Origin of the sequence: Sphingobacterium hungaricum (assembly GCF_015210005.1) — a bacterium.
Taxonomy (GTDB): Bacteria; Bacteroidota; Bacteroidia; order Sphingobacteriales; family Sphingobacteriaceae; genus Sphingobacterium; species Sphingobacterium hungaricum.
In genome coordinates, this window is sequence record NZ_MU158698.1 from 1 (window position 1) to 57,671 (window position 57,671).

The following is a 57,671-nucleotide window of genomic DNA, read 5'->3' on the forward strand; positions in this document are numbered from 1 at the left end:
TAAAAACTTTCAGAATTACTTTACGCATATAAACCCATTTTAACCCAACTTCATTGTCCCCCCTTTGGGGGCTAGGGGGATACGCCACTCCTCGGATAACCTTTCTAAAATAAAAGACCACAGAATCCACAGAGAAGCCACAAAAGACACAGAGTTTCCTTGCTCCTTATTCTTTACTCCTAACTCCCTATAAACATAACCCCCATAACCTTCTTCACCTCCATCACTCCTATAACCACCTAATTACACCCCAACTCTGCGAAACTCCGAGCCTCCTCCGCGCCACTCCGTGGTACAACTTTCAAAATTATTTTACGCCAATAAAACCTTAGCGACCGCATGCGTTTCGCGTGTGCTCACCCAGCAATCGGCGTAAAAACTTTCAGAATTACTTTACGCATATAAACCCATTTTAACCCAACTTCATTGTCCCCCCTTTGGGGGCTAGGGGGATACGCCACTCCTCGGTTAACCTTTCCAAAATATAAGACCACAGAATCCACAGAGAAGCCACAAAAGACACAGAGTTTCCTTAGCCCCTTACAGCCTAAAATCTAAACTTTCACTTCGCTAGCGCACGCGTTTCGCGTGTGCTATCTCCGCCCTCCATCTCTGCGAAACTCCGAGCCTCCTCCGCGCCACTCCGTGGAACAACTTTCAAAAATACTATACGCCAATAGAACCCCACTTCATTGTCCCCCCTTTGGGGGCTAGGGGGATTTAAACCTACAAGTCTTTTTGCTTCGCAACTAAAAAATCCCTATCTTCAAGATTCAAACCTACATAGACTACAGATAAACCCAATACACTATGGCTGACTTCCATCTTAATCGACGAAAATTTATTCAATCTACAGCTGCTGTCCTTTCGCTGTCGGCTTTGCAAGCCAATGGATTTACACTAGACAGCAACAAAAAAAACTTATCTGTTGCACTAATTGGTGCAGGATGGTATGGTAAAAGTGATTTATTTCGGCTGTTGCAAGTACGTGAAGTGAACGTCGTTGCAGTCTGTGATGTGGATCGAAATCATTTGGAAGAAGCGGGTCGCTTAATCAGCGAACGCCAAGTTTCAAAGAAAGTTCCTAAGCTATATACGGACTACAGAAAGCTGTTGTCCGAAAACAAACTGGATTTAGTGGTTATTGGAAGTCCTGACCATTGGCATGCTTTGCAAGCGATTGCCGCGATTGAAGCTGGAGCACACGTTTACTTACAAAAGCCCGTCAGCGTCGATGTACTTGAAGGAGAAGCTGTGGTGCAAGCTGCGCGAAAGCACAATAAGAAAGTGCAGGTCGGCACGCAGCGAAGAAGTACACCCCACTTGATTGATGCGAAGGAAAATGTGATCGACAAAGGTTTGCTAGGAAAAATATCGCATGTGGAAATGTGCTGTTATTTTCATATGCGCAAAAATGGAAATCCTCCTGAAGAAGCGGTACCAGAATTTTTGGACTATGAACTTTGGACTGGCCCAGCTCCTCTTCGTCCTTACGATGGTTTGCCTCATGGAAGTTGGTGGCGGACATTTATGGAATATGGAAATGGTATAACGGGCGATATGTGCGTGCATATGTTTGATACCGTGCGCTGGCTATTGCAATTGAAATGGCCAAAACGCATTACCGCCAACGGCGGAATTTATGTGCAGAAAGGCGGAAAATCAAATATTGCGGATACACAAACAGCGGTCTTTGAATATGATGAACTGAACTGTGTCTGGCAGCACCGCACTTGGGGCGCACCGGCAGACCCAGCATATCCTTGGGCGTTTATAATCTATGGCGAGAAAGGAACGTTAAAAGGAAATACCATGAAGTATGAGTTTATTCCGATCGGCGATGGGGAACGGACTGTAAAGGATGTGGTCTTTGAACGTGAGGAATATCCGGAAGATTTGAAAGAACCGCGCATTGAGCTAAATGCTGCGCCAGCAAACCGTGCGCAAATGCGAAATTTGCTGTCGGCTATTGAAAATAACCATTTGCCCGTGGCCGATATTGAAGAGGGACATATTTCTTCCGCCAGCTGTATTCTTGCAAATATATCCATGGAACTAAATCGTCCCTTGGAATATGATCCAGTTAAAAAGATTTGTGTCAATGACCCCGAGGCTACTAAATTATTGAAGCGCAACTACCGCGGCGATTGGAAGCATCCGTATAAGGGCTAGTTATTCTGCTTCCGCAAAATAAGCATTGTAGCGCTGTATAAATTCCATAGCAAAAAAAGAACCTTTTGGTAATTTTTCGGCTTCGCTATAAAGTTCTGGATAATCTTTGATGATTTCGAGCACGTTTTCTTTAAACTTTTTACCTTGACCTAAGTATTTTGGGGGACTGCCATCTTTCGTGTAGAATAAATAATTGACAGTTGTTGCAAAAGCAGGATTGCCAGTGCCCCTCTGCGCGTAATAGCTGTATACGTTGATCTTTCCTTCGGCAAATACCTTCACAAAATCCTGAATGATCCTGAAGCGAAATACATCCTTGAATTCAAAATTTTGCAAAACAACAAAGCTATCCAGATCCATGACAAACTTTGAAACTTCATCAGACTTCAGTTTTATCCGCTTGTCATTTTCATCTTTCTTAAAATAGATAAAACAGGTTCCATAATCTTTGGGTACATAAGGGGTAGTTGTTATATTGAATTTCAGCAATCCACTCACTTTTTGTCCATCATAGGTATAATAATGACCTTCGATATAGTCCTTAAATAAATCTTTCTGAGCAAAAATTGTGTTGCGCAGTAATATAGACAGCAACAATGCTACTAGACGATAAGCTTTCATAGGTTTAAAAAAATTAATAATTTAATTACTAAACAAATATAAGTAAATTGAGAAAGGTAAAAAAGATATCTCATTTAAGACGTAAATGAATTATTAATCTTATTACTATTTTGGTAGTTTTGAAAGAATCAGAATAGAAATAATTTATCAATTATGACTTGTTATAAATGACTTATAATTCTTTTATACCCTATCGATAAATCCCATTTCTTTTAATTCCCATTCTACTTTTCAGTTGCACGGATACGAAAGATGTTTCCACTTGGAAGTATTCCCATAAAATGATTAAATCAAAAGCGGATACTAATCTTTATTTAGGACATTATCCTCCTGAAAATTTTATTAGAGAGAATTTTAAAGATGCACCGTTTATTTTAGAGGGAGATATTCTTCAAGTAGATTCTGTAAGTGGATTTGAAAAAGTGATTGTCTTTAAAATTGATTCGGTTTGGAAAGGAGATATTTTAGAGGACACTATCCAATATGCGACAAGCAATGATTTGAGATTGAATGAATACACCTATTCAAGACAAATCGTTTTTTTACAAAAACAACCTAAAGTAAAGTACTACACGTATACAGATTCCATTGAATATTTCCCAATTGGAGAAAATACTGTTTGGTCCTTGGACAAGGAGTTTAAAAGATATTTGCTGGATTTTTCAAAGTAAAAACTCAAAAGTAAAAAGTAAAAATTGTGGAAAGACTTTCAAAGTTAAAAGACACAGAAATTATAATATCTCGTTCAGGAAGATAATATATCCTCCTTCCATAACCTTTCATAAACTAACGATAATAATCTTTCCAAAATAATTCCCCCTTTGGGGGTTAGGGGGAATCCTTTACTCTTCTAGCAAATAGAAATAGCTAACTAATCCATCTGCTGGAAAACAATGCTTAAGTCTCCTGCGTAATAATTAGATGATAAATTTGTAGGATACGTTTGAGTACTTCCTCCAATCCATTGATAACCTAAAATCGAAATATTTCCACTGGCAATTGGGTACGTACTGTCAGAATTATCGACTTTATTGCGTTTGTACCAATCGTTTCCATTGTAGGTAATCAAATATTCTTTGTTCGCTTCCAATTGAAAGGGTTCGATTGCAGTTTTGATTTCCACATTTGCTGTCGTTGTAGGAATGGTAATGGTTTTAAGAACAGTTTTCGTTGCATTATCCCAAATAGTCACCCTTGTATTCGTTGCGTTATCCGGAATCTTAAAGGTAATGGCATTTATTTTTCCTTTAACCTTGGGACTGAATCTGTATCCAAATTCGTAATTACCTGAATTGATAAAGTTGGTTGTCGCCGCGTTGAAACCGCTGCCTTGAAGATACAAAGCTAGCGGATTTTCTTCTTCGTAAATTTTTTCGGGAACTGCATCATCACTTTTGCTACAGCTAGCTCCTAGTGCAAGAATAGCAATCAACGCAAATGCAAGCGTAAAGTTTTTAATGTTTTTTCCGAAAAGAGAGTTTGACTTTTTCATCATTTCTTGTTTTTAATTAATTAATTTTTTGTTTTATATATTATTGTTTAGTCAAAATTAGTTTGCAGGCTTTAACTTACTCAGCAGAGTGAGCACAGGATAGGATTAAATGAGTAAACTACGAGTTTTAGTGAGGGAATCGGTAAATTGACTATTTTTTGAAGGGAAATATAGAATGAACATCATGCTTTTTCAAAGGTTCTTTTTGCGACTCATCCGTGAAAAATCGGTCAAACATAGGTGTTTGAATGTACCCCGGCTGCACATTATTAATTCGGATGCCGGCGGATGCAGTTTCTACCGCTAAAGCTCGCACAAGCCCATCGATTGCCGATTTGTTAGCGGAATAAACAGCCGAACCCGGAAACGCTCCCTTGGCAAGCCAAGAAGAAGTGTTGACTATAACCCCAGCTGTGCCTTGCTTCTTGAACTGTTCAATTTCGTATTTGCAGGATAGCCAAACCCCTTTCAGATTAATCGCCATCACTTCATCAAACTGTTCTTCGGTCACTTCACTGATAGGTGCAAAATTTCCTTCAATACCTGCGTTATTGAATGCAATATCCAATTTTCCGAAAATGCGAACGGTCTCTTCAATCAAAAATTTAACATCTGCAGGTTTAGAAATGTCAGTCTGGATAAAATAAACATTCGAGCTGATTCCCGACAGCTCTTGCACAGCTATTTCATCTGCTCCTTTCTGCGTCCAGCAATCACAACCTTTGAACCTCTTTCAAGGAAAAGCTTCGCGGCAGCCAATCCGATGCCTGTTGAACGTCCGGTCACAAGAGCAACTTTATCTTTTAAACTTTCTTGTCTCATCACATTTATGCATTTGTTATATCACAAACTTCCTACATTCAGCTTATTAAAAGTTATGCAAATCAAACGAATTGTTATGATTTAAGAATAAAAAGGCGATAATTGCTTCGGTTTATTTTCCGCGATTATCTTTTCATTTAACTCAAACGCATTAAACCTTAAGTTTAGGCTTAGTCTTCTGCCACACAACTTACTTTTCATATGTAAACTTAAGAATAACAGTATATTACTATTTATTTTTAGAGAATTGGTATATTTGAGAATCATCAAGCCAGTTTGAAAAAAGATTAAAAAAATTCGGTTAATATCAGAACTTTACTTAAGTTTGTATAGTCATTCTTATGAGAATTGTAGGAAAGAAAATAATTTTTAGAGTCAAGAAGAAAAACATAGGCAATAAAAAGCTGTGTAATGAAATTGATAAGTTAATAAACTATTTAGAGCAGTTCAAACCTAATGAAAAAAACATTAATGATATTAGAAATGACGCCGACTGCGTACACTCCGATGGATTTTATTTTTTTAACATTCATATTCATCGTACGCTACTGTTGATTGAGTTTGACGATGATGGAGAAGCCACAATTGTATGGGCGGGCACGCATCAAGAATATGAGACGATATTTAAAAATAATAAATCGACCATAGAAAAGTGGTTACGAAAAAACGGATATATAGCGTAATGAAAACACATTTTGACATAGAAAACATAATTGAAAAGGGGTCAATCACGAACGAATTAGATTACGATAGAGCTCTTATCGCTGATAGAAAACTGAGGCTTCTTGCGAAGGAAAGTATTCATTTTAAGAATTTAAGGCTCAAGCTTCGTGACATAATTGAAAAATATGAAAGTTCCGAATGGAGTGATATTGATAAAATTGATAATCATAAACTTGTCGAAAGCGAGAAATCTGAGCATATTGCCGAACAAGAAAGATTGTTTATTGAAAACAGAAAAAAAACCATCCGAAAAAAAATCAAAGAACTTGATTTAACACAAGAAAATTTGGCGTCAATCTTGGGCCACAAGAGTAAAACGCACATGTCTGAACTTATGAATGGCATTAAACCATTTACGCTTAAAGATTTAATTATTATAAATCGATTATTGAAAATCGAAATATCTCAATTGATACCTATGTTTCTGTCAAAAGAAGACCAAATAAAAGTAAAAGAGGCAGTGAAAAAATTGGATAAACCAAAAGTTAGCTTTGCTAGTGATGAATTCGTTTTAAGCTAATCGAATATTTGAAAATTTTAATTCCTTATTATCAAACCCAAGATTTAATTAGCAAAGTGTTCCAAGATTTAATGGATTAATAAATTAATGTTCTCATCCTGCTCCACATGGATTATCCACGATGTAAAGCCAAGTGCCATCCGACTGTTTGCGCACGATTTCGGAACTAGAACCTTCGATTACAATATCTTCAGATTTATCGTTCTTTGTTTCAATTTTCCAATCTGCTCTGAGCAGAGCAATGTTTTCTAGTTCGACACAATACTTATTTACGGAAGTCATTTTTCCTCCAAAATTTAAAAGATTCAAGTGCTCTTCATTTATAAGCTCAACTCCTGAAACTATTGTCCCATCATAGCGAACTATTTTTGCATTGCTTTCAGATAGCATGTTCAGTCTATTTACATCTCCCGAATTATATGCATCAGCGAAAAACTCATTCATCTGCTCAGGACTAAGTGGGATTATTTTTGTATTCATAAATTAACTGATTAATTCTGCATTTTTCTTGTTGCAATTAATTTTTTCCTTTCTAAACTGTAAAGGAGTACTACCGGTTTGCTTCTTGAAGAAGTTAATAAAATTAGAAGAATGTTCAAACCCCAAACTATATGCTATTTCGGCAATATCCCAATTGCTAAAGTTCAATAAGGCTTTCGCTTCCTTACTCATTCGTTCAGCGATAAGTTCGCTGGTGGTTTTACCCGTAGTGTCTTTCAAAGCTCGGTTTAGTGAATTCGTATGGACATTCAGCTGCGCTGCAAATTCATTCGCCGTCTTCAGTTTGATTCGTTGGCTTGGCGCATCAATAGGATATTGACGGTCTACCAATTCCAAGAATAATGAACTGATTCTTTCGGAGGAATTATTTGGCTGATACAAGCTTTCAGGAAGTTGCATTTTTAATGCTTCATGCATAATGATTTGCACATAGCTTCGTAGCAAATCGTATTTATTGGAATAAGATGAATTTAGTTCACGAAACATGCTTTCAAAAATACCTTGCAATAAAAGCATGCTCTCTTCACTAGGAAAGAACACATGGTTTCCACCGACTTTAAACAAAGGCGATTGCGAAAGGCTTTCATTTTTAAGATTTTGATGGATAAATTCTTCTGTGAAAAGACAAAAATAACCAGCTTGTTCTGTCGAAGTCGGTTCCCAAGAATACGGAATCAATGGATTAAGAAAAGTAATTGTAGGTTTATCTATGTGAATAATCCTGTCCGCGTAGCTTAAAATTCCGCTCCCGTTAGCAATCATCGAGATTTTATAAAAATCTCGGCGATTAGGAGGCAAAGCCGTATTGTCGCAAGCAAATTCTTCGCGCCGGTACACATTGAACTGTCCCTTTTCTTTGTTTTCTTGTCCATGACGGACATAAAATTCGGATATGCTCTCTGACTTGTTCATTTCAGGAAATTATTTGATTCAAACCATAGATTAAAGATAACTAAATAACGTTTATTCATGATGATCATAGTATAATTTCTTACTGTTAAGCTTTAATGTTTAAGACTAATGAACGAGTTTACAAAATTTCGTGCTACAGATCAGCCCGCCTTCATTTGACAAGCTGATTTCCTGAATTTTTACAATTTTAGAAACCCTATTATAAATAGCTTGCATCTTAATTTATCCAATAAACTTATGAAAGAAATTCCAAAAAAATTAAAATCATTTTTAACTGCCCTAATTGTATTAAACGTTGTGTTCCTAGGAACTATCATCTATATTTTAGGCTTTTATGAAAAAGATATCGCACAATTCGACCGAATAGATATCAAGAACAAAGAAGGTGCAAACCGAGTGGTTATTTCAAATGAAAATCATATTCCAAACCCTATTATCGATGGTAAAGAGTATCAGCGTAGGATGACACCAGCAGGCATCATATTTTATGATAAAAGAGGCGACGAGCGAGGCGGAATTGCCATTTCGGAAGCGGATGACATGAATTTTAATGCGATTGCCTTTGATTATCAAAATGCCGATGCCATTGGCATGTATGCGCAAGACAATTTAATTACTAATTATTTTAAAGCAGGCATAACTATTAATGATAAAGACCTTTCAGGAAAACCTGGATACAACATCAATAGAATCAATTTAGTGACAGAAAATGGAAATGCCTCTTTAGTGATGAAAGACGCAAACGAAGTTCCTAGACTTGTCCTAAAAGTAGATAGTTTAGGCACACCGTCTATTGAAATGTATGATAAAGATGGAGTGCCAACTTGGAAACCATAAATTCATATTTTTGTAATTTTATAAGCCAAATTCTACTGTGCTGCAATTATGCCAGTAGAATTTGAGTTTTCAAAATAAGGTAAGATTTTTTTTATTAACTTCACATGTACTAAAAAAAAACAACCTATTCAAGTACAGTAAATCTGCGGAATGACAAACTTCAGTTTTAATCGTACAAGCCTTTTGTGCATGGATTAGACGATTCCAAAGTCTTGATTGGGTTTCATATTTTTTTACATGCTTACCAATGAAATTATGATGAATCGAGAAAGCAAAAATGTTATTTTTTTTGAAAATGACAGACACACGCATCAAACCGAATATAGATATGAACCCTGTGATGCTTTAAAGTTAGCTATCAGACAATATCTAATTTTAGAATGTAAGAATAGTATGGTGTTAGAAACATTACCCAGCACTTCGTTTTCACTAAACTATATTTTAAGAGGAAATATTCACCTAACTCAAAATGATGGATCAACAATCAAATTGCCTGAAGCCGTTTCATTTGGTATAACCCAAAAGTTCTTTCATTTCACATTCTCAGATTTCGCAACCTTATTTGTCGTCATTTTCAATCCGGGATTTGCTTCGACAATTACCGATAAACCTCTAAATGAATTTTTTGAAAGATTCATTCCGATGGACGAATTTTTCGACAATAAAACAAATTTATTGATGCTCGAGCAACTTAGGCACATCAAATCACATAAAAAAATGATTGATGCTATAGAAAGCTTTCTAACTACTAAAATAGCTTTCAATACGATTGATAACATTATTTATGATTCAATTTCAGAGATAAAACGAAAGAAAGGACAGGTATGCATTAAAGAATTGACTACTGACTTACCCATCAGCAGAGATACATTCGAAAAAAGATTCCGGCATTTAGTTGGAACCACTCCTAAAAAATACGCAAGCATTGTGCGTTTTAGAAGTTTATTTGAAAATCCAGTTGAACATGGACGTCTAACAGATATCGCATTGGATGCAGGATATTATGACCAATCACATTTTATAAAAGACTTCAAATCTTGCACAGGAAAACTTCCTTCAGATTGCTTTAATCGAACTTTTTCTATTAAAAACTAGCGCCAGGTAATTTTGTTATATGATTTTTCAGACAGTATTCTAATTTTTCAAATAGAAAATCTAATAAAATATAATCATCGAATTATATGTAAATCGTATATCGTTCTTGAAATTAATCTGCTCAGATGATTTGAAGATTATGATTTTATTTTTGATATTTAGTCCTATAAAAATATTTAATTGATTAATGGATTTTAATTTAACGCTAACCACACTTATTGCAGGAGGATTGTTACTGTTATCTTTTCTAAAACTAAGCAATGCAGTACAGGTAAATAAGAAAGCTAACAAATACTTTGGTGTTTTCGTCTTTCTTTGGGCCAGCTTTTGGTTAGATGAAATGATTTTACCTGAAGAATACAATCCTTATTCTCCTGCAATATTAGCTCTAAGATTTATCCAGTTTTTAGTCCCTCTTACCTTTTTTTTAAGTGTTCAATTTTACACTAAACCTGATTTTCACTATTCATTCAAAGATTTGAGGCTTCTCATTCTCCCATTAATATTTCTACTGCTTTTATTCAGCAATCGCTATATTCCCGAAGATTTATTTAAGGTAATTTACATTAGTCTCATCTTAAGCAATTCGTTATTTTACACGCTGCTATCTTATATAAAGATTAAGAGGCATCAAAGAAATATCGAACTTTTTTCTTCCGACACTTCGTCTATAGACTTGAGGTGGTTAAAGTATATTATTTATTCGTTCATAGCTTCGGCGATGATTATTATATTTTATAATATTTTATCAAAAGCTGATGGCTTAAACGTTTATATCAACTTATGCTTTCTGATAATTGTTTATTTAGTCGCATTTTATTCAATGAGACAGCAAGAAATTTATCCGAAGGGTTTGAATTTCGAAGAAACTATAGGCGATGGCCATTTGGCAGATAGAGGCAACAATCTTGAGCGAATTAAAAGATTAGATGTTACTGAACTCAATAAACTTAAAGAGGATTTATTGAAACTGATGGAGGATGAATTGCCCTATTTAGATAGCGAATTGAACCTTTTCAAACTTTCGGATAAATTGGGAATAAGCAGCCACCAGCTTTCTTATGTGCTTAATGAGGGATTTGGCGAAAACTTTTTTAATTTCGTCAATAAATACCGAGTCGAAAAAGCAAAAGAATTATTGACCAATCCTACTTATGACCATTTAAATATGGTTGCGATAGGCTATGATGCTGGATTCAATTCTAAAACAGCTTTTAACACTACTTTTAAAAAGATGACCTCACTCACTCCCACTGAATATAAGAATATCGGTTCCAAGCAATAAGCGAAAAAAGTAAATTTTTAAAGGTTTATTCAATCCATTTTCTCACAAATAGAATTTCTTGATTTAAATTAATCAAACATTAATAGATCTAACGTCCTCCGACAATTCTTTAATTCGATTCATAACTGTATCCAAATACTTTTGTGCTTTTTGGATAGTGTCTAAATCGTTAAATCGATTTGAAAGGTCACCAATCTTAAGTCTCACTTGAATACAATCATACATTTCAGTTAGATGAAACACATAATCTATGCCATCTTCTATGTCCCAATAAGTGATTGACATTTTATCTTCAGAGACATGTAATTCTTTCCAAGAATTAAGTCCTCTTTCCCACTTGTGAATATACTTGTATTCTGTTAAAATTTTCTGAATAAAGCTTAAATCTGCCCAAATAGAAATTGAGCTTACAATGAAGTTGCTGTACATGTTATTTGCTATATTATTTTACGAAATCAACTATTTTTTCACATAATAGTTTACCGTAAAATTATATATGAATCCAATCAGAATTGCACTAGTTTATAAGACTGAACATATTTTTTCTATTCATTATAAAAACCAGGAAAACAACCCATTACATGTTCAGTTTTATAAAACAGAACAACTAGTTAATAAAAAAAAAGTGGGCTTATCATTTTAAATAAATCAATAATGTTTTACAAAATGGATATGGTAATCAATCAGCAGAATGTATTTTTATTTTGCGATGAAATATAGATGAGTTTTGAATCATCAGTTTAGAAAAATATCGACATTATATCCTAAAAATATTGTCCTAGATTTTACGCAGCTAAATCTTCTTAGGTTTTTAAAGTTGAAAGAATAAAAATAATCGAACGGAAAATCAAATTGAAATACCGCTTCCTCCGACTACTTTTATTCCGTCGGAAAACTTTTTCCAAAAGCGAATATATCGATATTGGGCTTCAAAGGGCTGAAGGTCATAGTTACCTTTGAGATTTATTTTAACTGTAATCAGCGCTAAATCATCAATAATAGTTAGCTGTTCGGTATCTGGACTTAGCTCCTCGATTTTCAATTTTCCATTGCTATAGGTTTCTAAATCCATTTCTTTGCTAATGGTTTCACCGCTCGGGACTATGAAAATCAAATCCTTATGCAACAGTTTGTCGAGTATCTCGATATTGCTGCTTTTCATCGCTTCATAAAGTTCATTTTCAAGGTCTAGAATATCGTTTTTTGTTATCATCTTTTTGGTTTAGGGAATTTGTAATTGTATGAGATTGATTGGTGACCCCGCTGAGGTTCGAACTCAGGACCCACAGATTAAGAGTCTGTTGCTCTACCAGCTGAGCTACGGAGTCATACTATTTTCTAAAACAAATATTGGAAAAATCTATCTATTTTTCCAAAAAAATAGTTGCGAAATATAAAATAAACAACAAAGGCTTAGATATTTACGCACAAAAGACTGAATTCTTCAGCTAGTTCTTTTGCCAGAGAAGTAATTTCTCACTAAAGACTAGCTAACCTTGATAAAATAAAAAAGTCCAGCATCTTTCCTAATGATGCTGGACAAAAAAAATAATTCACTGTTTAAAAACTTATCGCCAGCCTAATCCTGGAGCAACATGTTCTAAAATTGCTGAAAGCACATGCACATTGTAATCTACGCCCAATGTATTTGGAATGGTCAGAAGAACTGTGTCCGCTTCTTGAATAGCTTCGTCTTTTGCCAAATCTAGAATTAGATGATCAGGTTCAGCAGCATAACTTCTTCCGAAAATGGCGCGCTTATCTGGTTCGATCAAACCGATTTTATCTTCTCGATTAGATTCATTTCCAAAATAATAGCGATCCTGATCATTCACCAATGCAAAAATAGACCTGCTCACAGAAATTCTAGGTTCATGTGCATGACCCGCTTCTTTCCAAGCTTTTTTGTACAGTCGAATTTGTTCAGCCTGCTGTATATGAAAAGGTTTTCCGCTTTCGTCTTCCTTCAATGTCGAACTTTGAAGATGCAATCCATTCTCTGCCGCCCAGATTGCCGTAGCATTGGATGCTGCTCCCCACCAAATCCGATCGCGCAACCCTGAAGAGAAAGGCTCTAATCGCAACAGGCCAGGAGGATTCGGAAACATCGGATTTGGATTAGGTTGCGCAAATCCTTTTCCGTCAAGCTTTTCCAAAAACTCCAACCCTTTGCGACGACCCATATCTGCATCGGTTTCACCTTCTAGTGGCTCATAGCCAAAATAACGCCATCCATCTATGACTTGTTCAGGCGAACCTCTGCTAATTCCTAATTGCAATCGTCCTCCTGAAATCAAGTCAGCTGCGCCGGCATCTTCTACCATATATAAAGGATTTTCGTAACGCATATCAATCACACCCGTTCCGATTTCAATCTTACTGGTCTTGGCGCCAATAGCCGAAAGCAATGGAAACGGTGACGCAAGCTGCTTTGCAAAATGATGCACGCGAAAATACGCACCATCGATACCGATTTCTTCTGCCGCCACAGCCAAATCGATGGATTGCAACAAGGTGTCACTCGCCGTTCGGGCATTATATTGTGGATGATTGGCCCAGTGGCCAAAAGATAAAAAGCCTATTTTCTTCATAATTTCATTTTAGAAATAACACAGCCAAATTTAACGATTAATTATAGTCATCTCTTGGGGCTATTGTCCGAGTATTGTCAATCAATGCCACAAAAAATAATTTCAATAATTAATTAATAAATTACAAAATTATCTATAGAAAAATATTTTAAACCAATATTTTTAACTTTGAATTTAAATGTGAAATAAATATATTTGTGTGTTAATCCAAATTATGAAGAAATTTCTACTACTATTTTTTTCTCTACCATTAATATTTTCATGCTCTAAAGAAAGTAATGAGCCACAAAAGCAAATAGATGAGAATCCGATTAAGATAAATGCGATAGCACCACTTCAAGCAAATAAAGACCGCCTAATATTTGCCGCAGAAGTCCTATATTTAAATGATGAAAAAATCGAATCTTATGGGTTTGTTTTTCTGGATGAATATGGTTCGTTTCCAGAAAAAGAATATGTTATGTCAAAAGCTTTAGGTCCAGGAAAAATAAGTTTCGAATTACCCGATTTCCCATCCTTTGATTTCAATACGGTATTTGGTTATTATTTTTTTATCAAAACTGATAAACAACATTACAAATCTAACATCCAAAAGTTTCAATTTTCTGAAATTACCGTAAATGCTCAATATAGTTTGCAAGCAAAAGCTGGTGAAGAAATTGTTATTAAAGGAGATTTTGAGAAGTTGGACAACACATACGTACTTTATGATAGTTACAATATGATAAATGAAGTTGCATTTACTCTAAAAGATAAATATACGATGTCATTTATTATGCCTGAAAACTACAAACATGGCGAAACTTTAAATTTTATCTTACAGCGAAAACAGCAAACTGACCTTAAAAGCATAGGAATTGCATCAGTCAAGGTTTTAGGAGAAATTTTTCCTCCAGCTAACTATAACATGATAGTGTCTGATCGTTTAACCCTGACAGGACGATCTTTAAGCAGTGGTGTTCAAATCATAATAGGAAATAGGTCTGTCGCTTATTATAACAATTTAGCATTGCAGGATCTTATTTTTGATCAATCAGGTGATAGTTTTCAGATTGGATATTTTAATGGAAGAGATAGAGTAATATTCCCAGAAAAGATTAAGCTAATGAGGCCACTTTCCACCAACTTTCGCCTAGCAGAATCATATGCTCATCCCAATACGAGGGCTATAGTAGAGGGATTAACTTTCGACAATTATTTATTTGGTTATAAAGCAAGCATTGGTATTCAAGGAACACACATTTTAACAACTTGGGACGGTATCAAATCTATCAACATTGGGAATATTAAAGAAGGATCTTATCCAATCGTGATCAAAAGTCCGTTTTTCGATTTGGTAACAGAAAGTAAGGTTGAAGTACAAAATCTTAAAGTAACGTCTATCAATAAAGACATTGGATACCGTGGTGATAAATTTATTTTAAAAGGAAACTTTCTTCCCAGCCAATCATATTTCGCATTTGTAGGAGATGCGTATAGTTTTGTAACAGTGAACAAATTAGGTGAAGCTACATTAATCAACGATAATATGATTCCTGGCAAACTACCAGTTCGCGTTGGATATCATAAAAATGGCTTTCCTGATTATGAAACACAAGCAACGGATTTTTTCATCGAAACAAAAAAAGGAGAAATTCTTGACTTTTACCCTAAACAAGCTAAAATCGGCGATATTATAAAAGTTAAAGGCCGTGGGCTATATATATCTTCCCTTTTACTAGGGTCTACATATATATATAATGTTTTGAATGTAGACGATGGTTTCGAATTTACAATTCCTTATTTAATGCCTAAAGGTAAATTTTATATTAACATCATTTCGGGTCCAACTACAGATAAAGTTACAAGCAAACAGTTTATAGAAATCATTTAATACGATCAAATGTTTAAATTTAACATGCATATCATCAAATATTTATCATTCATCTTATTAATTAGCTTTTTTGGTATTAGTTGTGAAAAAAAAGAAAGTGAAGAAACAATTGAAGAAATAGATTTAAGCCCTGTTGAGTTAAGCATCAACGCGGGAACTTTTTTGGACGGAAATAGGATACAATTGAGCGGACAAGTTACCAAACTGAATGATCTCGAAGTATTGGATCATGGTTTCCTAATTCAGAAATATACCGCAAAAAATATACTAGGATCAGAAACGCAAATCTCTTTAGGCAAACTTTCCTCAACAGGAGACATATCTAATATTTATTTGCCCGATTATCAAATAGCTTATGCTGATGAATTTAAATACTGCTTATATGTAAAAACAGAAAAAGGCTACTATAAATCAAATTATTTGGAGTCAAAATTTGATGGGATTGTGATTGAAAATATTGTAAATGTTCAAGCCTGTATCGGCGAGACTATCACTGTTAAAGGAGATTTTTCGAAAGTTGATGCTAACTTTGAATTAAAGGCGCGTGGCACATCGTTAACAATTCCTTTTGAAATCACTAATAACGCTACATTGCTGCGCTTTAAAGTTCCGAGTGGTCCAGGAGTTTACCAAGGGCAAAAAATCATTTTTGCTTTGAAAAATAAAGCAGCCTCTATATCGGAAGATGACCAAGAAATAGCTAGCGCGCGAATTCTTGCAGTATTGTTTCCTCCAGTAAAAAAACTTTATTATTACAATTATGATCATCTGGATAGACTAGCTCTAATTGGAGCCGGAATACCTCCTGCAGGCAATAACAATGGATTATTCATCTTAATTGGAGGACAAAAAATCCCCTATAATAGAGAAATTATTTTTACTTCCATCTCTGGACTCAAAGGACTAGAACAAAAAATTGGTTATCATAATGGAAGAGATTCTGTAATTTTTGAAGATCCAATTACATTTAGGTCGCCCGACCAGGATCTGTTGCAAATAAATCCCACTGTTATTCATTCAAACTCGTCTTTTACTATTACTGGAACAGAATTATCGCTTATGTTTTGGAATGCATCGTTTAGATTAGGTGGCGAAAATGTTATTCCAAACGGGAGTGATGGATTCACTAGTGCTTTCTATGTGGAGGACATAAAAGAAGGAGTATATCCGTTACAAATATTTAGCGATCTTTATAATTTCACAACAATTAAAACTATAAAAATTGTAGATTTCAACTATCAAGATATTGACAAGAAAGAGGGTTATTTGGGAGAACCGATAACTTTAAGCGGATCTTTTATTAAAGGAAAAGATTATTACATCAATCATGTTAGCAACAACAATTTAGATTATGGCTATATAGTTGCCAAAGAGGATGGCGAGTTAACTTTTGGAATATCAGACAAATGGAAAGGCAACATCGATTTGATTGTTGGTTTTATGTCTCCTAAAGGACAATATATCATGAGCAACAAAGTTCTTCATTTAAATAGCCTTGGATATACGTATGAAAGTTTAAGTCCAATGCAAGGTCATTTCGGTCAAGTAGTAAGTATAAAAGGCAAAGGTATTGGACTCGCCGAGACTGTCTTTTTCGATGGAATAATTTTAACCAGTTTGGACAAATCTCCTAATGAAATCAAATTTGTGACGCCATTTACTGTTAACAGTGGAAAAGTAAAAATAGAGCTTGTCATTCAAGGCAAAAAGATTGAATTAAAGGATCATTTTGAAATACTAAATTAATTCAGCTAAGACATGATTTGAGAGAAATCGAACCTGTTAGAATGTCCCTAAAAGACCAATCATTCTTCTTAGCATTACTTCTCTAAGATTTCGGCAATTTCTGTAAATCCCCTATTTTTCGCGTGGGTTAACGCTGTAACGCCTTCTTTATCTGGAATGGATTTATCCGCTCCGGCATCCAGCAGAATTTGAACAATCTCTTGGTGTTTCTTTCCGCCATCGCTTAAAACCACAGCTTCCATCAAAGCTGTCCAGCCTAAGCGATTAACGTGATTGACCGGGTAGTCTGCCGTATTGGCTAGTAAACGGACTGTTTCTACATGTCCCTTTTCAGCTGCCGGAATCAATGCAGAACCATTATATCGATTAAACACATTGAAATCTGCACCGTTTTCCAAAAACAATTGTACAAATTCCAAATAACCGGAAGCACCGGCGTATAAAAACGGACTGTTCAATAAATCATCTTGCTGATTGACATCGGCTCCGAGCGAAACAAGCAATCGAGCAGCTTGGAAATTATCTTTATAGGTAGCAATCATAAGCAAGGACTGTTTCTTCGCATTGATTGTATTGACATTTTCTTTTGTAACAAGCTGTTGAATCTCTGCTATATCACCAGTTTCAACAGCTTGAATCAATTTTTCCGAATCCATAGCAGTTTGATTTGATTGCGCACATGTACTTGACAATGCAAAAGTTAGTATTGACAAAAAAATAAACTTCATATGCTAAGGTTTAGATTGTAGGATAGATTATTTAGCTTTTTTCTCTGTTGCCTTCTCTTTTTTAGGCTTTTCCTCTTTAGGAACCGCCACTTTTTCTTTCTTCTCAGCAACTACAGTTTCAACTTTTTTAGATTTTACACGAGGTCTTTTTTTACCATAAGAACCCATGATGATTTTTCCTTTGGTTGTTTTTTTATCTCCTTTTCCCATACTATATAAATTTAGTTTATGTGTGTAAAAAGCAAGTTAGTGATTTTTTTCAAAGAAAAAAAGCCTTGAAATTGACTTTCAAGGCTTTAAGAAGAACTAGAGTACTTTGTTACCCCCTACTGTTATAGTTTGGCGATTCCTTTGTAATCTGAATATTATGAGGATGTGATTCTCTCAAACCAGCTCCGGTAATTTTAACGAATTTAGCTTCTTGAAGCTTTTCGATGCTTGCTGCGCCGCAATAACCCATCGATGCACGCAAACCTCCGATATATTGATAAACAACTTCTGCCAAAGTACCTTTATAAGGAACACGTCCAACAATTCCTTCAGGAACTAGCTTTTTAATGTCTTCTTCCACATCTTGGAAATAACGGTCTTTCGAACCTTTTTCCATCGCTTCGATAGAACCCATTCCGCGGTAAGATTTAAACTTACGTCCTTCCAGCAAAATTGTTTCGCCTGGCGCTTCTTCAACTCCGGCAAACAATGAACCAGCCATAATCGTATGTGCACCAGCTGCAATAGCTTTCGCGATATCACCCGTTTGTTTAATCCCTCCATCAGCAATCAAAGGAACTCCAGTCCCTTTTAATGCTTTAGCAACTTCATAAATTGCATACAATTGAGGAACACCCACACCTGCAATAATACGCGTTGTACAAATAGAACCTGGACCGATTCCGACTTTCACAGCATCCGCACCTGCATCAGCTAATGCTTTTGCTGCATCGCCTGTGGCAATATTTCCGACAATAACTTGTAAATCTGGGTAAGTCGCTTTAACTTCTTTCAGTTTATCGATTACACCTTTAGAATGTCCATGCGCAGTATCGATTGTAACAACGTCAACACCAGCTTTCACTAATGCTGCAACACGTTCTAACGTATCAGCAGTTACGCCAACAGCCGCACCGACTAACAAACGTCCGTGTTCGTCTTTTGCTGCATTTGGATAGTGGCGGTATTTCTGAATGTCTTTGAATGTAATTAAGCCTTTCAGCACACCATGCTCATCCACGACTGGCAATTTTTCAATTTTGTAATTCTGAAGAATTTCTTCTGCCTGAATCAAATCTGTTCCAATCGGCGCGACAACTAAGTCTGTTTTTGTCATCAAGTCGCTAATGGACATGGTCATGTCCTTCTGGAAACGAAGGTCACGGTTAGTTACAATACCAACTAATTTATGTTGTTCGTCAATAATAGGAATACCTCCTATTTTATGATCTTTCATTATTTTAAAGGCATCGCCTACCGTTGCTGTTGCAATTAACGTAACCGGATCTTGGATCATGCCGCTTTCCGAACGCTTAACTTTGCGTACTTCCGCCGCCTGTTCGGCAATCGTCATGTTTTTGTGTAACATTCCGATACCACCAGCTTGAGCAATAGCAATTGCCAAATCAGCACCCGTAACCGTATCCATAGCAGCGGATACCAACGGAATATTGATTTTGATTTTCTTTGTTAAAAAAGTACTTGTGTCTACGTCGCGAGGTAATATTTCAGAATAAGCAGGGATTAAAAGCACATCATCATAAGTAAGACCTTCGGCAACAAATTTATGTGGATCGTATTGCATAGCAAACATTTTGGGGTTTTTATTTGCGAGACAAAATTAAGAAAATTTATCGGAATTCCAAAATAAAAATACTTTCTGACAGCCATTCCACAATGTACCACAAGCAATCAGAAGATGGTCAGCAGCGTTCCTACAAAACCTCGAATTTCGCCATACTTTCTGCGATTATTTCTGTTACAAAACTTAGCTGGAACCACATTAAACAGCGATTACAAACAATAAAAAATTAGGTAAAACAATCTTTACAACTTTTTGTTTGCGTCTACCGATAAATTTCACTTTCATTATCCATTTTTTTTATACCTTTGCCATTCTTGATAAAATGTTATTAAGCTTAAGCATAAACACAATATAAACAATTACACAATAGAAAATGCAGAGTAAAGGGCTGATTAAATTTTTGGTAATAGTGATTTCAATAGCATGTCTATATTCACTATCATTCACATTTTTCGCACGGAAAGTAGAAAAGGATGCCGCAGCATATGCACAAGGCGACATGGCTAAAGAAAAAGCCTATTTGGATTCGATTGCCGGAGAAACAGTTTTTAATATTGGCGTTGCCAAGTTTACGTACAGAGAATGTAAAGCGAACGAAATCGCTTTAGGTCTTGACCTTAAAGGTGGAATGAACGTAACCATGGAAATTTCATTGGATGAGTTGATTCGCAATTTGGCAAATAACCCGAAAGATGAAAAATTCAACGCTGCTGTAGAAAATGCGGTTGCAAAAAGCAAGACTTCGAATAAATCGATTGTAGATTTATTTATTCAAGAATATAAAGATTCAGGAGCGACTACGCCTCTAGCTTCTTTCTATGCAACTAAAGATAACGAAAGTTCAATCAACGCGAACAGCAATGATGGCGATGTGAAAAACTTCTTATCGAAAGAAGCTGATAACGCAATCCAAAACTCATACAAAGTTCTTCGTACACGTATTGACAAGTTTGGGGTAACTTCTCCAAACATTCAAATCCAACAAGGTACTAACCGTATTTTGGTGGAGCTTCCTGGTGTAAATGACCAAGAGCGTGTTCGTAAATTATTGCAAGGTTCTGCGAAATTAGAATTCTACGAAACTCATAACAACTTACAAGTTTATGGTTTATTAGAAAACATCAACTCGACTTTAGCATCTAGCTTAAAATCAGAAAAACCTGCAGTTACGGCTACTTCAGATAGCACAGCTACACAAGATTCGACTAAATCTGATGATAACTTATTAGCGAATTTGGGCGCTGGCACAAAAACAAACACCGATTCAGCAGCAGCAATCGCTCAGATGGGTGTTGATAATCCTTTGTTCAGCATTTTAATGCCTGCAACTTACGTAGGTCAAGATGGTCAACAACAATTGGCTCCTGGAGCATTGGTTGGTTACTCTAACTTAAAAGATACAGCGAAAGTAAATGCTTACTTAGCTCGTCCTGAAATTAAATCAATTATTCCAGGAAATTTAAAATTCTTATGGTCTGTTAAACCAGAGCAAAAATCACCTAATATCTTATCTCTTTATGCAATCCGTCCGGTTGGTACTGACAACGCTCCTGTTCTGACAGGTGATGTCATTACGGATGCTCGTGATAACTTCGATCAAAATAACCGTCCGGTTGTTTCGATGGAAATGAACACAGCTGGAGCACGTGAGTGGCGTAAGATTACAGCTAAAGCTGCTGTAAACAACGAATCAATTGCAATCGTTTTAGATGGTGTTGTATATTCTGCACCAGGTGTAAACGAAGAAATTCCAAACGGTAGCTCTCAAATCTCTGGTAACTTCACGATTGAAGACACCAAGGATTTAGCAAACGTTTTAAAAGCTGGCCGTCTTCCAACGACAGCTAAAATTGTAGAAGAAGCGATTGTTGGTCCTTCTTTAGGTCAAGCGGCAATCGATGCTGGTGTTAATTCTGCCATTATCGCTTTCGTTGTTGTATTGATCTTTATGGTTGCTTATTACAACCGTGCTGGTATTGCTGCAGATATCGCAGTAATCTTCAACGTATTTTTCTTGATGGGTATTTTAGCTTCGCTGAATGCCGTCCTCACCTTGCCGGGTATCGCTGGTATCGTACTGACGATGGGTACCGCCGTCGATGCGAACGTACTGATCTACGAACGTATCCGTGAAGAATTGGGATTAGGAAAATCAATGCGTCAAGCGGTTGCTGATGGTTACAAACATGCGATGCCTTCTATCTTAGACTCTCAAATCACGACGTTCTTAGTAGGTTTAGTTTTATTCTTCTTCGGAAGTGGACCAATCTTAGGATTCGCGACGACATTAATGATCGGTATCGTTACCTCGTTGTTTACTGCAATCTTTATCTCTCGTTTGATTTTCGAATACATGTTAGATAGAGATATGAAAATATCTGTTTCTTTCCCTTGGTCTGCGAATACATTGAAAAACGCAAACTTCCCATTCGTTAAGAAACGTAAGGTGACTTACATTATCTCATTGGTAGTTTCTGCAATCTGTCTTATTTCTATTTTCACAAAAGGATTTAGTTTAGGTGTAGATTTTCAAGGTGGTCGTACATATACAGTACGTTTTGAACAACCAGTAGATTTAGAAGAAGTACGTAAAAACTTGGATGATGCATTTGAAAGCACAACAGAAGTAAAAACTTTTGGTAGCGCAAATCAAGTACGTGTAACAACGACTTACCACATCTCTGAAACAAGTGATCAAGCAGACAAAGAAGTTTTAGATAAATTAAATGCAGGTCTAGATAAAGTACAATCGAATAAACACGAAATCTTATCATCTCAAAAAGTAGGTCCTACGATTGCGAATGATATTAAATCACGTGCGATTTATTCAGCGATCTTCTCCATCTTGATTATTGCAGTATATATCTTAATCCGTTTCCGTAAATGGCAATATTCTGCTGGTGCAGCGATATCGACTATTCACGATGCGATTGTATTATTAGGTTTGTTCTCTATCTTGGACGGAATTGTTCCTTTCTCTTTGGATATCGACCAACACTTTGTGGCAGCGATCCTAACGGTAATTGCTTATTCGGTAAATGATACAGTTGTTGTGTTTGACCGTTTACGTGAGTTCTTAGGAAAACCAAATGCACACAAAGAAGATTTAGGTGATACAATCAATCACGCGATCAATTCAACGTTAAGCCGTACGATTATTACATCTGTAACGATTATCTTCGTTCTTGCTGTATTATTCATCTTCGGTGGTGAAGTGATCAGAGGATTCTCATTCGCTATCTTAGTGGGTGTTGTTGTAGGAACTTACTCTTCTATCTTCTTGGCAGCTCCTTCTGTTTACGATTTAAGCAAAGGAAAGCACTTAGCTGATGCTCCAGAAACGAAAAAAGAAAAAGCTAAAGTAATCGCTTAATCAGATACATTTTTAATCACAAAAAGCCTTGCAGTTTACCACTAGCAAGGCTTTTTTTATAGGCCGATTTTTATATATTTGGATTGGCTAGACAAAGCCTGGCTATTTACGGATTTAATGCAGCATTTCAAGAATCAACTCATTTTTTCGAACTATTCCTTTTCGTCTCTGACATTATTTGAGATTCAAAAGAATTGTGCGGATGCCTTTGAACCCGAAAGAGAAGATGCCAATAAAATTCAAGCTCATGCGATTGAATTGAATTCAGGTTTATTTATTAATCCTGCTTCTACGATCGAATTTCCAGCCGTGGCATTGGCGACAATTGATCGAACCATTATTTTGGAATGTTCCTGTCAGTCGAACAAAAAGAGACTCTGCCATCACATGGCTCTGGTCCTATTCGCTGTGATCGAGCGCCCCGAATACAGGATATTTTTTGATGAACGATTCAGGCAATCGAAATTAATCCAGCTTGCCAAGGAATATGGCTTGGAACAAGAAAAAGATTTGGATGCTTATTTCTCAATTTCTTATTCCTTGCAAGGTTTGTTGATCGAGCCAAAGATAAAAGATTTGGCAAAAATCAATTTCTCTGAATTGAAGCAAAAATTATTGCCCCAGCATGCATTTAAAATAGAAGAGTCAATTCCGCAACAAAACTATGATCAGCTAATCTTGCTTTTCCGAAAGCAAAAATATCAGAATCCTTTTGTGATCGAATTGGCGACATCAGCTATCAGCAAAAATGGAAAACTTAAAAATACGATAAGCCTTGTTGAATCGTCAAAACTGATTTGGAAGACAGCTGTCGCAGAAGAACTGAAATTTTTCGCAGCGGTAGCCAAACTCGAAACAAATCAATCGGAAGAGATGGAAGCGTCAGAGATGGAGGCCTTGAAAGTCATCGTGGCTAATCCTTTAGGGTTGAAATCCTATTACCATGACAGATCCATTTCAGAGAACCTCGTTGCTTCTTCACTTAATCCAGTATCATTGCGCGTCGCCGCCCTAACAGTAGAACTTTTTGTCTTTAAAAAGGAGCCTTTCTATGAAATTACTGGAGGTGTTTGGTTAAATGACATTTATATTTCATTCAGCTACCTGAATATTCAATTTGCGTGCTTTATTCTTTACCAGCCAGCTTTGCATTTGATAACCGATACGGATATTCTTCGCGTCATCAAATTCTTTAAATCCAATAATCAAATCTTTCTGATTCATTCTTCGAAATTCGAAGAATTTAAACAATCTATCTTGGTCAATTTGGAGAGCAAGCTCAAGATAAACTATGCCTACATTCAACCAGCTGTCAAAAAACAATTGGAAGAACAACAACATGACAAAGAAAATGAACGGATAATCTACCTAACTGATCGTCATCCATTTATTGCCATCACGCCTGTCATAAAATATGGCAGTATTGAAATCCCAGTCTTCTCAAAAAAGCAGATTTATGATCGCGATTTGAATGGCAATGAATTTAAGGTGGAACGGAACAATCAGCAAGAAATTCAATTTACCGGCCTTATTCTTCAGCAGCACTCTTATTTTGCGGAGCAACTCGAACATCAGGAATATTTTTACTTGCATAAAGACCGATTCATGGAAAATGATTGGTTTTTGGATGCTTTTGAAACTTGGAGAAAGAACGGAATTACAATTTTAGGATTTAATGAACTAAAGAAGAATAAATTAAATGCAAACAAAGCCGTTATTTCAATCAACGTAGTCAGTGGCATCGATTGGTTCAATGCGGAGCTAAAAGTGAAGTATGGAAAACAGCAAGCCACACTAAAGCAATTGCATAAATCCATACGCACTAAAAATAAATATGTCCAATTGGACGATGGAACGCAAGGAATTATTCCAGAAGATTGGTTTAAGAAGTTTGCAAACTATTTCGAAGTTGGAGAGATTGACGGAAATGAACTCAAGTTTTCAAAAAATAATTTTTCCGAAATCAAAAAGCTGTTTGACAAAGAAATCCTAAGCCAAGAGATAGAGACCGAATTAAAACAGTACGAGCAGGCATTCGCCGAAGGCATAACGATTCCTTCGATCGATGTTCCTGAAGAATTTCAAGGCGCGCTAAGGGATTATCAGCGTCAGGGATTGAATTGGCTAAATTACCTTGATGATTTTAACTTTGGCGGATGTTTGGCGGATGATATGGGATTGGGAAAGACGATTCAAATTCTAGCTTTCATTCTATCGCAAAGAAAAAAGCATTCCATGAACTGCAACCTTGTGATTGTTCCTACTTCCCTCCTGTTCAATTGGCAAGCTGAAGTCGAAAAATTCGCGCCATCCATTCGGTTGTTTACCCATTATGGTACTAACCGGATAAAATCTTCCAAACATTTGGGCGATTATGAACTTGTGTTGACGACTTACGGCATGTTGCTTTCGGATATTCGGTTCCTTAAAGATTTTACATTTAACTACATCTTTTTGGATGAATCCCAAGCGATCAAGAACCCAAACTCTGAACGCTATACCGCAGCTAGGTTATTGAAATCGCGGAATAAAATTGTTATGACTGGAACTCCGATCGAAAACAATACGTTTGATATTTATGGACAGCTTTCTTTTGCCTGTCCAGGACTTTTGGGAAGCAAACAGTATTTTAGGGCCATCTATTCAATACCAATTGATAAATTTTCGAATAGCAAACGGGCAAAAGAGTTACAGCAGCGAATCAATCCGTTTATTTTACGCAGGACGAAGAAGCAAGTGGCGAAGGAATTGCCAGAAAAGACGGAGATCGTCATTTACTGCGAGATGGATCAAGAACAACGGCTGCTCTATGATTCTTACGAGAAAGAATTGCGGGAATACATTTCGGCAGAATCAGATGCTGAAATCTTGAAGAATAGCATGCACGTCTTAACAGGCTTAACAAAATTGCGTCAGCTCTGTAATTCTCCCTTATTGTTAAAGGATGGAAATCATCTGGTGAATTCGTCTGCCAAAATGGATGTGTTAATGGAGCAGATTGAAAACAAATCATCACAACATAAGATTCTGGTATTCTCACAATTTGTCGCGATGCTAGACTTGATAAAAACCCAGTTGCAACAGCGGCAGATTCCTTTTGAATACCTGAGCGGGAAAACAAAAGACAGGCAAGCTCGCGTCGCCAATTTTCAGGAAAATGACGAAACGCGTGTCTTTCTGATCAGTCTTAAAGCTGGCGGAACAGGGTTAAACCTAACGCAAGCGGATTACGTCTACCTTGTCGATCCATGGTGGAATCCAGCTGTAGAAAATCAAGCAATCGATCGTTCGTATCGCATCGGCCAGGAAAAGAATGTCATGGCTGTCCGATTGATCTGCCAGAATACGGTCGAGGAAAAAATAATGAAAATGCAACAGAGCAAAAAAGAATTGGCAAGCGATCTAATTCAGACCGATCAGGCGTTCTTTAGCAGCTTAACGAAGAAAGAATTGCTGAATCTGTTGTAATCAAATTAATCTAGTCCTTTTTGTAATGAAAAACAGCACCTGATTGTTTTAAGATCATGGTCTTTTGCTCAACATCAAATTCCAAAACAATACCTGCGGGATCAAATTCAAACACATTTAATTCAGTAGCATCCAGCGGGAATTTGTCTTGACCTGTCGCTTGAGCATATAAAGTAGCATTTTCTTGCGTGATGGTAATCTTTAGAGAAATTTCAGACGATGAATACACGCCTAAATAGGGATCTAGTTGTTCAGCAGTTAGCTTCAGTTTTCTCCGGTGGAATGTTGGTACTACAAAAGGAACTCCATAGGCTGCATTTAGAACAACAAGACTAATATCATTGATGGTATAGCTACCTCCATTGGATGTCAATGCGTATGAAATATTTCCATCGTCATAATAAATCAAGCTAGACGAAAATCCATCAATGCCTCCACCATGACCAAAGCCAATGCGCTGGCCGAAAGGATATTGAAATAATCCTAATCCAAAACCATTTAAGAAAGTAGTCATTTGGTTCAAACTTTCTGCATTGACTAATTTCTCTGAAAATAAAGCATTTGCAAATGTTGTCAGATCAGTTGCGGTTGACACAATTGCGCCAGCACCCAATGGGAATCGACATATCCGTTTCTGAAAAAGCAATCCATTTCCCAGAGTGGCTGTATGATTTTGCTTCATTTTTACTGACGTCGATCTTTCCTCCAACATAGGTATTGGATAAATTAAGCGGTTTTGCAATCTTTTCTTTGATTAGTTTTGCATAGGGTTTACCATACACTTTTTCTAAGATAAACGTCAACAATACATAATTTGAATTGCTATACTCGCTTTTGCTATTGGGTTCAAACTTGCTCCCTCGCTCTACGATGATGTTAAGCAATTCTTGTTCAGACTTCGGCTGTGTATTCCATGTCGTATAATCTCGGCTATTTGTAAAACTTGCTATCCCGCTGCTTTGGTTCAGCATATTTCGAATGTTGATCTTATCTGCGTTAATTACTGTTGGAAAATAATTCGAAAGAAGGGCATCCAATTTGAGCTTGCCCTCTTCAACAGCCTGCATAATTAAAACACTGGTGAATGTTTTGCTGATCGATCCCACGCGATACTTCGTATTCTGGTTTGCCAAAACATTATTTTCAGCATCAGAAAACCCGACTGATCTTTCGTAGATAAGATTGCCGTCTTTAGTTAGCGCAACATTTCCCATGAACTTATTGTTCACAGACAAACTATCATAAAAGACATCCAATTTTTTACGATCAAAATCTTGAGCACCAGAAATAGCAGGTAGAAATCCGAACAGGATCAGAATTAAAATATGCGTTTTCATTGTATCTGTTATTTTTAAAATGAAGATACAAATAAAGTTTAATTAATTAAAAAACAATTAATTAACCACAATATCAAACTGCACTAGCAATCCCCTGACTTCTGCGATAGAAAATTTTGCTTTCTTGATTTTATTGGTCAATGGATTAATGTGGTAATTGATAGCCGAACGAAAATCGGCCTTCTCCAAAATACTGCGATCGAAGATTGCTCCGGAAAGATCACAATCGGTAAATTCGGATTGCGAAAGATCGGCTTCTGTAAAATCCGTTTCTAGCAATTGGGATGCAGAAAATGTTGTTTTCTTCAACTTGCATTGGTAGAAAGATGCATGCTGCAGCTGGCAATTTGAAAAACTCACCGCCAAGCCAAATGGATTGCATGCTTCGAAATGCAAGCCCAGCAATTTACAGCCGACAAACTGCACATCACGCAATAAGGCGCCTTTTAAACTAACTAAACTTAAATTACAATCTTTGAATTGACAATCGATAAAGGTGCGGTTCGAGAAATCGCCATTTGAAAAATCACAGGAATCAAAGACACAGCTTTCGTATTCGGCAATTTCCAGTTGATGTACCTTTTCAAATTTTTGATCGTAATAGATTTCCATGCGCGTTGATTTAACTGTAGCGAATTTACAATTTTAAAAAAAGCAAGCAAGCGCAAAAAACTAGAATTTTATGCACATTTTAGGCGATTATTCAGGGAAATAGATCGGCATTGCGCAGCATACAAAGGATCACAACGGACTAAAAAAATAGAAACCCCTATCCTTATGTATCGACAGAAAGGATTAGTGGCAAACAGATAACTGCGATGGTTTCGTCACCAGTAGTTGTAATCGAAAAACTAGCTCTTTCGCCCGGATATTGCTTGTTGATCAAGGCGATGCGCTCTCGGATCGAAGCTAGACCCATTGATTTTTCTTTTATGCTATTCGTCGCTTTGCTGCTCGGTTTGGTTTGAAAACCTACCCCATTATCTTTGACGGTAATGCATAGCTGCTCCTCGGATTTTTCTATGGACACGGATAAGTGAGCGTCATTGGTTGGCTGCACAAGTAATCCATGTAAAACAGCATTTTCAATTAAAGGCTGAATCAGCATGGGCGGCAACAAAATATCCTTTAAGCGGATATTTTCCCCGACTTTGAAATCGTAACTGAATGCATTTGAAAATCGCATGGATTCTAATTCCGTGTAGAGCAATAAAGATTTCCATTCTTTATCGGCCGTCACCAAACTTTTGGTCGAATTTTCTAAAATCAGGCGGCTTAATGCAGCAAATTTCTGTATCAGACGAGATGCTGTCCTTCGCTCATTATCCATAATATAGGATTCAATCGAATTCAATACATTAAAAATAAAATGAGGGTTCATCTGCGAGCGGACGGATTTCAATTCGCTTTCAGACAATTGGTATTGATGCAAGAGTTCTACAGCTTGCTGTTCGGATTGCTGTTTTTGCGAAGCATGCTTATACTTTAACTGCCGAATGCGGTAGAGGCTCACAAAAAGGATAAGCAAGGCAATGGAAACTATCAAAAGTATCAGGAAATTCCGTTCTTTCTCTTTTGTTTTGGCATCCGCCAATACAAGTTCCTGTTGCTGGATAAATAAGCTATCCTCTTTTTGCCGAAGTTCATATTTGGCCGTCATCGTGGCAACTGCATTCGCAATATTTTCGGAATTGATGCTGTCTTTTGTCAATGTTTCGAGCTCCTTATAATAAAAGGCTTTGTCGAAGACATCCAATTCGTGATAGACTTCCGCAAAATTATGGTAAAGTACGGCTTTATTTGCTGAAGTGATGTAGGGATTCAAATGACGCTGTGCCTGTTCCAACTGAACAATGCTTTCGTTAAATTTCCGCTGATGCATCAGCAAATCTCCTTTATTGGCATAAGCGCTATATAACCCAATGCTGTCCTGTACCTGATTGAGCTCCTGGATAGCTTGGTCATAATAACGAAGCGCATGGGGATATTTCTTTTGCAGGGAATACGTATCTGCCGTGAACAATAGCGCATAGCTTTTTGCAGCATTGTGCGGCGAATGGGTATTGGTCACTTGATTAAAATAGTGGAGCGCAGAATCGAGCTGCTGGTTGCTCTTGTAAGCTAAGCCTAAATTATTTAGGCAATCGAACATGCTCGCGCTATCTTGCAGCAATTTGTCGTATTTTAATTGCTTCGCAAAATAAGCGATCGCCAGCGGGTAGCGTTCGGTATAATTTTGTTCGATATCGCCCATGCGATTATACAAAAAAGATAAGTCGGCATATTCGGTTCCATTCGCCAGTGCAGCAATGGCTTCTCCATAAAAATAAATGCTGGAATCTATTTTGCCGAGGGCTTCATAGTAGCTGCCCAAGAAGCTATTTACTTTTTCCGAATATTCCGGATCTTTTCCTTTCAATGCTTTTGCCTGAAAAGCCAGGCGTAGCGAAGCTTCATAGTTCTGATTGGCCGAACTATCTTCCGCGGCGAGCAATAAGTTCTTATAGCCAGATTGAGATATACCTAAGAAATAGATTGACGAAAAACAGCAGATCAAAAAAGTTCTTAGGTATATCATCTTATTTTTTAATTTTTAGATTTAGCTTCAGATTGTTGACGGAATTCAGCACATCATCAATCGTAATTGGGGGTCTTGGTTTTGGTTTAATGATCACGGTCTGCTTCCCAACCTCTTGGCCTTTGTCATAGAAGCTTGCGACCATTTCTTCTCCCTTAAATTTAATGCGGATCTCGATGTCTTCAGGCTTTACCGTCTTTGAGATTTCAAATTTGGCCGCTAGCGCTGGTGTTGCTTTCTCCGTTACCGAAACCTTTGGTTTGACGGCAACTTTTTTCGCTTCTACGGGAGCTTTTGCTTTACTTACTTCGGTTACTTTTTTTTGTGTTTTCATTTTGTTATACAATTAGTTTATAAAATAGCATTCTTTCGCTGAACACTTAGAATGAAACAATTAACAATCGAATATACAGAATAATGCATGTACTCTTTTAGGCTTCGCTCATTAAAACAGTACCTTCGCTCATTCAAATCCCCCCTTCACGCCGACTTTGGCTAAAAAGAAATAAAAGCACTAAATTTAATAAAAAATAGAACAACATGTTAAAGGCCGTACTCTTAGACGATGAGCTTAAAGGTAGCAAATTACTGAACCAAAAATTAGCATTTTTTGAAGATGAGCTGCAAGTCATTGCAATCTTCAATCAACCCGCAAAGGCTTTGGAAGAAATCGCCCAGCTGAAGCCTGATGTGCTGTTTTTGGATGTAGAAATGCCTGAAATCAATGGTTTTCAGTTTCTAGAACGCTTAGGAACATTTGATTTTGAAGTTATTTTCACGACAGCCTATGACAGCTATACCTTGGATGCGCTGCGCATAAGTGCGGTGGATTATCTATTGAAGCCTATCGACGAAGAAGAGCTGGAAACGGCCATTCAGCGACTTAAAAAAAGAGTGAAAGAGAAAACGCAGGTCAAATCGCTGGGCAAAGAAAAGCCAACGAACAATCGTTTGGCGCTGCCAACGGTGGAAGGAATTTATTTGGTCGATAAATCGAATATTATCCGTGTGGAAGCGATGAGCAATTACAGTGTGTTTATCGTGTCCGAAAGAAAAAAAATCGTGGTGTCCAAGACGCTTAAAGAATATGAGGCTATTTTGGAAGATGCGAACTTTATCCGCATCAATCGTTCGGTCATCGTCAACTTATCCTATGTTGTCAAATACCGAAAAGGCGATGGTGGCACGCTGGAGCTTTCGGATGGTTCGGAAGTGGAGGTATCGAGCCTGCGCAAAGAAGAGGTTTTGCAGAAATTGTTCTAAAAAAAAGAGGCATCCGAATGGATGCCTCTGCTCGTTGATTAATTCTTCAGCGAAGCCATGTCAATCACAAATCGGTATTTCACATCGCTCTTGAGCATGCGCTCATACGAACCGTTAATGTCCTGCATGTTGATCAGTTCGATCTCCGAAACAATATTGTGTTCCCCACAAAAATCAAGCATTTCCTGTGTTTCAGCAATCCCTCCAATCACCGAGCCAGCGACCGAACGCCTGCCCATGATCATAGGAACTGTATGGAGCATTGGATCCAATGGGCCTAAATAACCAACCAAGACCAATGTGCCGTTGATGGTCAATGTAGCGATGTAAGGGTTTACATCATGCGCGTAAGGAACCGTATCAATAATCAGATCAAATTTTCCGGCAGCACCTTTCATTTCTTCCGCATTAGTAGAAATAATGACTTCATCCGCACCTAAGTCTTTGGCATCTTGGATTTTATTCTCACTGCGTGAGAATAAGGTAACCGAAGCGCCCAGACCTTTTGCCAATTTAATAGCCATATGTCCCAAACCTCCCAATCCGATGACCGCGACTTTGCTTCCTTCTTTTACATTCCAATGCCTCAATGGCGACCAAGTGGTAATTCCAGCGCAAAGCAATGGAGAAACCGCCGCTAAGTCCAAATGTTTTGGAACGCGGAGCACATAGGATTCGTCAACGACTACTGTTTCGGCATAGCCGCCGTAGGTTTGTCCGCCAAGGTGGGCATCTTTTCCATTATAGGTTCCTACGAAGCCATTCAAGCAGTATTGTTCCAAATCTTGCTGGCAACTTGCGCAGGTATGGCATGAATCGACGATGCAGCCCACTCCTACTAAATCGCCAACCTGGTGTTTGCTGACTGCAGAACCTACAGATTTCACGCGCCCAACGATTTCATGTCCCGGTACAGCAGGATATTTTGTGCCGCCCCAATCATTGCGGGCAGTGTGCAAGTCTGAATGGCAAACGCCACAGAATAGGATTTCGATTTCTACGTCTTTTGGCGTAGGGTTGCGCCGCTGGATCGTGAGTTGCTCAAGATCTGCATCGGAAGCTTTTGTTCCGAATGCTTTTACAGCATATGATGTTATGGTCGTGCTCATTGTTGTGTTCTATGTAATTACTATTTTGTTGCCACAAATCTACTTAATTCCTTGCGCCTGCAATTGTAATTTTTTCAAGGTCTGTATTAAATTTTGTTAATTCTTCTGCCGAAAACTCATAATTCGCGGCGCCTAAGTTCTCTTGGATATGCGCTAACTTGGTCGATCCCGGAATGGGAACGATATATACCAATTTTACTGATAGCATTTTTGTGGGCATAAATTCTCAAAAAGAACCTGCGGTTGGAAAAAAAAATTGGGTACTTTTTTCTGTTGTTACCTATTTTCAAAAAAATGTTAGGTGTTTTTATGCTGGCGTTCCCTACTTTAAAAATTTTGTTCCCTACTTTTTCCGCCGGATTACCTAAAAACTTTTTCAAGTTCCCTAATCCAAAAATTTTGTTCCCTACTTTTGTCGCCGGATTACCCAAAAACTTTTTCAAGTTCCCTAATCCAAAAATTTTGTTGGGTACTTTTTCTCTAGCGCTACCTACTTTCAAAAAAATGTTGGGTACTTTTTTCCTATCGTTACCTACTTTCAAAAAATTGTTGGATACTTTTTCTCTAGCGTTACCTACTTTCAAAAAATTGTTCGGTACTTTTTTTCTGGAATTAACCAATAAACAAAATAGTGTGTGTTACTAAAAACCGCGTTTAAAGCCTTTTTAATCGGATTTATAAGAATAATTTCGGAAACTAGTTGATTTTTGTTCCGCATATTCTTTTGAATTTGCTTGTTCGACGCAAAACCCTGCGCTTCCTTTTTTTATTTTGGCTGCCAGGGCTATCAGTTAGAAACCGAGTTTCTTTCTTAAAAACCAAGCCTTTCTAACCAATTAAGCACATCAGCTTCAACTTGCTTGGCCTTTTCGCCTTCCATAACGTTTAAAATAGTATCGCGTTCGACCCCTCCTTTTGTGGAGTATCCATCTAGGACAGAACTATTCGGCACTAAAGCTTTCAGTTGATCGAAACTGCTTCCGATTCCATAGCCTGCGTTGCTGTTTAAGGGGATAATCGTCTTCCCTCGAAAGCCATCCGCATGGAGAAAGCTCTTTATCGGAGGAGGCAAGCGCATTCCCCAAGTAGGGAAACCAACAAAAATCACATCGTAATCCGCTAGGTTTATCTTCGTCTTTAATTCAGGCAAAAAACCCGACTCATTTTCTTGGGTAACCTGATCCACGATCGCTTTGTAGTCTTCTGGATAAGGTGTTTTTAATTCCAGTGGCAAAATAGTTCCTCCCACTCGCTTATGGATGCTTTCCGCAATAAATTTGGTATTGTTTGTTCTGGATAAATAAACAATCAGCACATTCTTATCCTTTTCTTTATCTTGCGCATCTGCGCATCCGAATAATGAGCAGATGACCGCAAAAATCAACAGGTATTTTTTATCGATTAGCTTCTTTTTCATTATTTCCCTACTCTTGCTTGTAAATCTTTTGGATACCGATCGCCTTGGATGGCTATTTGCGAAGCAATTTGCTCAATCTTCGAAAGATCGTCCTTGCTGAGCACAACTTCTGTAGCGCCAATATTTTCTCTTAGCCTAGAAATTTTAGTCGTTCCGGGTATTGGGACAATCCAAGGCCGTTGCGACAGCAACCAGGCTAAAGCGATTTGCGCTGGCGAGGCATTTTTCTCGTTAGCAATCGAAGTCAGCAAGGTAACTAATGCTTGATTTTCTTTTCGGTTCTCTTCGGTAAAGCGAGGAACAACATTTCTAAAATCAGTCTTGTCGAATTTGGTATCTTCAGTAATTGCACCCGTCAGAAATCCCTTACCCAAAGGACTGAAGGGCACAAACCCAATGCCCAGCTCTTCCAATAGCGGAATGATCTGCTGTTCAGGTTCGCGCCACCACAACGAATACTCACTTTGCAGTGCAGTCAGCGGCTGCACGGCATGCGCTCTGCGAATGGTCTGCGCCCCCGCCTCGGATAGTCCCCAATATTTGATTTTGCCTTCTTGAATCAGGTCTTGAATCGTGCCTGCAACGTCTTCTATCGGAATGCTTGGGTCGACCCGATGCTGATAATACAGATCTATAGAATCCCTGCGCAAACGAATCAAGGAAGCTTCGGCAACCGCACGGATATTTTCTGGACGACTATCCATTCCCAAGGCAGTCTTGCCTTCTTTGAAACCAAATTTTGTTGCGATTTGGACTTGATGGCTAAATGGCGCAATCGCCTCGCCTAGTAATTCTTCATTCAGCGCCGGCCCATAGGCTTCCGCAGTATCAAAAAATGTAATTCCCTGCTCAAACGCCGAACGGATCAATGCAATTGCTTCCTGCTTGTCCAAGGCTGGCCCGTATCCAAAACTTAATCCCATACATCCCAAACCCAATGCGGAAACTTCTAAACCTTGATTGCCTAAAATTCTCTTTTCCATATTTTTATTGATCGTAATTAATTCCTAGGTACAAATATCCGGGATGATGTGCTAGCAATTGGTATATGGATTACGGATTTTTATACCATAATTGCAGATGGAAAGGATTTGAGGGAGGGATTATGAGAAGTTGGCGTATCTATCCAGCTAAACTTTATGTCGCATGTTATTCCAAATATTTCCCTTGGCGCATAAGCAATGCACGATACTTATTAAATACAGATGATTTGGAAACAAAACCCAAATAATGATTCTCGTCATCAACGACTGGCAGAATCCACACGTCATCGCGATTCATTTTGGACATTACGATTTCCATATTCTCTTTGTCCTTAATAATATCGTTCGGTTTTTGCGCGAGCTGTTCGAAGGTTTTTTCAATCCCTTCTTCCTCCCGAAGCAGGATGCTGAACAATTTTTCGCTGTAAATCAATCCTAGGAATTTGCCTTTTAGGTCGACAATAGGAAATATATTCCGTTTGGAATGGATAATTTCAGTTTGACGGTCCAAAGGAGTTTCATTCGGCCGAAGAATAATAAAGTTATTTTCCAGAATATACCGAAGCTTCATCATGCTTAAGACCGTTCGGTCTTTATCTTCATAAGAAATCAAATCTCCTGAATCCGCAAGTACTTTCGTATAAATCGAATGTTTCATGACCGCTCGATTGATTAGGTAAGAAATCGACGCAACGAGCATTAGCGGGACCATCAAGGTGTATCCTCCCGTAATTTCGGCAATTAGAAACATGCCTGTCAATGGCGCATGCATAATACCGCTTAAGGCAGCAGCCATTCCAGCCATCACAAAATTAGGCACATTCAACTGCACCAATCCCGTCAAGTTTAGACCATAAGCAAAGGCAAATCCAATCAATCCACCGATAACCAAGCTAGGCCCGAAGACTCCCCCATTTCCTCCCCCATTAATCGTAAACAACGCAGCAATGGATTTGGCAAAAATAACCAGAACCGTATAGCAGAGCACCACCCAGCCCATGTTTCGGTAATCCGAAAACAAAGAGTTCTTCACAATCGAATCAAAGTTTCCATCTAGAATTTGCTGTATGGCTAAATAGCCTTCTCCATACAAAGCTGGAAAAATAAAGATGAGGATTCCCAACGAAATGCCGCTAAGCCAGACTTTGTTGTATGGATTTGAAATTTTTCCAAACCAATTTTTAACTGACGTACTGATCCTGGCGAAATATATCGTAAACAGACCAACGATGGCAGCTAAAAGCAGGTAAAAGAACAAGGCTTCGACTTCCCAATCGCTGACCGTCGTATGAAATAAGGGTTCGCTATACAATACGCGCGACACAACGGAAGCTAAGGCCGCTGAAATCAGTAAAGGGATAAATACCGGAATCGAAAATTCCGACAACAAAATTTCAATGGCAAAAATCATTCCCGCCAAGGGACTATTAAATGCGCCGGATATTCCTGCCGCAGCACCGCAGGCTAACAATAAGGTGACTTCCTTGTATTGCAAACCAAAGAAACGACCGGTATTCGAACCGATAGCCGAACCGCTATAGGCAATTGGCGCTTCCAAACCAGAAGAACCTCCAAATCCAACAGTCAATGCCGCCGTAATGATTTGCGAATACACATTATGCACATCAATGCGGCTGGATTTCCGAGAGATGGCATATAAAATTGGCGTTATGCCATGGTCCAGAGATTTACTTTTGATGAATTTTCGAACATAAAGTACGGATAGGAAAATGCCGATTAACGGGAAAATCAAATAAAACAAATATTTGTATTCCCATTGCACATCGTCCTGCAAAGTCGATGCAATAAAATGGGTTAATCCTTTTAATATGGCCGCTGCCAATCCTCCGATAATCCCCACGACAAACGAAAGAAGGATTAGAAAATTCCGATTCGAAATCTTCTGCATTCTCCACTGGTTTAGTCTGTTTAGGTTCTCTTTAAAATTAAACTTCATTATCTCTTTTTCTTACAGGTCAAAACCCATAACTTCTCTTTTCTTTTTATTTACAAATTTCTGAGGGACGGCTTTCAATATCGATTCCCTCAAGGTTAGGATTGCTTGCTTCTTCACATAATTTTGCGTGGTCACAATGCTTATCTCTCTGACAGGCTCTGGCGATTTAAAATAGCGTATATATTGCAGTTCGTCTTCATTGTAATTGTGGATGCATAATTCTGGCAAAATCGTAACCCCTCCGTTGATATCCACCATGCGTTTCAATGTTTCGACGCTTCCCGTATTGTAATCAAATGTTGCATCCAGACTTTCATTGTGCTTATAATGGCACAGGTTCAGCACTTGTCCGCGCATGCAATGTCCTTCATTTAGTAACCACAGTTTCTCTTCCGAAATATCGTCGGCATGGATAACCTTCTTGGCAAATGTTTTGGTGTTTTCAGATACATAAGCCACAAAAGGCTCATAATACAAAGGCACTTCGTGAATGGCCGCATCCTGGAGAGGCGTCGATAGAATACCACAGTCTAAGGTTCCGTTTTTCAGTTCCTGAACAATCCTTTCGGTAGTATATTCCCAAATCTGAAGTTTAAGTTTTGGAAATTTCTCTAAAATGGACGTAATGACTTCGGGCAACAAATAAGGTGCAACAGTTGGGATAACGCCAATCTTAAGCTCGCCAATCAATTCCCCATTATCTTCCTGAATAATTTCAGCTATTTTTTTACTTTCATTAAGAATAATGCGCGCTTGCGCAATAAGCTTAACACCAATTTCTGTTGGGACGACGGGTTGTTTGCTTCGATTGAATACTTTTGCGCCGATAGATTCTTCCAGCTTCTGGATTTGCATACTCAATGTGGGTTGGGTAACAAAGCATTTCTCAGCTGCTGCAACAAAACTACGATAGGTATCTACAGCAACGATGTATTCCAGTTGAACAAGCGTCATGGTTGTAAAAATTTGATTTTACAAAGGTAGTCAAAGTAAATCCTTTTCGCCTTACTTTAATTGGTTAATCCATTTGATATTCGAAAGAATTAGTATTTTTGCTAAAAACTAAAAGACTATGCAAATGATTTCCAAAAAAATTGTAGCACTCCTTTTTATCGGTGTTGGCGTTTTTAACTTTTCGGCTTCAAGTCCTGATGAGGGGATGTTCCCTTTGAGCGATTTAAACCGTGCAGGATTAAAAAAGGCAGGACTGAAGATTTCGGAGAAGGATATTTATAATCCTGGACAGGTGGGCTTGGTGGATGCATTAGTTCAAGTTTCGGGATGCAGCGGTTCGTTCGTTTCTCCGAATGGATTGATTATAACGAATCACCATTGTGCATTCTCGGCAGTTCAATTGGCGAGTACGCCTGAGCAAAATTACCTGGAAAATGGCTTTGTAGCCAATAACCAGCAACAAGAAATTGAAGCCAAAGGATTGACCATCCGGATTACCGATTCGTATGAAGATGTGTCCAAACAATTATTGGATGCTGTCGCAAATGTGACTGACCCATTGGAGCGCATCAATATTATTTCTCAGAAAAGAGCAGAAATCGCGAGAAAAGCAGAGTCAGAAGACCCAACCATTAAGGCAGAGGTTTCTGAAATGTTTATCGGAAAGAGTTATGTGTTATTCAAATACAAAACCATTTCTGACGTGCGTTTGGTTTACATTCCCCGTCAGGATATTGGCGAATTCGGAGGAGAAACAGACAACTGGGTTTGGCCAAGACATACAGGAGATTTTTCGTTCTTGCGTGCATACGTAGCACCTGATGGTTCTCCAGCAACATACTCGACAAACAACGTACCTTACAAACCGAAGAAACATTTGAAAGTAAATCCTAAAGGCGTCTCTGAAAATGATTTCGTGTTTATCCTAGGTTACCCTGGAAGAACGTTCAGACATCGCCCTGCCGCTTACCTTGAGTACCAACAAAACTATTTATTGCCATACACTTCGGAATTGTATGATTTCCAAAACAACCAAATGTATTTGGCAGGAAAAGATGATAAGGCAACCGAATTGGCTTTAGCAACGCGCATCAAGCGAAATGCGAATGTCATGAAGAATTACCGCGGTAAATTAAAAGGACTGCGCAACATCAATCTGGTTGCTAGCAAAGAAAAAGAAGACCAAGCGTTAAATACCTTTATTCAAAGCAAAGCAGATTTAAAAGCAAAGTATGGTTCGTTGATGCAAGATATCGACGCCTACTATGATGTAATCTTTTCAGATGCAGAACGCGAGCTTTGGTTAAACAACAGCACTTCTTCCATCCGTCTATTGCAAGTTGCGGACATTGTTAATCAATTTCAGGAAGCATTGGCAAAACAGCCATCGGCAACACGCCAGCAAGAATTCTTTGACTTGAATGTCGAGAATGTAAAGAAACAGTTGGACAAAATTTACGAGAGCTACAATCTGCAGGTTGATAAAAATATCGGCGCATACATGTTTGAGACCGGACATGAGCTGAAAGATAAAAATGCGATCAGCAGTTTCTCAAACTTTCATTTTACGTCGAAAGAACAAGCTTCGAGTTTTATTCAAAATGCACTTGACAAAAGCAAGCTGAACGACAGACAAGTATTTTATTCCAAAGTATTGAATTCTTCGTCTTCATTGATGACGTATAGCGATGACCTATTGAACTATCAAAAAGCATTGTTTGCAGAATTGACAGCATTCGGTCAGGAACAGAAAAGACGCGATGGCGTTTTGAACAAATTGATGGGAGATTATGTAGCGGTGAAAGAATTGTATCAGGACAAAAATTTTGTTCCAGATGCGAATTCTACCTTGCGCCTGACTTTTGGAAACATCAAAGGCTACAGTCCGGCCGATGCAACCTATATGGAACCCTTTACCAAAGTGCAGGGAATTATCGAAAAAGGAAATTCAGATTTGCCGGAGTTCAAGTACCCAGAAACGATTCAGACCGCATGGTTAGCTAAAAACTTTGGCCCTTATGCCATGAAAGACATGAACGATGTTCCAGTGAATATTTTGTACAACATGGATACCACAGGTGGAAATTCGGGATCTCCGATTATGAATGCTTATGGTGAATTGATTGGCGTCAACTTCGACCGTGCTTATGATGCAACGATAAACGATTTTGCTTGGAACGAAAGTTATTCACGTTCCATCGGTGTGGACATCCGTTATGTGCTGTGGGTAGCAGATAAGATTGATAACGCCCAATTTATTTTAAAGGAAATGGGCATCTAGTCTAGACCGTAAAAAACCCTCAGCAAAAAAAGTTGAGGGTTTTTTGTGGAATTTGAAAATTAAAGCATCCTTCTGGACATTCTATTCAGAAAGCGCATGATAAAACTAGTAGTAAGTTGGATCTTTATAAGCATATCCTTGACTTCGATTGCCAAAAACGCCGACACCATACGATTGGACAGGATTAAACTATGCGTTCTTACGCTTGATCATTTAAAGTCGAAAGACCCCCAATTAAAAAAGGTTGAGGTCAATGAAATGAGCCTATGCGAAGGATTGGAAGCCAGAGATTCCCGATTCGTCAATCATGAAGGGTACACAAGTGATTTGTATCCGGGTGTTATTTTTCAGCAGTATGAAGAGAAAGATCAGCGCATCGCTAAATTACAGCTTACAACAAAGTTTAAAGGTTATTTGCCTGACGGAAAATATGTTGATTTATCCAAATTAAAAGCTAAAGACATCATCGCTCAGTACGATGGATTAAATTATTGGGAAGTCAAAGGATGTTCCGATTACTTGGAAATGATTTTCAAAAATGAATTCTACTTCTATGTAGAAAAGGATGAAAATGTGGCATCCACTTATCCTATCAACGACGCTTATTATGAAAACCAGGCTCTAGCTGGAGTAGAAATTATTGCCAGTTGCTACGTAAGAGACCATCGATATCAAAAACGTGCACCTCTTTATGTTGTGGATGGAAAAATCATGGAATATATGGACATTCAAACGATTAATCCTGAAGATATTGAATCTCTTGAAATACTAAAGGATACAACAGCCACAGCCCTTTATGGAAGTAGGGCTGTGAATGGTGTAATCATTATTACATTGAAAAAGAAAAAGAAGTTTTTTCCATGGCCATTCAAGTAGATTGTGCGCATTTAGATTTCTAAATACATTCATTTCTTCCCATATTTGTTTATGCTTAAATCAAATTCCGTGAGAAAGTCTATCGCTATCTTTTTATTTTGCTGCTTATCGACCATGCTTTATAGCCAAACGCAACATCTTTTAGTAGGTACCTATACTAATTCAGGTAAAAGCGAAGGAATCTACACCTTTGAATTTGATGGGCAAAAGGGTACAGCAACACTAAGCCAAGCAACGCATTCGCCAAACCCAAGTTACCTGACAATATCTCCAAATCAGCAATTCGCTTATGCAGTCAATGAATCGGGTGATAAAAGCACGGTAAGCGCGTTTCGGTATGAAGCCAAGACTGGTGCACTGGAATTTCTAAATCAGGTTGATAGCGAAGGAAATGATCCATGTTTTTTGATCGCAGATCAGCATCATGTATTAGTCGCCAATTACAGCGGTGGTACTTTAGCTGTGTTTAAGATTCTGGAAGACGGCTCATTGGATTCAGCTTCTCAAGTAATTAAGCATACTGGAAAAAGCATTGACCCAAATGGAAGGCAGGAAAGCGCGCATGTACATCAAGTGAAATTTACTCCTGACGGAAAATACGTTATTGCGACGGATTTAGGAGAAGATAAAGTGTACACATACAGTTATCATCCGAAAAGCAAAGACAGCATCTTGCGATGGAAATCAGTGTACACGACGCAGGCAGGTTCTGGACCAAGGCATTTTGCCTTTTCTCCAAATGGAAAATTTGTCTATCTCGTTCATGAGTTCACTGGAAAAATCCAGACGTTGAGCTATAAAAAAGGAAAACTTACTTTCGTAGAAGAAATCAATACCGTTGCCCCTGATTTCAAAGGCAAGGTCGACGCTGCCGATATACATATTTCGGCGGACGGAAAGTTTTTATACGAAACAAACCGCGGCGATGCCAATACAATCTCAGTTTTTGCCATCGCAGCTAATGGAAGCTTACAAGCCGTTGAAACCGTTTCTACATTGGGCAAAGGCCCACGCAACTTTACAATCGATCCTTCCGGGAAATTTCTGCTCGTCGCAAATCAATCATCCGATTCCATCGTTATATTTAATCGGGATGCACTGACCGGAAAATTGACCGATAGCAGAAACCGGATTGACTGTGCAGTTCCAGTTTGTTTGGTTTTTCAGAACTAGCTCTTATAAAGTAAAGTCCATTCTTTTCTAATTATTTAGTTTGCTTTCTGTTAAGGCAAATGATGCCACAATGTATTGATTTGCACGCCCATGGCATTGCTTAAAATAGGCAAAGCCATAGCGCCCTTCTCCCAACTTGCATACGGCTCTCCTACCTTAATTTCTTAATCTAGATTAAGGGTGCGAATAACATATTCTACCTAATTTTGTTAACGAGCACAAGTAAGCTATCTTAAATTAAATGATGCTAAAGGCAGAAAAGCAAAACAAAAGCAGTTAGAATCCTGTTGTTCATGTAAGGAATCATCCGATACATGATTAACCGGAAATCAAGTTATAAAAATGAAAGCAATTGTACTGAGCGAAACTGGAGGTCCGGAACTATTACGTCTGGAAGAGCGGCCTATTCCTATTCCGCAGTCAGGAGAAGTATTGGTTAGCGTTAAAGGATTTGGACTAAACCGTTCGGAACTGATGACGCGAAAGGGTTATTCGCCCGACGTTAAGCTGCCGAGGATTCTCGGTATCGAATGCGTTGGCGTCGTTGAAAATGACCCGTCATATGAATTTGCCAAAGGCCAGCAAGTTGCTTGCTTTATGGGCGGAATGGGAAGAGATTTCGATGGCAGTTATGCCGAATACACAGCTGTTCCTAAAGGTATCCTGATGCCTTTTGTCAGTTCGCTTTCCTGGGATGTGTTAGCTTCCTTACCTGAAATGTTCCAGACCGCTTATGGCTCGTTGCATTTGGCGTTGAAAATTGAGAAAGGCGAAACGCTGTTAATCCGTGGCGGAACTTCTTCCGTCGGTTTGCATGCTTTGCAACTAGCCAAGGATGTTGGTCTTTCAGTTATTTCGACAACAAGAAACCAAGCTAAAACTGATTTCCTTTTGCAGCAAGGCGCGGACAAGGTGCTGATCGATGATGGAAAACTTAGCGCACAGATTCATAGCGATGCTTCTTTAAAAATCGATTCGGTTTTGGAACTTATAGGCACGTCGACTCTGCTAGATTCTTTGCATTGCGTAGCGCCTGGAGGAACCGTTTGCATGACCGGCATGTTGGCCGAAGAATGGTCGTTTACCGACTTTGCGCCGATGGAAAGCATTCCTGCGACTGTTCGCTTGACGACTTACGATAGCGGACAGTTCCGTGTAGAGCCTGTGCATTTTCAAGAATTTATCAATTCCATTGAAAAAGGAAATCTCTCTCCTATTATTAAACGTATATTTAAACTGGACGAACTAGCGGAAGCGCATGCATTTATGGAAAACAATTCCGGAGCAGGAAAAATAGTCGTCCTTACTTAAGAAATACTATGACCACACATAAATCGAATATAGAAACCGATAGCTCAACAACAGAAACAATACCTAACAGGAATGAAAAATTCCAAGAGGAAATTGTTGAGGGATTGCGCAGCACACCCAAAAAACTTTCTTCGAAATATTTCTATGATAAGAATGGCGACAAGCTCTTTCAAGAAATCATGGCTATGCCTGAATACTACCTCACGCCTTGCGAACTCGATATTTTTAAGAATAAAACTGTAGAACTTGCCGATAAATTATCGCTCGGAAATGAACCATTTGATCTGATAGAATTGGGTGCTGGCGATGCCTTGAAATCTTCTTACCTCTTTCGTCACTTTGTACGTGATGGACGCGACTTCTCCTATATGCCGATTGACATTTCGGGCAATATCTTGAATGAATTGCAGCAGCGGTTGCAGAAAGAATTGCCGAATTTGGATGTTGTCGCTTTAGAAGGCGAATACTTTGATATGCTGGAAAAAGCTTCGGCGATTTCTGAACGCAAGAAAGTTGTCTTATTTTTAGGAAGCAATATTGGAAATATGGAATTGGAAGAAGCTTATCAATTCTGCAACAGCCTGAATAAGAAATTAAACAAAGGCGATCTGGTTTTGATTGGTTTCGACTTAAAGAAAAACCCGAATACCATTCTGAATGCATACAATGATAAGAACGGATTGACAGCGAAGTTTAACTTGAACCTTCTGGTCCGCATCAACCGCGAATTAGAAGCAGACTTTGACCTTAGCCAATTCGAACATTATCAAACATACGATCCGATCAGCGGTGCATGCCGAAGTTATTTGGTTAGCCTTAGCAAACAGGATGTTAGCGTCGCCGATGAAATCATTTCTTTCGAAGAAAATGAACTCTTGGAAATGGAAATTTCACAAAAGTTCTCGAAAGCCGACATACAGGAATTAGCAGACAAGACAGGTTTTGCATTTGTTGATCAAATCGCCGATTCAAAAAATTGGTTTGTAGATGCAATCTGGCAAGTACGATAACACAAAAAACTGAACAACATGATCACAGCAACGAAAATGACCGCTTCTATCGCTGACTTAGCAAACAGCTATAAAAATATTCGCCTGCATTCGGTCAGCATCTGCGAACCGCTTGAAATCGAAGACTATGTCGTGCAGCCTATTGGCGATGTCAGTCCTCCGAAATGGCATCTCGGGCATACGACCTGGTTTTTTGAGACCTTTATTCTGATCCCTCATTCTCCGGGCTACGTTGTTTTCGACAAGCAATATAATTTTGTGTTCAATAGTTATTATGAAACGGTCGGTAATCGCGTAATCCGTACAGACCGTGGAAATCTAAGCCGGCCATCCGTTGCTGATGTATACCGCTATCGCGAATATGTAGACAACTATTTGTTGGATTTTCTGGCAAGCCATGCTGTAAGCACAGAAGTGAAGACTTTATTGGAATTAGGATTGAACCATGAACAGCAGCATCAGGAATTATTGCTGACAGATATCAAATATATTTTAGGACACAATCCGCTTTTTCCAGCCTATTCCAACCAGGTTGCTGAAGAAGCAGCGCTTGGGAATGCTGACTGGCTATCCTTTTCCGAAGGTGTATATGAAATCGGATTTGAGGGTGAAGGGTTTTGTTTTGACAATGAATTAAACCGCCATAAAGTATACTTGAATGATTTCGAAATCTCCAATAGCTTGGTCAGCAATGCAGCATACTTGGAATTTATGCAAGACGGAGGCTATGAAGATTTCCGCCATTGGCATGCGGAAGGCTGGGATTGGGTCAATCAGAACAAAGCAAAAGCGCCTTTGTATTGGCATTTGATCGAAAACGAATGGATGCAGTATTCATGGAATGGTTTGCAGAAACTTCGTCCAGAACAAGCGCTATGCCACATCAACTATTACGAAGCGTCTGCTTTTGCCTCATGGAAAGGAATGCGTTTGCCTACGGAAGCCGAATGGGAAGTTGCTTCTGGATCCTTTCAGTGGGGTTCGCGCTGGGAATGGACTGGCAGCGCCTATTTGCCGTATCCGGGATTCAAAAAAGTGGCCGGAGCAGTCGGTGAATACAATGGGAAGTTTATGGTCAGTCAGCATGTACTGCGCGGCGCTTCCGTCGCGACGCCCGAAGGCCATAGCCGAAATACCTATCGCAATTTCTTTCATCCGAAACTTCAATGGCAATTTACAGGAATCAGGCTAGCTAAATAAGAGGAATGCAAAAATGATACAAGTCGAATCCCTAACTAAACGATATAACGGAAAAACAGCGGTAGATTCTATTTCTTTTCAGGCCAACGAACAGGAAATATTAGTGCTCTTGGGCACGAGTGGCTGTGGAAAAACAACCACGCTAAAAATGATTAACCGGCTGATTGAGCCTGATTCAGGAACAATCTTAATCGATGGTAAATCCATTCGCGAGCAACAAGCCGAACAACTTCGCATGGGAATTGGATTCGTCATGCAGCATTCGGGTCTATTTCCTCATTATACCATTCGCCAGAATATCGCAGTCGTGCCCAAATTACTCAAATGGAGTCCAAAACAGACCGAACAGCGCACGCAGGAATTGCTTGAAAAATTGCACCTTTCCGAAGACGTACTCAATCGCTATCCGCAAGAATTAAGTGGCGGACAGCAGCAGCGCGTTGGGATTGCGAGAGCGTTGATTGCCAACACCCCTGTCCTATTGATGGACGAGCCTTTTGGAGCGCTCGATACAATTACAAAGGCAGATATACATGCCGAATTCAAATCTTTGCAAGAATTAAAGAATAAAACCGTTGTGCTAGTCACGCATGATGTGCAGGAAGCATTTGAACTTGGCCACCGCATCGCGTTGATGGACAATGGGAAGATTATTCAGATTGGCACGCGCGAAGAAATTATCTATCGACCCAAAAACTCCTTTGTCAGCGAATTTTTCGCTGAAAATCGGTTGCTTTTAGAATATAAACTCACTTCGATTTCAGCCCTTATGCCTTATCTACACGAGTCTGGAAATTTTCTAAATCAGTCAAATCTATCGGAATCGGATAGTACATGGCATGCTTTGCAAAAACTGAGCACCGATAAAACACATGCTTTGGATTATGAGCGGCTAAGCCAGGCATTTGGGGAATACCGTAAATCACAAATCCGATGAAACAGCAGAGCCTTTGGGAATTCGTTGTGGAGCAACATGAAAAACTGTTCAGCCAGATTCTAGAACACCTTGGACTGACTTTTTTGTCTTTGTTCCTAGCGATTCTTGTCGGCGTTCCGCTAGGCATTCTAATCGCCAGAAACCGAAAGCTTGCCAATCCTGTATTGGGCATCGCCGGAATTCTGCAGACGGTGCCCAGCATTGCCTTATTGGGATTTATGATTCCCGCCTTTGGCATTGGAGCGACTCCAGCAATCGTTGCCTTGCTGATTTATGCACTGCTGCCGATTATCCGAAATACCTATACAGGCATTACTGGCGTCAATCCTTTGCTGATTGAATCGGCAACTGCGCTAGGCATGAACAAACGACAGCTCTTGTTCAATATCCAGTTGCCATTGGCAATGCCTGTGATTATGGCAGGGATACGGACAGCGGCAGTAATCAACGTTGGCGTCGCCACTTTAGCTTCTTTCGTCGCCGCCGGCGGTCTAGGCGAATTTATCTTTGGCGGTATATCGCTCAACAACACCAATATGATTCTTGCTGGCGCAATACCTGCAGCCTTGTTAGCTATCCTGCTAGACCAATGCATTGCGCTTCTTCAAAAATCAGGCTATGCAAGCCTTCGTTATTTGAAATTAGGCATTCCTATCCTATTGGCTATTGTTGCTGTGATCTATGTATGGCCTTCAGCTAGCAAAAGCGACTTGAAGTTCGGGTTTACGCCCGAGTTTATGGGCAGGCAAGATGGGGATTTAGGCCTGCGTTCAGTTTATGGAATACAGATCAAGCCGAAAGTAGTCAGTGATGCGATTATGTATAAAGCGGCGAGCGAAGGTGAGCTGGATGTGATAAGCGGTTATTCTACCGATGGACGGATTCAGGTTTTTGACTTGCTTGTTCTCGAGGATGATAAAAATATATTTCCACCCTATTATGCGGCGCCGATAATCAAAACCAAAACGCTGGCAAAATTTCCTGGGCTGAAAGATGCATTGGATCTCCTTGCCGGAAAGATAAGTGATTCGCTGATGCGCGATTTGAATTACAAAACAGATTTTCAAAATTTGACCCCCGAAAAGGTGGCAAAAGATTTCCTGACGGAGAATGGATTGCTCAAAGAAAAACGAAATGGGAATGCCGGAACAATCCGAATTGGTTCAAAAATATTTGGCGAACAATACATTCTGGTTGCCATTTACAAAATGCTGATTGAAGGAAATACCGATTATCAAGTGGAGACCAAAACAGGCTTGGGCGGCACGAAAATCTGTTTCGATGCATTGGCAAATGATGCCATCGACCTCTATCCAGAATACACCGGAACAGGACTCTTAGTTCTGCTAAATCCGTCGCAGGAAACTATTCGAAAGGTTTCGCAGCATCCTGATAAAACCTATGACTACGTTAATGCAGCATTTAAAAAGCAGTATGGCATTGAATGGTTGCAACCAATTGGTTTTAATAATGCCTACGCGCTAATGATGCGCCAAAAACAAGCGGCTTCATTGGGTATCCGCAGTATTTCGGATTTAAAGGATTATCTGGATAAAGCCAACTAAGAGTTGCTGCATTAGCCATCCTTAATCCTATTTCTCGCTTTCTATCTTATTCAGACTAGAATATCATTCTGTCCTAAATCAAGGTTCAAAATGTTAAAATCTACTTAAAAACCGTTGGATTGACTTGCCTTTAAGTTAAAATTAGTATCTTGAGCTAGTATAAACCAGTACAGATCAAGCATAACATACGAATGAAGAACTTAACCTTACTTAATTTACTAACTGTTTGTTTCCTTATCCTGAGCAGCAGCTGTTCAAAAAATGATTCACCGAACGAAGACGAAGACCTTAACGACGGGACTGTTTCGTTGCTGTCCATGACTTCCATTAGCTATAGCAATTTAAAAAGGGAAAGTATTTGGGTCGATATAGATACATACGAGAGAGTATTTCCAACGCCGGTTACTTCTTTAAAACTTGATAATATTTTTGAAGATGTTAAAGACAGTGTGGCGATCGACCTTGATTTACCAGATTATATGAAGATTGAGACAAAAGTAACTGTTCCTACCGTGCTATTACCTGGATCCCATGAAGTACTCGTGACCGATAAAGATAGTTTGAAAGTTTCCGCATTTCCATTTGAAGTAGGATTTCGCTCCTCACTCCGCTACGATATTACAGAAAGCTATGATGGCTTGATTTCTAAAATCATCATCGACAGAAGCTATGAACGCAAGCGTTTTACAGCTGATGTCGCTGTGACTTTCATAGACGCGAATAACTCTTCGCATGTAGTACATGGCACATTATCGGGGTCAAAATTAGGACAAACAAAAAAAGACGTTTATGTTTGGTAGTAACGATTATTTATTCTTTCCATTTAATCATTAAGCATTTTTGTGATACTTCGCTATTCAGTATGTTCCGAAGGGACATCCTGAATAACTGATAATAGCGGATTTGCAATCAGCTCTATTGTGCGGGATTGCGAATCCTTTTTATTTAAAGTTAGACATCTCCCTGTTTTCAAAATAAAAAGTAAAAATTTAAAAGTAAAAAAACATTTCTAGTCACTAGTTTGAGACTCTTCGTTTCACTCAAAGTGACAAGTACACATATTGTTATTCTGAGGAACTAAATTTTGCGCTCAAAACTTTTGGAACATAATGACAATGTTTGGCTGATTGATGTTTTGTTGCATAAGACCTGCAGAAAGTAAAGTAAGTGGAACAAAGAATAGAGGTCGGATTATACTCTCTTTTAAAGCCTCGTTAGAGGCTGAATGTTTGTAGAAATTGTTAGGAGAATTAAACGCGTGCCGTAGGTACGCAATCCAATCGAAAAGATTTATATAGCTTTAAAATAAATTGTTGCGTACCTACGGCACGCTGCTTTTATTGCGCATTCTTTTCCTACAAACATTTTGCTCCTACGGAGCAATTTCAAAAGCAATACATTTTCCTTTCAATGTGCCGTAGGCACAACCGCTTTGTAGCAAAAAAAACAACGAAATGTTTTGTGCCGTAGGTACAATCCTTTTCCAAAAGGAGCGTACCTACGGTACGCATATATTTATCAATTAATCTTGCTACAAAGTGGTAGCTCCTACGGAGCAAGATCTATATGGCTTAGCCAGTATTAAATCTGTCATTGGTAGCGTAGCGAAAAATCTAGGATGTAAGTTTGAGACTCTTCTCGCTATTCTGGATGTTCCGAAGGGGCATCCAGAATCTCTGATAAAAGCGGATTTGCAATCCGCAAATAGACTAATCTTTCGGGATTGCAAATCCCGTTTATTATAAGTTCGAAATCTACCTGCGGAAGATATCGAATAGCGGCTTTCAAAGGAAAAATTCAAGTGTAAAAAGTAAAACCTTCCTGGTGGCTAGCGCACGCGTTTCGCATGTGCATGTTTTATCTTGATGAATCTCACCTAAAATAAGACTGTTCGTTTCACTCAGAGTGACAATTCAAATGCGGATTTATTGCTCCTTATTCCAACCATTATCCTTAATACATCTGCTGGAGCATTGTTTCGCTTATATTTATTCCCCTTTCGGGGGTTAGGGGGATTCGCCTAAAATCGCTCAATAACTCGAAAAGTCAGATTGATTCTAGGGCTTTTAATAAGTTTCGTCGGTGGAAGCCGATGCAGCCAATGCGTTTGCGTACTGCCTTTCATAATCAGCAAGCTACCATGAGCTAGCTTGAATTCTACTTTTTCTTTGGAGACTTTATGCTTAAATGAAAATTTGCGCTCCGCGCCAAAACTTAAAGATGCGATTGAGCCATTTTTCTTTAAATCCTTTTCGCCATCGCTATGGTAGGCCATTCCTTCCTCTCCATTATGATATAGGTTCAAGAGGCAGGAGTTAAATGTTTCACCAGTTTCTTTCTCAATGCGGCCTTTTAATTCCAGCAATTCTTTAGTCCATGGCAAAGCCTTTTTGGTTACATTCGAATAGGTATATTCAAAAGGATGTTCGCCATACCAAGCTACTTTCCGTTTGGTAATGATTTTCTTGCCGAAAATAATGGATTCATCATTCCGCCATTCAATCGCTTCGAGCAATTTAGTAAAGTAATCGTCCGCTTCTTTTGCAGAAAATATTTTGCCATAATAATTAACTTCCCCTTCATAGGGAAGCCAATTTTTAGCAGTGTCGTATTCTTGTTCAAATAATTCCATCTTGCGCGTTAACTTGTGCATTTTCCCAACCAATAATTGCCGTTTTGCGAGTTGCTCCCCAACGGTATCCGCCTAGAAGCCCTGAATTCTGAATCACGCGGTGGCAAGGAATCAGAAAGGCAACGGGATTGCTTCCGATAGCTGTGCCAACTGCTCGCGATGCTTTGGGATGTCCTATCTGAGCGGCTAGCGTACCATAAGTCGAAAGCTTACCTGTCGGAATTTTCAATAGACTTTCCCAAACTTTCAGCTGGAAATCAGTTCCTTTTAAATGCAATTTCAGTTCGGGCAAAGGTTTTCCATCCTGCTGAAAGATTGCCAAGGCATCCTGTTGCATCGGTTCTTCTTTCTCATCGAAAACAGCATTCGGAAACTTAGCTTTTAATTGTGTCAATGCATAATCCTTATCTTCATAAAATGCCAAATAACAGATCCCTTTACTAGTATTGGCGACCAATAAACTTCCGAACAGGCTATCTGCAAAATGATAATGGATCGTCAAGCTCTTGCCAGCATGTTTGTATTCTGCGGGAGTCATTCCTTCGATGGAAACAAAAAGGTCATGCAGTCTGCCCGTACCAGAAAGGCCTGTTTCATAAGCCGCATCAAAAAGCGTCGCTTGCTGTTCGCTCAGCAATCGCTTTGCATGCTCTACCGAAATATACTGAAGGAATTTCTTTGGGCTCGTGCCCGCCCAATCTGTAAATAAACGCTGGAAATGCATAGGACTCAGATGAACCTGCTCGGCAATACGTTCCAAAGAAGGTTGCTCCTTAAAATGCTGTTGAATAAAATCAATCGCAGCTGCAATCCGGTTGTAGTTAATGCTGTCCTGGGTACTCATTTCTATTTAGTCATTTGTTAACACAAAAATCGCTAAACGAAGTAAGCTAAAAAATCCGAATCTTGCTATTTTTCAAAACTAAAAATGCTGAAGTTTTTGGAAACCCCAGCATTTACTAGATGTAATAATGGTAGTGCTTATTACTTCTGTTTCCCCAAATTTGCGCTTTCTAAAGCAATAGTTGTTAAGAGTTCATCTGTTTCCTTTTCTTCGGATAAAGTTAAAGCCAATAACTCTTGAGCGGTTGTATGTTCCATCAATTTAGCATAGGTTACTAAACATCCGTACGTTGCAATTTCATAATGCTCTACTTTTTGTGCCGCAGCAATCAGTGCAGCATCTAATACTTCGGGCGCGTCCTGAAATTCTTCAACAATCTCATCTGCTTCTTCTAGCAGTCCTTCCATCGCCTTGCATTTCTTTCCACGAGCAGAAAGACCAAGATCTTCAAAGACAGTCTTTAACCGTTCTATATGTCCTTCTGTCTGTTCATAATGTGCGTTAAAAGCTTCTTTTAGCTGGTCGCTTAATGCAGCATTAGCTAATTTTTTAAGACCTTTTAGCAGTTGCCTCTCTGCACCAAGAACATCTTTTAATTCGTCGACAAACAATTCATGAAGATGCGCATTTGGCATGTCTAGATTTTTCTCTTGTGTTCTCATGATATGTAAATTAAGTTTAGTTGATGCTTTTTATAACGCAATGATTATCTATTTGTTTCATCTATTCGAGATACTTATCAAGATATGCTCAAATAGGGTACAAATACTCATCAAGCGTATAAACACTTGATTTTCAAGCAAAATAACCTTTTCAATCAAATCAGTATCGTTTTATAAATTTTCGCTCAGATTTCTTAAACTATTTTTTAGGGCTTTTGTTCTTCTAACGGTGAGCGCATAAACAATAGCTACACTATGTACTACCGAAAAACTAAGAAAGAAAAACATGAAAGCAGTAGTTTTTAATAAACCAGGAGACATTCGTGTCGAAACAGTAGCAGATCCATCTATTTTAGATCCCCGCGATTTGATCCTTCGAGTAACATCAACAGCCATCTGTGGTTCCGATCTTCATATTTTATCTGGAGCTGTACCTCAGAAAGACCCGATGGTTTTAGGACATGAATTTATGGGTATTGTCGAAGAGGTAGGTTCAGACATCAAGAACCTAAAGCGCGGCGATCGCGTTGTTGTTCCATTTCCTATCTCGTGTGGATCATGCTTTTTCTGTCAGCATGATGCATCTCCTGCTTGTGAAAATTCAAATTATAAACATTATGGGCCGAACGGTGATCTAGCAGATCAAAAAGGGGGCGCATTATTCGGATATACAGATTTATATGGTGGTTATTCCGGAGGACAAGCTGAATACGTACGTGTGCCATACGGCGATGTGAGTCCTCGCATTGTTCCAGAACATTTAACAGATGAACAAGCTTTATTTCTAACCGATATATTCCCTACGGGATGGTCTGCGATTGATTGGGCTGGATTAAAAGGCGGTGAGGTCGTCGCGATCTTTGGTTCAGGACCTGTTGGATTAATGGCTCAGAAAGCTGCTTGGGTAAAAGGTGCGAGCCGAGTTATTGCGATTGATCCGCTAGACTATCGTTTAGAAAAGGCAAAACAAGTCAATAACGTGGATACGCTGAATCCGCATAAGGTAGATGTAGTAGAAGCTATTCGTCAGATGACAGGAGGACGCGGAGCGGATGTTTGTGTGGAAGCCGTAGGATTTGAACCCGAACGGACTTTGTTAGACCGCATCAAAGCGACTGTTAATTTTGAAGTTGGTTCGATGAAAGTCCTGGATATGTGTTTTGAGGCTGTGCGAAGAAATGGCACTGTATCCATAATGGGTGTTTATGGATCGACTTATGATAATTTCCCTTTGCATAGGATCTTTGATAAGGGAATAACAATCAAACAAGGCCAGGCTCCAGTGTTGAATTACATAGATGAGCTGATTGATCTTGTCAAAGACCATAAAGTTGTCTTGAATGATATTATAACGCATTCACTTCCGTTAGATGAGGCTGCGAAAGGCTATGATATATTTGACAAAAAAGAAGATGAATGTGTAAAAGTTGTACTTAAACCGTAATCAATATATAGTTGTCCATTTAGCACCTGTTTGCTATTTCCTAACGGAATGCTTACAGGTGTTTTTTTATCTGCTAGCTCACAACAGATCTTTAGGTAGACAATTCAAACTAAAGCACTCAGCAATAAAATGGAAACAATCATTGGAACATTAGCGGGCATCTTCACTTCTATATCCACGTTGCCTCAGCTTTTCAAAGTAATCAAAAACAAAGATGTAGCTAATATTTCTTGGATGATGGTCAGCGTGTTGTTAATCGGTGTATCGCTTTGGGTCGTCTATGGAATACTTAAAAATGAATTGCCAATTATTATCTCTAATGCTTTTTCTGTTGTAGTCAACTTGATCCTATTGGGATACTATATTGCTTATAGAAAATAGGTAGATACCTGCCTATTCAATTGCTTTAGAAGCTGTGGTTTTCAGAATATAAATCAATCCATCGAAATCACTAGTAGCTTTGGCAGGCATTGATTTAGGCTTTCCTTGCCAATTTGCAAATAAACCTGCAATTGGATAAGTACTTTCCTTTGAGAAAGCAGGATCGCTTGCATCAAGAAAAAAGGCTGGATATTGTTTGCTAAGATCCTGTACGGCTAAAGCTTTCTTATCCATTTCGAAAGGATATTCTTTTAATGCTCCGTCCTCGAATACATTGAAAGTCCCCTCATGTGTATCAAAGATGAGCAGGTAGTATTGATCTTTTAATTTTTGCGCTAGAATATTGCCCATGGCTTTAATCTCCGAATGAGTGATATCCCAAGTGTTGCTTTTTACTAAATGTGTATTATGTGCCCAGAGCATGTACTTTTTATCTTCCATCTTATCGATGAAATTCTTTGCCATCAGGCTGTCTCTCGCAAAAGGATCTGCCCAATACGCTTCGCTATCAAATCCACTGACCTGAACTTTATCTTCAGCTTTCTTTTTCGAATTGGATTCGCGGATCCAATCTATCAGTTCGTATAAGGTTTGAGAGTTGTAGAGTCCATAGCTTTTCAATTTCTCCTTTGGATCGCCTGTTCCATGCAGGACAAATTGGTTAATTGCTTCAGCAACTGTTTCATCCATTTCAAATGCTAAAACCTGATAATCCAAATTATTTATTAGGTGCTTCACAAGCATTGCCTTTATAGTAAAGAATTCTTCTGTTCCATGAGAAGCCTCTCCTAAGCCAATGACTTTGGTGTCTTTTAATAGCGGATCTAGAAACGAGAATTGTTTTGTGTTGTCCATATCCGATAAATTTATTTCGTGAACAGCTTTCTCTTTGTGATTTTCCTGAGCTTGCAGGCCGGCAGAAAAAAATAAAATAAACGCTAGGATTTGGATAGTTAAGTTTTTCATAAGTGTATACGTTTATATATAGATGCAATTATCAAGGGGATTCCATATATAGGTGAAGGAGGTGATGGTGGTGATGGAGGTTATGAGAGGGATTTTGATGATGCTGTAAGCTGAAATCAGTAGGCTTTAGGCCCTATGGGAATTTTGGAACAAGAAATATGGAGTAAAGGATAAGCGTTTTACGCTATTTCTAATAGTCAAACTGCCTAATTGTTTATTGGAAACGAAAAATAGATGTTTTCAGGTAAAGAGAATGTCCCTGACTCTCCTTTTAGTTAATTAAAAGACTGCCGAAATTCTAAAGGCGACATATCTGTTTTGCTTTTAAACAATTTATTGAACGATTGAGGACGTTCAAATCCGAGTTGGTAAGCAATTTCCGATACTGTTAACGTCGATGTCGTTAAATATTCTTTTGCTATAGAAATCAGTTTTTCATGTATATGTTGCTGTGTGCTTTGTCCCGTAAGCGAACGCAAAGCATCACTCAAATAATTCGCAGATAAATTAAGTTGATTGGCTAAATACTCTACCGTAAGAATTCCTTGACGCAATGGTTTTTCACTATTGAAATAGTCGTTGATAAGCCTTTCGGTATTTGTAAGCAAATCATTATTTACCGCCTTGCGTGTTATGAACTGCCGATCGTAAAAACGATGGCTATAATTCAGTAGCAAATCAATCTGTGATAAGATTACCCCTTGAGTATGATGATCGATATGCTGGTATTCTTCTTCGATTTTTTTAAAGATAGCAATAACATTGGCTTGTTCTTTTTCAGAAAGATGCAATGCTTCATTTACCGAATAAGAAAAGAAATTATAATTTTTAATCTGTGTAGCCAACGGATGTTTAGCCAGAAAGTCTGGATGAAACATAAGTGCATAGCCAGTTCCTGATGTTTCATTAAAATCGTTTGTACTTTCTATTTCGATAGACTGAACCTGTTTCGGAGCGGTAAAATTCATAGTTCCGTTATCGAAGTCGTAATAGTTTTGTCCATATTTCACTTTGGACTGAATATTTTCTTTCAGTGAAATGGTATAAAAATCAGTTGTGAATTTTTTCCAAACGTCAGTAACAACGGTATGCAGTTCCGAAACCTGAACTACGCTAACCAAAGGATGTAAAGGAGGTGGAATAGACAATAAACGATGAAATACCGATAGCGATTGAATGACTTGCATATGCTAAACTCCATAAATTTATGAGACGGACTATTATCAGTGCTTCTGCTTCCAATACAAGAAACCAAAAAGAAACAAAACAGCAAGCTCAATTAGCAACCACCATATTTGTTTGACAAAGAAACCATCAATTAGTAAGCCGGTCAACCTAGCTATAATAATCCCCAATGTAAGCGCAAAGAGAAAAGCAACAATCCCTAAACCCCATGAAGTCCAATTTGTATAAAATAGAAGGAATAGGCCTAAACCAATGAGCAACGCCCAAGGCACACGCTTTTCGATCATTTGATAGGCATCGATAGAGGTTCGAAACTTAGTCACTAAATCGGGCTTCAGCGTAAATATAAATCCTGCAATAATTAAAATTACACCTGATATTTTTAAGATTGGAATCATCGTAAGCTATAATAGTTAAATATACTGTTTATTTTCCGAGGCTCTATATATACTTCGCTAACATTCTCTACAAATGCTCGCGAAAAAAAGGGATAAGCTGAGCCAAAGCTTCCTGAGTGGCTTGAGGTTGATCGTACAAATCATAGTGGTTTGCACCTTTCACAATGTGCATTTTTTTGTTAGTCGATGCAGCTTTGTTGTACAAATCGAAACCATCTCTGTAGGAACCAAAACCGCCAACTTTGTCTCCGACGATAACTAGCAAAGGTTGAGTCAGAAAATATTCTGCCAAATGAAAAGCATCAAACATAATCAGCTTGCTCATACTGGTAAAAAGCAACTTATTGCAGGAGTTGGGATGTTGTCCGCGCGGGGTTCTGTAATAATCAATAGCTTCCAACAAATCCAATTCTTGCAAACCTAATTTTTCAGCTTCTTCCGCCGAATTAGGGATCCAGTTATTGATTAACTTTTCGGTTCCATTCGCTTCAGCGGTTCTTTGTTGAGCAACAGCATGAAGCGTTTCAACGGGATTGGCTTCCCTGAAAGCTCTGCTGGCATTCGTTCCTATAACTGTTGCTATAGCCTTAAATCTCTTTTCAGAAATAGCGGCATTAGCTGCGTAACCGCCGCCAGCACAAACGCCCATTGCTC

At 38.5% G+C, this 57,671-nt stretch carries 52 protein-coding genes, 1 tRNA gene and 1 pseudogene (1 of these 54 running past the window's edge); 24 read left to right on the top strand and 30 right to left on the bottom strand.

Going from position 1 to position 57,671, the window contains the following annotated elements:
* The first annotated feature begins 810 nt into the window (after positions 1–810).
* On the top strand, positions 811–2,172 hold the full coding sequence (locus C4F49_RS03025; RefSeq protein ID WP_196934411.1) for a Gfo/Idh/MocA family protein: 1,362 nt from the start codon (positions 811–813) through the stop codon (positions 2,170–2,172).
* Here the strand turns inward: C4F49_RS03025 and C4F49_RS03030 are convergent, their stop codons facing one another.
* The gene (locus C4F49_RS03030) at positions 2,173–2,793 is read right to left on the bottom strand and encodes a hypothetical protein (RefSeq protein ID WP_196934412.1); all 621 of its coding nucleotides are present in this window, start codon (positions 2,791–2,793) and stop codon (positions 2,173–2,175) included. It lies immediately after the preceding gene.
* Positions 2,794–3,074: 281 nt separating this feature from the next.
* On the opposite strand from C4F49_RS03030, the gene C4F49_RS03035 reads away from it, so the two are divergent.
* Entirely contained in the window at positions 3,075–3,464 is a 390-nt protein-coding gene (locus tag C4F49_RS03035) for a hypothetical protein (RefSeq protein WP_196934413.1), read from the top strand.
* A 200-nt stretch (positions 3,465–3,664) separates the two neighbouring features.
* On the opposite strand, the gene C4F49_RS03040 is transcribed toward C4F49_RS03035, so the two are convergent.
* The 3 genes from C4F49_RS03040 to C4F49_RS18080 form a co-directional block, all read right to left on the bottom strand.
* Entirely contained in the window at positions 3,665–4,285 is a 621-nt protein-coding gene (locus C4F49_RS03040) for a DUF4082 domain-containing protein (RefSeq protein WP_196934414.1), read from the bottom strand.
* Between the two features lie 151 nt (positions 4,286–4,436).
* Positions 4,437–4,964 (bottom strand): SDR family NAD(P)-dependent oxidoreductase, encoded by a 528-nt coding sequence (locus C4F49_RS03045; RefSeq protein ID WP_196934415.1) that lies wholly within the window; start codon positions 4,962–4,964, stop codon positions 4,437–4,439.
* Between the two features lie 2 nt (positions 4,965–4,966).
* Positions 4,967–5,107, bottom strand: a complete 141-nt coding sequence (locus C4F49_RS18080; RefSeq protein WP_196934416.1) for an SDR family NAD(P)-dependent oxidoreductase — start codon at positions 5,105–5,107, stop codon at positions 4,967–4,969.
* Between the two features lie 341 nt (positions 5,108–5,448).
* Here C4F49_RS18080 and C4F49_RS03055 point away from each other — a divergent pair, with 341 nt between their 5' ends.
* Positions 5,449–5,790, top strand: coding sequence for a type II toxin-antitoxin system HigB family toxin (locus tag C4F49_RS03055; protein WP_196934417.1), 342 nt, complete (start codon positions 5,449–5,451; stop codon positions 5,788–5,790).
* Complete coding sequence (locus C4F49_RS03060; RefSeq protein WP_196934418.1) at positions 5,790–6,350, top strand: helix-turn-helix domain-containing protein; 561 nt, start codon at positions 5,790–5,792, stop codon at positions 6,348–6,350. Before C4F49_RS03055 ends, C4F49_RS03060 begins: the two co-directional genes overlap by 1 nt.
* Positions 6,351–6,443: 93 nt before the next feature.
* Here C4F49_RS03060 and C4F49_RS03065 read toward each other — a convergent pair whose 3' ends face one another.
* Both C4F49_RS03065 and C4F49_RS03070 read right to left on the bottom strand, forming a co-directional pair.
* Positions 6,444–6,830, bottom strand: a complete 387-nt coding sequence (locus C4F49_RS03065) for a YybH family protein (protein ID WP_196934419.1) — start codon at positions 6,828–6,830, stop codon at positions 6,444–6,446.
* A gap of 3 nt (positions 6,831–6,833) precedes the next feature.
* Complete coding sequence (locus C4F49_RS03070) at positions 6,834–7,763, bottom strand: helix-turn-helix domain-containing protein (RefSeq protein WP_196934420.1); 930 nt, start codon at positions 7,761–7,763, stop codon at positions 6,834–6,836.
* Between the two features lie 237 nt (positions 7,764–8,000).
* Here C4F49_RS03070 and C4F49_RS03075 point away from each other — a divergent pair, with 237 nt between their 5' ends.
* The 3 genes from C4F49_RS03075 to C4F49_RS03085 all read left to right on the top strand — a co-directional run bounded on the left by C4F49_RS03075 (position 8,001) and on the right by C4F49_RS03085 (position 10,980).
* Positions 8,001–8,600 carry a hypothetical protein gene (locus C4F49_RS03075; RefSeq protein ID WP_196934421.1) on the top strand — a complete coding sequence of 200 codons (600 nt, stop codon included), beginning with the start codon at positions 8,001–8,003 and terminating at the stop codon, positions 8,598–8,600.
* A 237-nt stretch (positions 8,601–8,837) separates the two neighbouring features.
* A complete protein-coding gene (locus C4F49_RS03080) occupies positions 8,838–9,695 on the top strand; it encodes a helix-turn-helix domain-containing protein (protein WP_196934422.1) in 858 nt (285 codons plus the stop codon).
* Between the two features lie 187 nt (positions 9,696–9,882).
* Positions 9,883–10,980 (top strand): helix-turn-helix domain-containing protein, encoded by a 1,098-nt coding sequence (locus C4F49_RS03085; RefSeq protein WP_196934423.1) that lies wholly within the window; start codon positions 9,883–9,885, stop codon positions 10,978–10,980.
* 72 nt (positions 10,981–11,052) lie between these two features.
* Here the strand turns inward: C4F49_RS03085 and C4F49_RS03090 are convergent, their stop codons facing one another.
* The 4 genes from C4F49_RS03090 to C4F49_RS03105 all read right to left on the bottom strand — a co-directional run bounded on the left by C4F49_RS03090 (position 11,053) and on the right by C4F49_RS03105 (position 13,571).
* Positions 11,053–11,409, bottom strand: coding sequence for a hypothetical protein (locus C4F49_RS03090; protein WP_196934424.1), 357 nt, complete (start codon positions 11,407–11,409; stop codon positions 11,053–11,055).
* Positions 11,410–11,827: 418 nt separating this feature from the next.
* A complete protein-coding gene (locus C4F49_RS03095) occupies positions 11,828–12,193 on the bottom strand; it encodes a nuclear transport factor 2 family protein (RefSeq protein WP_196934425.1) in 366 nt (121 codons plus the stop codon).
* 39 nt (positions 12,194–12,232) lie between these two features.
* Positions 12,233–12,308: transfer RNA gene (locus tag C4F49_RS03100), tRNA-Lys, on the bottom strand.
* Between the two features lie 240 nt (positions 12,309–12,548).
* Positions 12,549–13,571, bottom strand: coding sequence for an LLM class flavin-dependent oxidoreductase (locus C4F49_RS03105; RefSeq protein WP_196934426.1), 1,023 nt, complete (start codon positions 13,569–13,571; stop codon positions 12,549–12,551).
* Between the two features lie 214 nt (positions 13,572–13,785).
* Between C4F49_RS03105 and C4F49_RS03110 the strand changes: the two genes are divergently transcribed.
* Positions 13,786–15,444 carry a hypothetical protein gene (locus tag C4F49_RS03110; protein ID WP_196934427.1) on the top strand — a complete coding sequence of 553 codons (1,659 nt, stop codon included), beginning with the start codon at positions 13,786–13,788 and terminating at the stop codon, positions 15,442–15,444.
* Positions 15,445–15,468: 24 nt separating this feature from the next.
* Positions 15,469–17,190 (top strand): hypothetical protein, encoded by a 1,722-nt coding sequence (locus C4F49_RS03115; RefSeq protein WP_196934428.1) that lies wholly within the window; start codon positions 15,469–15,471, stop codon positions 17,188–17,190.
* A gap of 74 nt (positions 17,191–17,264) precedes the next feature.
* Here the strand turns inward: C4F49_RS03115 and C4F49_RS03120 are convergent, their stop codons facing one another.
* The 3 genes from C4F49_RS03120 to guaB all read right to left on the bottom strand — a co-directional run bounded on the left by C4F49_RS03120 (position 17,265) and on the right by guaB (position 19,713).
* Positions 17,265–17,918, bottom strand: coding sequence for an ankyrin repeat domain-containing protein (locus tag C4F49_RS03120; protein WP_196934429.1), 654 nt, complete (start codon positions 17,916–17,918; stop codon positions 17,265–17,267).
* A gap of 27 nt (positions 17,919–17,945) precedes the next feature.
* Positions 17,946–18,128, bottom strand: coding sequence for a 30S ribosomal protein THX (locus C4F49_RS17925; RefSeq protein WP_231388187.1), 183 nt, complete (start codon positions 18,126–18,128; stop codon positions 17,946–17,948).
* A gap of 109 nt (positions 18,129–18,237) precedes the next feature.
* Positions 18,238–19,713 carry an IMP dehydrogenase gene (guaB, locus tag C4F49_RS03130; protein WP_196934430.1) on the bottom strand — a complete coding sequence of 492 codons (1,476 nt, stop codon included), beginning with the start codon at positions 19,711–19,713 and terminating at the stop codon, positions 18,238–18,240.
* A 373-nt stretch (positions 19,714–20,086) separates the two neighbouring features.
* On the opposite strand from guaB, the gene secDF reads away from it, so the two are divergent.
* Positions 20,087–23,086: a protein translocase subunit SecDF gene (gene secDF, locus C4F49_RS03135; RefSeq protein WP_196934431.1), complete on the top strand. Its 3,000-nt coding sequence runs from the start codon at positions 20,087–20,089 to the stop codon at positions 23,084–23,086.
* Between the two features lie 117 nt (positions 23,087–23,203).
* On the top strand, positions 23,204–26,554 hold the full coding sequence (locus C4F49_RS03140; protein WP_196934432.1) for a DEAD/DEAH box helicase: 3,351 nt from the start codon (positions 23,204–23,206) through the stop codon (positions 26,552–26,554).
* Positions 26,555–26,564: 10 nt separating this feature from the next.
* Here C4F49_RS03140 and C4F49_RS03145 read toward each other — a convergent pair.
* From C4F49_RS03145 to C4F49_RS03160, 4 genes and pseudogenes are all read right to left on the bottom strand, one after another.
* A pseudogene (locus tag C4F49_RS03145) lies at positions 26,565–27,891 on the bottom strand (serine hydrolase domain-containing protein).
* Positions 27,892–27,948: 57 nt separating this feature from the next.
* A complete protein-coding gene (locus C4F49_RS03150; RefSeq protein WP_196934433.1) occupies positions 27,949–28,503 on the bottom strand; it encodes a pentapeptide repeat-containing protein in 555 nt (184 codons plus the stop codon).
* A 163-nt stretch (positions 28,504–28,666) separates the two neighbouring features.
* Positions 28,667–30,469 (bottom strand): tetratricopeptide repeat-containing sensor histidine kinase, encoded by a 1,803-nt coding sequence (locus C4F49_RS03155; RefSeq protein WP_196934434.1) that lies wholly within the window; start codon positions 30,467–30,469, stop codon positions 28,667–28,669.
* Position 30,470: 1 nt separating this feature from the next.
* Complete coding sequence (locus C4F49_RS03160) at positions 30,471–30,803, bottom strand: hypothetical protein (protein ID WP_196934435.1); 333 nt, start codon at positions 30,801–30,803, stop codon at positions 30,471–30,473.
* 206 nt (positions 30,804–31,009) lie between these two features.
* Here C4F49_RS03160 and C4F49_RS03165 point away from each other — a divergent pair, with 206 nt between their 5' ends.
* Positions 31,010–31,732, top strand: coding sequence for a LytR/AlgR family response regulator transcription factor (locus tag C4F49_RS03165; protein ID WP_196934436.1), 723 nt, complete (start codon positions 31,010–31,012; stop codon positions 31,730–31,732).
* 38 nt (positions 31,733–31,770) lie between these two features.
* Here the strand turns inward: C4F49_RS03165 and C4F49_RS03170 are convergent, their stop codons facing one another.
* Positions 31,771–32,841: an NAD(P)-dependent alcohol dehydrogenase gene (locus C4F49_RS03170; protein WP_196934437.1), complete on the bottom strand. Its 1,071-nt coding sequence runs from the start codon at positions 32,839–32,841 to the stop codon at positions 31,771–31,773.
* Positions 32,842–32,884: 43 nt separating this feature from the next.
* Positions 32,885–33,049: a hypothetical protein gene (locus C4F49_RS03175; protein ID WP_196934438.1), complete on the bottom strand. Its 165-nt coding sequence runs from the start codon at positions 33,047–33,049 to the stop codon at positions 32,885–32,887.
* A gap of 86 nt (positions 33,050–33,135) precedes the next feature.
* On the opposite strand from C4F49_RS03175, the gene C4F49_RS03180 reads away from it, so the two are divergent.
* Complete coding sequence (locus tag C4F49_RS03180) at positions 33,136–33,486, top strand: hypothetical protein (protein WP_231388188.1); 351 nt, start codon at positions 33,136–33,138, stop codon at positions 33,484–33,486.
* Positions 33,487–33,652: 166 nt separating this feature from the next.
* Here C4F49_RS03180 and C4F49_RS03185 read toward each other — a convergent pair whose 3' ends face one another.
* The 4 genes from C4F49_RS03185 to C4F49_RS03200 all read right to left on the bottom strand — a co-directional run bounded on the left by C4F49_RS03185 (position 33,653) and on the right by C4F49_RS03200 (position 38,152).
* Positions 33,653–34,258, bottom strand: a complete 606-nt coding sequence (locus C4F49_RS03185) for a flavodoxin (protein WP_196934440.1) — start codon at positions 34,256–34,258, stop codon at positions 33,653–33,655.
* Positions 34,258–35,241 (bottom strand): aldo/keto reductase, encoded by a 984-nt coding sequence (locus C4F49_RS03190; RefSeq protein WP_196934441.1) that lies wholly within the window; start codon positions 35,239–35,241, stop codon positions 34,258–34,260. The genes C4F49_RS03185 and C4F49_RS03190 overlap by 1 nt, the downstream gene beginning before the upstream one ends.
* A 166-nt stretch (positions 35,242–35,407) precedes the next feature.
* On the bottom strand, positions 35,408–37,150 hold the full coding sequence (locus tag C4F49_RS03195; protein WP_231388189.1) for a chloride channel protein: 1,743 nt from the start codon (positions 37,148–37,150) through the stop codon (positions 35,408–35,410).
* 60 nt (positions 37,151–37,210) lie between these two features.
* Positions 37,211–38,152 carry a hydrogen peroxide-inducible genes activator gene (locus tag C4F49_RS03200; protein ID WP_196934443.1) on the bottom strand — a complete coding sequence of 314 codons (942 nt, stop codon included), beginning with the start codon at positions 38,150–38,152 and terminating at the stop codon, positions 37,211–37,213.
* A gap of 124 nt (positions 38,153–38,276) precedes the next feature.
* Between C4F49_RS03200 and C4F49_RS03205 the strand changes: the two genes are divergently transcribed.
* The 9 genes from C4F49_RS03205 (at position 38,277) to C4F49_RS03245 (ending at position 49,305) form a co-directional block, all read left to right on the top strand.
* Positions 38,277–40,433: a S46 family peptidase gene (locus C4F49_RS03205; RefSeq protein ID WP_231388190.1), complete on the top strand. Its 2,157-nt coding sequence runs from the start codon at positions 38,277–38,279 to the stop codon at positions 40,431–40,433.
* Positions 40,434–40,529: 96 nt separating this feature from the next.
* On the top strand, positions 40,530–41,309 hold the full coding sequence (locus tag C4F49_RS03210; RefSeq protein WP_231388191.1) for a TonB-dependent receptor plug domain-containing protein: 780 nt from the start codon (positions 40,530–40,532) through the stop codon (positions 41,307–41,309).
* Between the two features lie 69 nt (positions 41,310–41,378).
* A complete protein-coding gene (locus C4F49_RS03215) occupies positions 41,379–42,482 on the top strand; it encodes a lactonase family protein (RefSeq protein ID WP_196934445.1) in 1,104 nt (367 codons plus the stop codon).
* Between the two features lie 342 nt (positions 42,483–42,824).
* Positions 42,825–43,793 carry a zinc-binding alcohol dehydrogenase family protein gene (locus tag C4F49_RS03220; RefSeq protein ID WP_196934446.1) on the top strand — a complete coding sequence of 323 codons (969 nt, stop codon included), beginning with the start codon at positions 42,825–42,827 and terminating at the stop codon, positions 43,791–43,793.
* A gap of 8 nt (positions 43,794–43,801) precedes the next feature.
* Positions 43,802–44,803, top strand: a complete 1,002-nt coding sequence (locus C4F49_RS03225; protein ID WP_196934447.1) for an L-histidine N(alpha)-methyltransferase — start codon at positions 43,802–43,804, stop codon at positions 44,801–44,803.
* 18 nt (positions 44,804–44,821) lie between these two features.
* Positions 44,822–46,003: an ergothioneine biosynthesis protein EgtB gene (gene egtB / locus C4F49_RS03230; protein ID WP_231388192.1), complete on the top strand. Its 1,182-nt coding sequence runs from the start codon at positions 44,822–44,824 to the stop codon at positions 46,001–46,003.
* A 13-nt stretch (positions 46,004–46,016) separates the two neighbouring features.
* Positions 46,017–46,940: an ABC transporter ATP-binding protein gene (locus C4F49_RS03235; protein WP_196934448.1), complete on the top strand. Its 924-nt coding sequence runs from the start codon at positions 46,017–46,019 to the stop codon at positions 46,938–46,940.
* On the top strand, positions 46,937–48,505 hold the full coding sequence (locus tag C4F49_RS03240; protein ID WP_196934449.1) for an ABC transporter permease/substrate-binding protein: 1,569 nt from the start codon (positions 46,937–46,939) through the stop codon (positions 48,503–48,505). Before C4F49_RS03235 ends, C4F49_RS03240 begins: the two co-directional genes overlap by 4 nt.
* Positions 48,506–48,696: 191 nt before the next feature.
* Positions 48,697–49,305, top strand: a complete 609-nt coding sequence (locus C4F49_RS03245) for a hypothetical protein (protein WP_196934450.1) — start codon at positions 48,697–48,699, stop codon at positions 49,303–49,305.
* A gap of 1,220 nt (positions 49,306–50,525) precedes the next feature.
* On the opposite strand, the gene C4F49_RS03250 is transcribed toward C4F49_RS03245, so the two are convergent.
* From C4F49_RS03250 to C4F49_RS03260, 3 genes are all read right to left on the bottom strand, one after another.
* Positions 50,526–51,158: an alpha-ketoglutarate-dependent dioxygenase AlkB family protein gene (locus tag C4F49_RS03250; protein WP_336244660.1), complete on the bottom strand. Its 633-nt coding sequence runs from the start codon at positions 51,156–51,158 to the stop codon at positions 50,526–50,528.
* Entirely contained in the window at positions 51,124–51,981 is an 858-nt protein-coding gene (locus C4F49_RS03255) for a bifunctional transcriptional activator/DNA repair enzyme AdaA (RefSeq protein WP_196934451.1), read from the bottom strand. The genes C4F49_RS03250 and C4F49_RS03255 overlap by 35 nt, the downstream gene beginning before the upstream one ends.
* 140 nt (positions 51,982–52,121) lie before the next feature.
* Positions 52,122–52,643, bottom strand: coding sequence for a YciE/YciF ferroxidase family protein (locus tag C4F49_RS03260; RefSeq protein ID WP_196934452.1), 522 nt, complete (start codon positions 52,641–52,643; stop codon positions 52,122–52,124).
* Positions 52,644–52,929: 286 nt separating this feature from the next.
* Here C4F49_RS03260 and C4F49_RS03265 point away from each other — a divergent pair, with 286 nt between their 5' ends.
* Together C4F49_RS03265 and C4F49_RS03270 are read left to right on the top strand one after the other, a co-directional pair.
* Positions 52,930–54,087 carry a zinc-dependent alcohol dehydrogenase gene (locus C4F49_RS03265; protein WP_196934453.1) on the top strand — a complete coding sequence of 386 codons (1,158 nt, stop codon included), beginning with the start codon at positions 52,930–52,932 and terminating at the stop codon, positions 54,085–54,087.
* Between the two features lie 129 nt (positions 54,088–54,216).
* Complete coding sequence (locus tag C4F49_RS03270; RefSeq protein ID WP_196934454.1) at positions 54,217–54,468, top strand: SemiSWEET transporter; 252 nt, start codon at positions 54,217–54,219, stop codon at positions 54,466–54,468.
* Between the two features lie 12 nt (positions 54,469–54,480).
* Here the strand turns inward: C4F49_RS03270 and C4F49_RS03275 are convergent, their stop codons facing one another.
* From C4F49_RS03275 to C4F49_RS03290, 4 genes are all read right to left on the bottom strand, one after another.
* Positions 54,481–55,434, bottom strand: a complete 954-nt coding sequence (locus C4F49_RS03275; RefSeq protein WP_196934455.1) for an erythromycin esterase family protein — start codon at positions 55,432–55,434, stop codon at positions 54,481–54,483.
* A gap of 275 nt (positions 55,435–55,709) precedes the next feature.
* On the bottom strand, positions 55,710–56,621 hold the full coding sequence (locus C4F49_RS03280; protein ID WP_196934456.1) for a helix-turn-helix domain-containing protein: 912 nt from the start codon (positions 56,619–56,621) through the stop codon (positions 55,710–55,712).
* A gap of 36 nt (positions 56,622–56,657) precedes the next feature.
* Positions 56,658–57,017, bottom strand: a complete 360-nt coding sequence (locus C4F49_RS03285; protein WP_196934457.1) for a hypothetical protein — start codon at positions 57,015–57,017, stop codon at positions 56,658–56,660.
* Positions 57,018–57,084: 67 nt separating this feature from the next.
* A protein-coding gene (locus tag C4F49_RS03290) for an alpha/beta hydrolase (RefSeq protein ID WP_196934458.1) crosses the window boundary here: on the bottom strand, positions 57,085–57,671 show its 3' portion. 319 nt of this gene lie beyond the right edge of the window; 587 of the gene's 906 nt are visible here — the last part of the coding sequence; its start codon lies off the right edge, out of view; it ends in the stop codon at positions 57,085–57,087.

Bases quoted from the DNA above. Each gene is read 5' to 3' on its own strand.
- C4F49_RS03035 (WP_196934413.1), top strand. From the start codon at position 3,075: ATGATTAAATCAAAAGCGGATACTAATCTTTATTTAGGACATTATCCT.
- C4F49_RS03165 (WP_196934436.1), top strand. From the start codon at position 31,010: ATGTTAAAGGCCGTACTCTTAGACGATGAGCTTAAAGGTAGCAAATTA.
- C4F49_RS03060 (WP_196934418.1), top strand. From the start codon at position 5,790: ATGAAAACACATTTTGACATAGAAAACATAATTGAAAAGGGGTCAATC.
- C4F49_RS03250 (WP_336244660.1), bottom strand. From the start codon at position 51,158: ATGCACAAGTTAACGCGCAAGATGGAATTATTTGAACAAGAATACGAC.
- C4F49_RS03025 (WP_196934411.1), top strand. From the start codon at position 811: ATGGCTGACTTCCATCTTAATCGACGAAAATTTATTCAATCTACAGCT.
- C4F49_RS03200 (WP_196934443.1), bottom strand. From the start codon at position 38,152: ATGACGCTTGTTCAACTGGAATACATCGTTGCTGTAGATACCTATCGT.
- C4F49_RS03280 (WP_196934456.1), bottom strand. From the start codon at position 56,621: ATGCAAGTCATTCAATCGCTATCGGTATTTCATCGTTTATTGTCTATT.
- C4F49_RS03070 (WP_196934420.1), bottom strand. From the start codon at position 7,763: ATGAACAAGTCAGAGAGCATATCCGAATTTTATGTCCGTCATGGACAA.
- C4F49_RS03270 (WP_196934454.1), top strand. From the start codon at position 54,217: ATGGAAACAATCATTGGAACATTAGCGGGCATCTTCACTTCTATATCC.
- C4F49_RS03055 (WP_196934417.1), top strand. From the start codon at position 5,449: ATGAGAATTGTAGGAAAGAAAATAATTTTTAGAGTCAAGAAGAAAAAC.
- C4F49_RS03120 (WP_196934429.1), bottom strand. From the start codon at position 17,918: ATGAAGTTTATTTTTTTGTCAATACTAACTTTTGCATTGTCAAGTACA.
- C4F49_RS03170 (WP_196934437.1), bottom strand. From the start codon at position 32,841: ATGAGCACGACCATAACATCATATGCTGTAAAAGCATTCGGAACAAAA.
- C4F49_RS03105 (WP_196934426.1), bottom strand. From the start codon at position 13,571: ATGAAGAAAATAGGCTTTTTATCTTTTGGCCACTGGGCCAATCATCCA.
- C4F49_RS03175 (WP_196934438.1), bottom strand. From the start codon at position 33,049: ATGCTATCAGTAAAATTGGTATATATCGTTCCCATTCCGGGATCGACC.
- C4F49_RS03080 (WP_196934422.1), top strand. From the start codon at position 8,838: ATGCTTACCAATGAAATTATGATGAATCGAGAAAGCAAAAATGTTATT.
- secDF (WP_196934431.1), top strand. From the start codon at position 20,087: ATGCAGAGTAAAGGGCTGATTAAATTTTTGGTAATAGTGATTTCAATA.
- C4F49_RS18080 (WP_196934416.1), bottom strand. From the start codon at position 5,107: ATGAGACAAGAAAGTTTAAAAGATAAAGTTGCTCTTGTGACCGGACGT.
- C4F49_RS03180 (WP_231388188.1), top strand. From the start codon at position 33,136: ATGTTAGGTGTTTTTATGCTGGCGTTCCCTACTTTAAAAATTTTGTTC.
- guaB (WP_196934430.1), bottom strand. From the start codon at position 19,713: ATGCAATACGATCCACATAAATTTGTTGCCGAAGGTCTTACTTATGAT.
- C4F49_RS03190 (WP_196934441.1), bottom strand. From the start codon at position 35,241: ATGGAAAAGAGAATTTTAGGCAATCAAGGTTTAGAAGTTTCCGCATTG.
- C4F49_RS03090 (WP_196934424.1), bottom strand. From the start codon at position 11,409: ATGTACAGCAACTTCATTGTAAGCTCAATTTCTATTTGGGCAGATTTA.
- C4F49_RS03260 (WP_196934452.1), bottom strand. From the start codon at position 52,643: ATGAGAACACAAGAGAAAAATCTAGACATGCCAAATGCGCATCTTCAT.
- C4F49_RS03185 (WP_196934440.1), bottom strand. From the start codon at position 34,258: ATGAAAAAGAAGCTAATCGATAAAAAATACCTGTTGATTTTTGCGGTC.
- C4F49_RS03285 (WP_196934457.1), bottom strand. From the start codon at position 57,017: ATGATTCCAATCTTAAAAATATCAGGTGTAATTTTAATTATTGCAGGA.
- C4F49_RS03150 (WP_196934433.1), bottom strand. From the start codon at position 28,503: ATGGAAATCTATTACGATCAAAAATTTGAAAAGGTACATCAACTGGAA.
- C4F49_RS03040 (WP_196934414.1), bottom strand. From the start codon at position 4,285: ATGAAAAAGTCAAACTCTCTTTTCGGAAAAAACATTAAAAACTTTACG.
- C4F49_RS03110 (WP_196934427.1), top strand. From the start codon at position 13,786: ATGAAGAAATTTCTACTACTATTTTTTTCTCTACCATTAATATTTTCA.
- C4F49_RS03255 (WP_196934451.1), bottom strand. From the start codon at position 51,981: ATGAGTACCCAGGACAGCATTAACTACAACCGGATTGCAGCTGCGATT.
- C4F49_RS03220 (WP_196934446.1), top strand. From the start codon at position 42,825: ATGAAAGCAATTGTACTGAGCGAAACTGGAGGTCCGGAACTATTACGT.
- C4F49_RS03195 (WP_231388189.1), bottom strand. From the start codon at position 37,150: ATGCAGAAGATTTCGAATCGGAATTTTCTAATCCTTCTTTCGTTTGTC.
- C4F49_RS03030 (WP_196934412.1), bottom strand. From the start codon at position 2,793: ATGAAAGCTTATCGTCTAGTAGCATTGTTGCTGTCTATATTACTGCGC.
- C4F49_RS03245 (WP_196934450.1), top strand. From the start codon at position 48,697: ATGAAGAACTTAACCTTACTTAATTTACTAACTGTTTGTTTCCTTATC.
- C4F49_RS03085 (WP_196934423.1), top strand. From the start codon at position 9,883: ATGGATTTTAATTTAACGCTAACCACACTTATTGCAGGAGGATTGTTA.
- C4F49_RS03275 (WP_196934455.1), bottom strand. From the start codon at position 55,434: ATGAAAAACTTAACTATCCAAATCCTAGCGTTTATTTTATTTTTTTCT.
- C4F49_RS03075 (WP_196934421.1), top strand. From the start codon at position 8,001: ATGAAAGAAATTCCAAAAAAATTAAAATCATTTTTAACTGCCCTAATT.
- C4F49_RS03140 (WP_196934432.1), top strand. From the start codon at position 23,204: ATGCAGCATTTCAAGAATCAACTCATTTTTTCGAACTATTCCTTTTCG.
- C4F49_RS03065 (WP_196934419.1), bottom strand. From the start codon at position 6,830: ATGAATACAAAAATAATCCCACTTAGTCCTGAGCAGATGAATGAGTTT.
- C4F49_RS03235 (WP_196934448.1), top strand. From the start codon at position 46,017: ATGATACAAGTCGAATCCCTAACTAAACGATATAACGGAAAAACAGCG.
- C4F49_RS03115 (WP_196934428.1), top strand. From the start codon at position 15,469: ATGCATATCATCAAATATTTATCATTCATCTTATTAATTAGCTTTTTT.
- C4F49_RS03095 (WP_196934425.1), bottom strand. From the start codon at position 12,193: ATGATAACAAAAAACGATATTCTAGACCTTGAAAATGAACTTTATGAA.
- C4F49_RS03225 (WP_196934447.1), top strand. From the start codon at position 43,802: ATGACCACACATAAATCGAATATAGAAACCGATAGCTCAACAACAGAA.
- C4F49_RS03240 (WP_196934449.1), top strand. From the start codon at position 46,937: ATGAAACAGCAGAGCCTTTGGGAATTCGTTGTGGAGCAACATGAAAAA.
- C4F49_RS03160 (WP_196934435.1), bottom strand. From the start codon at position 30,803: ATGAAAACACAAAAAAAAGTAACCGAAGTAAGTAAAGCAAAAGCTCCC.
- C4F49_RS03265 (WP_196934453.1), top strand. From the start codon at position 52,930: ATGAAAGCAGTAGTTTTTAATAAACCAGGAGACATTCGTGTCGAAACA.
- C4F49_RS03155 (WP_196934434.1), bottom strand. From the start codon at position 30,469: ATGATATACCTAAGAACTTTTTTGATCTGCTGTTTTTCGTCAATCTAT.
- C4F49_RS17925 (WP_231388187.1), bottom strand. From the start codon at position 18,128: ATGGGAAAAGGAGATAAAAAAACAACCAAAGGAAAAATCATCATGGGT.
- C4F49_RS03205 (WP_231388190.1), top strand. From the start codon at position 38,277: ATGATTTCCAAAAAAATTGTAGCACTCCTTTTTATCGGTGTTGGCGTT.
- egtB (WP_231388192.1), top strand. From the start codon at position 44,822: ATGATCACAGCAACGAAAATGACCGCTTCTATCGCTGACTTAGCAAAC.
- C4F49_RS03210 (WP_231388191.1), top strand. From the start codon at position 40,530: ATGATAAAACTAGTAGTAAGTTGGATCTTTATAAGCATATCCTTGACT.